This window comes from Jannaschia sp. S6380, from assembly GCF_023015695.1.
Lineage (GTDB): Bacteria > Pseudomonadota > Alphaproteobacteria > Rhodobacterales > Rhodobacteraceae > Jannaschia.
On record NZ_JALKAS010000001.1, the window covers coordinates 1,445,201 to 1,499,935 of the forward strand.

Annotated in this window: 55 protein-coding genes and 3 tRNA genes (1 of these 58 running past the window's edge); 29 read left to right on the top strand and 29 right to left on the bottom strand. The window is 67.2% G+C overall.

Going from position 1 to position 54,735, the window contains the following annotated elements; genetic code table 11:
• The 3 genes in view from MWU52_RS07385 to MWU52_RS07395 are tightly spaced (at most 11 nt apart) and all read left to right on the top strand, a layout consistent with a single transcriptional unit that may run on beyond the window.
• Positions 1 to 599, top strand: the final stretch of a protein-coding gene (locus tag MWU52_RS07385) for a DUF2927 domain-containing protein (RefSeq protein ID WP_246950766.1). It extends 778 nt beyond the left edge of the window; 599 of the gene's 1,377 nt are visible here — the last part of the coding sequence; its start codon lies off the left edge, out of view; it ends in the stop codon at positions 597 to 599.
• A gap of 11 nt (positions 600 to 610) precedes the next feature.
• Positions 611 to 772 carry an apolipoprotein acyltransferase gene (locus MWU52_RS07390; RefSeq protein WP_246950767.1) on the top strand — a complete coding sequence of 54 codons (162 nt, stop codon included), beginning with the start codon at positions 611 to 613 and terminating at the stop codon, positions 770 to 772.
• Positions 773 to 1,957, top strand: coding sequence for a VWA domain-containing protein (locus MWU52_RS07395; protein ID WP_246950769.1), 1,185 nt, complete (start codon positions 773 to 775; stop codon positions 1,955 to 1,957).
• Here the strand turns inward: MWU52_RS07395 and MWU52_RS07400 are convergent.
• On the bottom strand, positions 1,954 to 2,496 hold the full coding sequence (locus tag MWU52_RS07400) for a YetF domain-containing protein (RefSeq protein WP_246950771.1): 543 nt from the start codon (positions 2,494 to 2,496) through the stop codon (positions 1,954 to 1,956). The genes MWU52_RS07395 and MWU52_RS07400 overlap by 4 nt on opposite strands.
• Before the next feature lie 80 nt (positions 2,497 to 2,576).
• Here MWU52_RS07400 and MWU52_RS07405 point away from each other — a divergent pair, with 80 nt between their 5' ends.
• The 3 genes from MWU52_RS07405 (at position 2,577) to MWU52_RS07415 (ending at position 5,003) form a co-directional block, all read left to right on the top strand.
• A complete protein-coding gene (locus MWU52_RS07405; RefSeq protein WP_246950773.1) occupies positions 2,577 to 3,266 on the top strand; it encodes a M48 family metallopeptidase in 690 nt (229 codons plus the stop codon).
• A 72-nt stretch (positions 3,267 to 3,338) separates the two neighbouring features.
• On the top strand, positions 3,339 to 4,202 hold the full coding sequence (locus MWU52_RS07410; protein WP_246950775.1) for a PfkB family carbohydrate kinase: 864 nt from the start codon (positions 3,339 to 3,341) through the stop codon (positions 4,200 to 4,202).
• A gap of 84 nt (positions 4,203 to 4,286) precedes the next feature.
• A complete protein-coding gene (locus tag MWU52_RS07415; protein WP_246950776.1) occupies positions 4,287 to 5,003 on the top strand; it encodes a DUF502 domain-containing protein in 717 nt (238 codons plus the stop codon).
• Positions 5,004 to 5,025: 22 nt separating this feature from the next.
• On the opposite strand, the gene MWU52_RS07420 is transcribed toward MWU52_RS07415, so the two are convergent.
• The 12 genes from MWU52_RS07420 to MWU52_RS07475 all read right to left on the bottom strand — a co-directional run bounded on the left by MWU52_RS07420 (position 5,026) and on the right by MWU52_RS07475 (position 17,701).
• Positions 5,026 to 5,298, bottom strand: coding sequence for a hypothetical protein (locus MWU52_RS07420; RefSeq protein ID WP_246950778.1), 273 nt, complete (start codon positions 5,296 to 5,298; stop codon positions 5,026 to 5,028).
• A 45-nt stretch (positions 5,299 to 5,343) separates the two neighbouring features.
• Complete coding sequence (gene murD / locus MWU52_RS07425) at positions 5,344 to 6,720, bottom strand: UDP-N-acetylmuramoyl-L-alanine--D-glutamate ligase (RefSeq protein ID WP_246950780.1); 1,377 nt, start codon at positions 6,718 to 6,720, stop codon at positions 5,344 to 5,346.
• Complete coding sequence (locus MWU52_RS07430) at positions 6,717 to 6,929, bottom strand: hypothetical protein (RefSeq protein ID WP_246950783.1); 213 nt, start codon at positions 6,927 to 6,929, stop codon at positions 6,717 to 6,719. Before MWU52_RS07430 ends, murD begins: the two co-directional genes overlap by 4 nt.
• Before the next feature lie 2 nt (positions 6,930 to 6,931).
• The gene (gene mraY / locus MWU52_RS07435) at positions 6,932 to 8,014 is read right to left on the bottom strand and encodes a phospho-N-acetylmuramoyl-pentapeptide-transferase (protein ID WP_246950785.1); all 1,083 of its coding nucleotides are present in this window, start codon (positions 8,012 to 8,014) and stop codon (positions 6,932 to 6,934) included.
• 7 nt (positions 8,015 to 8,021) lie between these two features.
• Entirely contained in the window at positions 8,022 to 9,410 is a 1,389-nt protein-coding gene (gene murF / locus MWU52_RS07440) for a UDP-N-acetylmuramoyl-tripeptide--D-alanyl-D-alanine ligase (RefSeq protein WP_246950786.1), read from the bottom strand.
• On the bottom strand, positions 9,407 to 10,861 hold the full coding sequence (locus tag MWU52_RS07445; RefSeq protein WP_246950787.1) for a UDP-N-acetylmuramoyl-L-alanyl-D-glutamate--2,6-diaminopimelate ligase: 1,455 nt from the start codon (positions 10,859 to 10,861) through the stop codon (positions 9,407 to 9,409). Before MWU52_RS07445 ends, murF begins: the two co-directional genes overlap by 4 nt.
• 53 nt (positions 10,862 to 10,914) lie before the next feature.
• On the bottom strand, positions 10,915 to 12,729 hold the full coding sequence (locus tag MWU52_RS07450) for a penicillin-binding protein 2 (RefSeq protein WP_246950788.1): 1,815 nt from the start codon (positions 12,727 to 12,729) through the stop codon (positions 10,915 to 10,917).
• Positions 12,726 to 13,169: a hypothetical protein gene (locus MWU52_RS07455; RefSeq protein ID WP_246950789.1), complete on the bottom strand. Its 444-nt coding sequence runs from the start codon at positions 13,167 to 13,169 to the stop codon at positions 12,726 to 12,728. Before MWU52_RS07455 ends, MWU52_RS07450 begins: the two co-directional genes overlap by 4 nt.
• On the bottom strand, positions 13,166 to 14,146 hold the full coding sequence (rsmH, locus tag MWU52_RS07460) for a 16S rRNA (cytosine(1402)-N(4))-methyltransferase RsmH (RefSeq protein ID WP_246950790.1): 981 nt from the start codon (positions 14,144 to 14,146) through the stop codon (positions 13,166 to 13,168). Before rsmH ends, MWU52_RS07455 begins: the two co-directional genes overlap by 4 nt.
• Positions 14,147 to 14,167: 21 nt before the next feature.
• Positions 14,168 to 14,674 carry a cell division/cell wall cluster transcriptional repressor MraZ gene (locus MWU52_RS18085; protein ID WP_246950791.1) on the bottom strand — a complete coding sequence of 169 codons (507 nt, stop codon included), beginning with the start codon at positions 14,672 to 14,674 and terminating at the stop codon, positions 14,168 to 14,170.
• 727 nt (positions 14,675 to 15,401) lie between these two features.
• Entirely contained in the window at positions 15,402 to 16,481 is a 1,080-nt protein-coding gene (locus MWU52_RS07470) for an Mrp/NBP35 family ATP-binding protein (RefSeq protein WP_246950793.1), read from the bottom strand.
• A 26-nt stretch (positions 16,482 to 16,507) separates the two neighbouring features.
• Positions 16,508 to 17,701: an MFS transporter gene (locus MWU52_RS07475; protein ID WP_246950796.1), complete on the bottom strand. Its 1,194-nt coding sequence runs from the start codon at positions 17,699 to 17,701 to the stop codon at positions 16,508 to 16,510.
• A 199-nt stretch (positions 17,702 to 17,900) separates the two neighbouring features.
• Here MWU52_RS07475 and MWU52_RS07480 point away from each other — a divergent pair, with 199 nt between their 5' ends.
• Complete coding sequence (locus MWU52_RS07480) at positions 17,901 to 18,116, top strand: DUF1127 domain-containing protein (RefSeq protein ID WP_246950799.1); 216 nt, start codon at positions 17,901 to 17,903, stop codon at positions 18,114 to 18,116.
• A gap of 798 nt (positions 18,117 to 18,914) precedes the next feature.
• Here MWU52_RS07480 and MWU52_RS07485 read toward each other — a convergent pair.
• On the bottom strand, positions 18,915 to 21,335 hold the full coding sequence (locus tag MWU52_RS07485) for a UvrD-helicase domain-containing protein (RefSeq protein ID WP_246950801.1): 2,421 nt from the start codon (positions 21,333 to 21,335) through the stop codon (positions 18,915 to 18,917).
• Positions 21,336 to 21,495: 160 nt separating this feature from the next.
• On the opposite strand from MWU52_RS07485, the gene MWU52_RS07490 reads away from it, so the two are divergent.
• From MWU52_RS07490 to MWU52_RS07505, 4 genes are all read left to right on the top strand, one after another.
• On the top strand, positions 21,496 to 24,936 hold the full coding sequence (locus tag MWU52_RS07490; RefSeq protein ID WP_246950805.1) for a pyruvate carboxylase: 3,441 nt from the start codon (positions 21,496 to 21,498) through the stop codon (positions 24,934 to 24,936).
• Positions 24,937 to 24,988: 52 nt separating this feature from the next.
• A complete protein-coding gene (locus tag MWU52_RS07495; protein WP_246950807.1) occupies positions 24,989 to 25,819 on the top strand; it encodes a hypothetical protein in 831 nt (276 codons plus the stop codon).
• A gap of 181 nt (positions 25,820 to 26,000) precedes the next feature.
• On the top strand, positions 26,001 to 26,738 hold the full coding sequence (locus MWU52_RS07500; RefSeq protein WP_246950810.1) for a hypothetical protein: 738 nt from the start codon (positions 26,001 to 26,003) through the stop codon (positions 26,736 to 26,738).
• Between the two features lie 94 nt (positions 26,739 to 26,832).
• Positions 26,833 to 26,907: transfer RNA gene (locus tag MWU52_RS07505), tRNA-Gly, on the top strand.
• Positions 26,908 to 27,155: 248 nt separating this feature from the next.
• On the opposite strand, the gene MWU52_RS17990 is transcribed toward MWU52_RS07505, so the two are convergent.
• Positions 27,156 to 29,660, bottom strand: coding sequence for a Hint domain-containing protein (locus MWU52_RS17990; protein WP_281493925.1), 2,505 nt, complete (start codon positions 29,658 to 29,660; stop codon positions 27,156 to 27,158).
• 240 nt (positions 29,661 to 29,900) lie between these two features.
• Between MWU52_RS17990 and hisB the strand changes: the two genes are divergently transcribed.
• Positions 29,901 to 30,488: an imidazoleglycerol-phosphate dehydratase HisB gene (gene hisB, locus MWU52_RS07520; protein ID WP_246950812.1), complete on the top strand. Its 588-nt coding sequence runs from the start codon at positions 29,901 to 29,903 to the stop codon at positions 30,486 to 30,488.
• Positions 30,489 to 30,491: 3 nt separating this feature from the next.
• On the top strand, positions 30,492 to 31,130 hold the full coding sequence (gene hisH, locus MWU52_RS07525; RefSeq protein ID WP_246950816.1) for an imidazole glycerol phosphate synthase subunit HisH: 639 nt from the start codon (positions 30,492 to 30,494) through the stop codon (positions 31,128 to 31,130).
• Between the two features lie 57 nt (positions 31,131 to 31,187).
• Here hisH and MWU52_RS07530 read toward each other — a convergent pair whose 3' ends face one another.
• Positions 31,188 to 31,574 carry a DUF2147 domain-containing protein gene (locus tag MWU52_RS07530; RefSeq protein ID WP_246950818.1) on the bottom strand — a complete coding sequence of 129 codons (387 nt, stop codon included), beginning with the start codon at positions 31,572 to 31,574 and terminating at the stop codon, positions 31,188 to 31,190.
• A gap of 138 nt (positions 31,575 to 31,712) precedes the next feature.
• Between MWU52_RS07530 and hisA the strand changes: the two genes are divergently transcribed.
• Positions 31,713 to 32,429 (top strand): 1-(5-phosphoribosyl)-5-[(5-phosphoribosylamino)methylideneamino]imidazole-4-carboxamide isomerase, encoded by a 717-nt coding sequence (gene hisA, locus MWU52_RS07535; protein WP_246950820.1) that lies wholly within the window; start codon positions 31,713 to 31,715, stop codon positions 32,427 to 32,429.
• On the opposite strand, the gene MWU52_RS07540 is transcribed toward hisA, so the two are convergent.
• Positions 32,426 to 32,878: a DUF302 domain-containing protein gene (locus tag MWU52_RS07540; protein ID WP_246950822.1), complete on the bottom strand. Its 453-nt coding sequence runs from the start codon at positions 32,876 to 32,878 to the stop codon at positions 32,426 to 32,428. The genes hisA and MWU52_RS07540 overlap by 4 nt on opposite strands.
• Before the next feature lie 114 nt (positions 32,879 to 32,992).
• On the opposite strand from MWU52_RS07540, the gene hisF reads away from it, so the two are divergent.
• The 3 genes from hisF to MWU52_RS07555 all read left to right on the top strand — a co-directional run bounded on the left by hisF (position 32,993) and on the right by MWU52_RS07555 (position 34,942).
• The gene (gene hisF / locus MWU52_RS07545; RefSeq protein WP_246950824.1) at positions 32,993 to 33,754 is read left to right on the top strand and encodes an imidazole glycerol phosphate synthase subunit HisF; all 762 of its coding nucleotides are present in this window, start codon (positions 32,993 to 32,995) and stop codon (positions 33,752 to 33,754) included.
• A 5-nt stretch (positions 33,755 to 33,759) separates the two neighbouring features.
• Complete coding sequence (locus MWU52_RS07550; protein WP_246950826.1) at positions 33,760 to 34,074, top strand: phosphoribosyl-ATP diphosphatase; 315 nt, start codon at positions 33,760 to 33,762, stop codon at positions 34,072 to 34,074.
• 235 nt (positions 34,075 to 34,309) lie between these two features.
• On the top strand, positions 34,310 to 34,942 hold the full coding sequence (locus MWU52_RS07555; protein WP_246950828.1) for a PRC-barrel domain-containing protein: 633 nt from the start codon (positions 34,310 to 34,312) through the stop codon (positions 34,940 to 34,942).
• Between the two features lie 45 nt (positions 34,943 to 34,987).
• On the opposite strand, the gene MWU52_RS07560 is transcribed toward MWU52_RS07555, so the two are convergent.
• From MWU52_RS07560 to MWU52_RS07570, 3 genes are all read right to left on the bottom strand, one after another.
• Entirely contained in the window at positions 34,988 to 35,464 is a 477-nt protein-coding gene (locus MWU52_RS07560) for a CoA-binding protein (RefSeq protein ID WP_246950830.1), read from the bottom strand.
• A 180-nt stretch (positions 35,465 to 35,644) separates the two neighbouring features.
• Complete coding sequence (locus MWU52_RS07565; RefSeq protein ID WP_246950833.1) at positions 35,645 to 35,926, bottom strand: hypothetical protein; 282 nt, start codon at positions 35,924 to 35,926, stop codon at positions 35,645 to 35,647.
• Complete coding sequence (locus MWU52_RS07570) at positions 35,919 to 36,707, bottom strand: RNA methyltransferase (protein WP_246950836.1); 789 nt, start codon at positions 36,705 to 36,707, stop codon at positions 35,919 to 35,921. The genes MWU52_RS07565 and MWU52_RS07570 overlap by 8 nt, the downstream gene beginning before the upstream one ends.
• Before the next feature lie 100 nt (positions 36,708 to 36,807).
• Here MWU52_RS07570 and MWU52_RS07575 point away from each other — a divergent pair.
• The 3 genes from MWU52_RS07575 to MWU52_RS07585 all read left to right on the top strand — a co-directional run bounded on the left by MWU52_RS07575 (position 36,808) and on the right by MWU52_RS07585 (position 39,752).
• A tRNA-Tyr gene (locus tag MWU52_RS07575) sits at positions 36,808 to 36,891 on the top strand.
• An 89-nt stretch (positions 36,892 to 36,980) separates the two neighbouring features.
• Positions 36,981 to 37,901 carry a TAXI family TRAP transporter solute-binding subunit gene (locus MWU52_RS07580; protein WP_246950839.1) on the top strand — a complete coding sequence of 307 codons (921 nt, stop codon included), beginning with the start codon at positions 36,981 to 36,983 and terminating at the stop codon, positions 37,899 to 37,901.
• A gap of 63 nt (positions 37,902 to 37,964) precedes the next feature.
• Positions 37,965 to 39,752, top strand: a complete 1,788-nt coding sequence (locus tag MWU52_RS07585; RefSeq protein WP_246950841.1) for a TRAP transporter fused permease subunit — start codon at positions 37,965 to 37,967, stop codon at positions 39,750 to 39,752.
• Between the two features lie 4 nt (positions 39,753 to 39,756).
• On the opposite strand, the gene MWU52_RS07590 is transcribed toward MWU52_RS07585, so the two are convergent.
• Genes MWU52_RS07590 through MWU52_RS07600 form a run of 3 tightly spaced genes read right to left on the bottom strand, consistent with a single transcriptional unit; the run spans position 39,757 to position 42,381 of the window.
• On the bottom strand, positions 39,757 to 40,914 hold the full coding sequence (locus MWU52_RS07590; RefSeq protein WP_246950842.1) for an AI-2E family transporter: 1,158 nt from the start codon (positions 40,912 to 40,914) through the stop codon (positions 39,757 to 39,759).
• Entirely contained in the window at positions 40,898 to 41,890 is a 993-nt protein-coding gene (locus MWU52_RS07595) for a YihY/virulence factor BrkB family protein (protein WP_246950843.1), read from the bottom strand. The genes MWU52_RS07590 and MWU52_RS07595 overlap by 17 nt, the downstream gene beginning before the upstream one ends.
• Positions 41,887 to 42,381: a DUF4112 domain-containing protein gene (locus MWU52_RS07600; protein ID WP_246950844.1), complete on the bottom strand. Its 495-nt coding sequence runs from the start codon at positions 42,379 to 42,381 to the stop codon at positions 41,887 to 41,889. The genes MWU52_RS07595 and MWU52_RS07600 overlap by 4 nt, the downstream gene beginning before the upstream one ends.
• On the opposite strand from MWU52_RS07600, the gene MWU52_RS07605 reads away from it, so the two are divergent.
• From MWU52_RS07605 to MWU52_RS07615, 3 genes are all read left to right on the top strand, one after another.
• Entirely contained in the window at positions 42,380 to 43,117 is a 738-nt protein-coding gene (locus MWU52_RS07605) for an SDR family NAD(P)-dependent oxidoreductase (protein WP_246950845.1), read from the top strand. The two genes, MWU52_RS07600 and MWU52_RS07605, sit on opposite strands and share 2 nt — an antisense overlap.
• Positions 43,118 to 43,225: 108 nt before the next feature.
• Positions 43,226 to 43,666 carry a universal stress protein gene (locus MWU52_RS07610; RefSeq protein WP_246950846.1) on the top strand — a complete coding sequence of 147 codons (441 nt, stop codon included), beginning with the start codon at positions 43,226 to 43,228 and terminating at the stop codon, positions 43,664 to 43,666.
• A 16-nt stretch (positions 43,667 to 43,682) separates the two neighbouring features.
• A complete protein-coding gene (locus MWU52_RS07615) occupies positions 43,683 to 45,245 on the top strand; it encodes an alanine/glycine:cation symporter family protein (protein ID WP_246950848.1) in 1,563 nt (520 codons plus the stop codon).
• A gap of 56 nt (positions 45,246 to 45,301) precedes the next feature.
• On the opposite strand, the gene MWU52_RS07620 is transcribed toward MWU52_RS07615, so the two are convergent.
• Both MWU52_RS07620 and MWU52_RS07625 read right to left on the bottom strand, forming a co-directional pair.
• Positions 45,302 to 45,374: transfer RNA gene (locus MWU52_RS07620), tRNA-Thr, on the bottom strand.
• A gap of 7 nt (positions 45,375 to 45,381) precedes the next feature.
• Positions 45,382 to 47,046 carry an iron ABC transporter permease gene (locus MWU52_RS07625; RefSeq protein ID WP_246950850.1) on the bottom strand — a complete coding sequence of 555 codons (1,665 nt, stop codon included), beginning with the start codon at positions 47,044 to 47,046 and terminating at the stop codon, positions 45,382 to 45,384.
• Positions 47,047 to 47,128: 82 nt separating this feature from the next.
• Here MWU52_RS07625 and MWU52_RS07630 point away from each other — a divergent pair, with 82 nt between their 5' ends.
• Positions 47,129 to 47,995: a hypothetical protein gene (locus tag MWU52_RS07630; RefSeq protein ID WP_246950852.1), complete on the top strand. Its 867-nt coding sequence runs from the start codon at positions 47,129 to 47,131 to the stop codon at positions 47,993 to 47,995.
• Positions 47,996 to 48,001: 6 nt separating this feature from the next.
• Here the strand turns inward: MWU52_RS07630 and MWU52_RS07635 are convergent, their stop codons facing one another.
• A complete protein-coding gene (locus MWU52_RS07635; protein WP_246950854.1) occupies positions 48,002 to 48,277 on the bottom strand; it encodes a DUF2312 domain-containing protein in 276 nt (91 codons plus the stop codon).
• Between the two features lie 79 nt (positions 48,278 to 48,356).
• Between MWU52_RS07635 and MWU52_RS07640 the strand changes: the two genes are divergently transcribed.
• Positions 48,357 to 48,572 carry a hypothetical protein gene (locus tag MWU52_RS07640; protein WP_246950856.1) on the top strand — a complete coding sequence of 72 codons (216 nt, stop codon included), beginning with the start codon at positions 48,357 to 48,359 and terminating at the stop codon, positions 48,570 to 48,572.
• On the opposite strand, the gene MWU52_RS07645 is transcribed toward MWU52_RS07640, so the two are convergent.
• On the bottom strand, positions 48,569 to 49,102 hold the full coding sequence (locus tag MWU52_RS07645) for an ester cyclase (protein WP_246950858.1): 534 nt from the start codon (positions 49,100 to 49,102) through the stop codon (positions 48,569 to 48,571). The two genes, MWU52_RS07640 and MWU52_RS07645, sit on opposite strands and share 4 nt — an antisense overlap.
• Positions 49,103 to 49,391: 289 nt before the next feature.
• Here MWU52_RS07645 and MWU52_RS07650 point away from each other — a divergent pair, with 289 nt between their 5' ends.
• The gene (locus tag MWU52_RS07650; RefSeq protein WP_246950860.1) at positions 49,392 to 49,868 is read left to right on the top strand and encodes a fasciclin domain-containing protein; all 477 of its coding nucleotides are present in this window, start codon (positions 49,392 to 49,394) and stop codon (positions 49,866 to 49,868) included.
• Positions 49,869 to 49,904: 36 nt separating this feature from the next.
• Here the strand turns inward: MWU52_RS07650 and MWU52_RS07655 are convergent, their stop codons facing one another.
• Positions 49,905 to 50,954, bottom strand: coding sequence for an ABC transporter ATP-binding protein (locus MWU52_RS07655; RefSeq protein ID WP_246950862.1), 1,050 nt, complete (start codon positions 50,952 to 50,954; stop codon positions 49,905 to 49,907).
• A gap of 89 nt (positions 50,955 to 51,043) precedes the next feature.
• On the opposite strand from MWU52_RS07655, the gene MWU52_RS07660 reads away from it, so the two are divergent.
• Positions 51,044 to 52,039, top strand: coding sequence for an ester cyclase (locus tag MWU52_RS07660; protein ID WP_246950864.1), 996 nt, complete (start codon positions 51,044 to 51,046; stop codon positions 52,037 to 52,039).
• Here MWU52_RS07660 and MWU52_RS07665 read toward each other — a convergent pair.
• The gene (locus MWU52_RS07665; protein ID WP_246950866.1) at positions 52,029 to 53,027 is read right to left on the bottom strand and encodes a phosphotransferase family protein; all 999 of its coding nucleotides are present in this window, start codon (positions 53,025 to 53,027) and stop codon (positions 52,029 to 52,031) included. The two genes, MWU52_RS07660 and MWU52_RS07665, sit on opposite strands and share 11 nt — an antisense overlap.
• 59 nt (positions 53,028 to 53,086) lie before the next feature.
• Here MWU52_RS07665 and MWU52_RS07670 point away from each other — a divergent pair, with 59 nt between their 5' ends.
• Both MWU52_RS07670 and MWU52_RS07675 read left to right on the top strand, forming a co-directional pair.
• The gene (locus tag MWU52_RS07670; RefSeq protein WP_246950868.1) at positions 53,087 to 54,310 is read left to right on the top strand and encodes an acyl-CoA dehydrogenase family protein; all 1,224 of its coding nucleotides are present in this window, start codon (positions 53,087 to 53,089) and stop codon (positions 54,308 to 54,310) included.
• A gap of 183 nt (positions 54,311 to 54,493) precedes the next feature.
• Positions 54,494 to 54,709, top strand: a complete 216-nt coding sequence (locus MWU52_RS07675) for a DUF2945 domain-containing protein (protein ID WP_246950870.1) — start codon at positions 54,494 to 54,496, stop codon at positions 54,707 to 54,709.
• Positions 54,710 to 54,735 lie beyond the last annotated feature (26 nt).

Sequence of the window (54,735 nt, forward strand, 5' to 3'; positions counted from 1 at the left end):
TGCCGGCGATCCTGGCGCGGGTCAATCCGCGCGGGCGGCGTGCCGATCGGGTCACGATCCCGGAATCGACCGCGAACTGGAACGCGGCGCTGCAGGGGGCGCTGAACCCCGGCGGGTCCGATACGGCACGGCTGGCCCATGCCAAGAACGCGGTGACGCTGGCACAAGCGGCCGGCTGGCGGGACGAGCGTCTGGCCTTTTCGCATCTGGCCCTCGGGCGGGCCGCGCTGCCGCTGGACGGCGACGTCGCGATCGCCGCCTTCCTGGAAGCCGGGGCCCTCTACGAGGGAAGCCTGGGGAATGGCCTGCAGACGGCGCAGGCGAGCCTTCAGATGGCGGCCTTCGCCCTGTCCTCGGGCCAGGCGGACGCGGCGCTGGCGTTTCTCGACCGGGCGATACCGGCGGCGGACGGGGCCCAGAACGCAGCACTGCTGGCCACGCTGCTGCTGCTGAGGGCCGAGGCGACGGCCCTGCAGGGCGCCGCGGCCGAGGCCGACCGCATCCGTCGCGTGGGGCTCGCGTGGGGCCGCTACGCCTGGGGCGACGGCGCGCTGGCGCTTCGCTCGGCCGAGGTTGCGGGCCTGCGCCCGGGCGCGTAAGTCCCGGATCCATGTTGCCGATCGTCACCGCACTCATCGGTGCCCTGCTGGGCGCCCTCACGGCCCGCCGGCGTCGCGGCAACGGGTTCGACATCGCGCAATGGGCGGCCGTCTGGGCGATTATGGGGGGGCTGATCGGCCTTCTCGCCCTGATCGTGCTGGCCCGGATCTAGATGTTCCTCACGTTCTTCGCGTCCCTGCGCGCGGCTGGGGTTCCGGTCACGCTGCGCGAGCATCTGACGTTCCTGGAAGGGATGTCCCGCAATCTCGTGACCTTCGACATCGAGGGCTTCTACTTCTTCGCCCGCACGGCGCTGGTGAAGGATGAGCGGCATATCGACAGGTTCGACCGCGCCTTCGCCGCCGCCTTCGACGGGCTGGAATCGGTGTCCGCCGAGGATGTACTGGATGCGGTCGACCTTCCGGCGGACTGGCTGCGCAAACAGGCCGAAAAGCACCTCAGCCCCGAGGAGCGCGCCGAGATCAAGGCGGCGGGCGGGTTCGACAAGTTGATGGAGACGCTGCGCGAACGCCTGCGCGAGCAGCAGGGCCGCCACCAGGGCGGGTCGAAATGGATCGGCACGGCCGGCACGTCCCCGTTCGGCGCCTACGGCTACAATCCCGAGGGGGTGCGCATCGGACAGGACCGAAGCCGGCACCAGCGGGCCGTCAAGGTCTGGGACAAGCGCGCGTTCCGCGACTACGATTCCGACGTCGAGCTGGGCACGCGCAACATCAAGGTAGCCCTGAAGCGACTGCGGGCCTGGGCGCGCGACGGCGCGGAGGAGGAGCTGGACCTGGACGGCACGATCCGATCGACGGCCAAGGCCGGCTATCTGGATGTCCGCACCCGCCCGGAACGCCGCAACGCCGTCAAGCTGCTGCTGTTTCTGGACGTGGGCGGCAGCATGGATCCGCATGTGAAGGTCGTGGAGGAGCTGTTCTCGGCCGCGCGGTCCGAGTTCCGCACGCTCGAGCATTTCTACTTTCACAACTGCCTCTACGAAGGCGTCTGGAAGGACAACCGTCGGCGCTGGGATGCGGTCCTGCCGACGCGCGAGGTGTTGAACACATACGGCGCCGATTACCGTTGCATCTTCGTCGGCGACGCCGCCATGTCGCCCTACGAGATTGCCTATGCCGGCGGCGCGAACGAGCACTGGAACGAGGAGGCCGGGCAGGTCTGGCTCGACCGCGCGCGCGCGCAATGGCCGCGCAACCTGTGGATCAATCCCCTGCCCCGCGCGCATTGGCGGCACACCCATTCCGTCGGCATGATCCGCGAGATATTCGAGGACCGGATGGTGCCCATGACGCTGGAAGGGCTGGCCAAGGGCATGCGCCTGCTGACGCGCTAGCCCTCCTCCGGCTCCAGCCGCGCCTGCTGGGCCTCACCGCTGGCCAGATTGCCCCGCCGCACCCCGTGCAGCAGGTCCTGCTGCAACGTCTCGCCATGCAGGACGGACACGTCGCCCGTGGTCTCCAGCACCACCGCGCGAACGTACGCCAGGTCCAGCACGTTCGCCTCACGCAGCTTGGCCGACAGTTCGGATCGCGTGATGCGCGCCGACGCCATGTTTCCCTCCAGCAGGCGTCCGTCGTGCATCAGCAGCAGCGGATCGTTGTCCGTCGCCTCTTGCACCGCGTCGATGCGCGAGCGGGCCAATCCGATGGCCCATTGGACCGCGAACAACGCGGCCATCGCGACCAACCCCTGCCAGAGCGGCGTGCCGGCGTTGAGCACGGTCCCCGCAAGCACCGACCCGAACGAGACCGTAACCGCGAAATCGTAGGACGACATCTTCGAGAACGACCGCAGACCCGCCAGCCGGACGCAGAGCACCATGAACGGCACCATCACCGCGGCGTCCACCAGCGGGGTCAACCAGTCGGGCATGTGTCTCCTCCTGTCATGGAGAAGACGTCGCGACGACAGGTCCTGTTCCCATCCGGCGGGGCCGGACCCATATTGACGGGATGATAAAGCTGCCCGCCCTCCTGCTCGCGATCGCATACGGCCTCGTCCTGTGGGCGTTCTCGGCCTGGCGTCTGAAGCGTCAGATGGACAGCACCTCCACCCCGCTGCGCGACCCGGATCTGGATCGGGTCCTGGGCCGGTTGGCGCAGGTGCTCGACGTGCCGCGCATCAAGGTGAACGTCCATGAGGTGGAACCCGTCAACGGGCTGGCCGCGCCGGACGGGCGCATCTTCATCACCCGCGGCTTCCTGCGGCGCTACGAGGCCGGGGACGTCACCGCCGAGGAGATGGCCAGCGTCGTCGCACACGAGCTGGGCCACGTGGCCCTTGGCCACGCGCGGCGGCGGCTGATCGACTTTTCGGGCCAGAACGCGATCCGCGTCGTGTTGATGGGCGTCCTAGGGCGGGTCATCCCCGGCATAGGCCTGTGGCTCGCGAACATGGTGGCCTCGCTGGTCGCCGCGCGCCTGTCGCGCCAGGACGAGTATGAGGCCGACGCCTATGCCAGCGCCCTGCTGGTAAAGGCCGGCATCGGGACGGCCCCACAGAAGGAGATGTTCCGCAAGCTGTCGCGTCTGACCGGCGCCGGCGGCCGCGGCGCCCCCGCCTGGTTGATGAGCCATCCGCAGACCGACGACCGCATCGCCGCGATCGAGGCGAACGAGGCCCGCTGGTCCCTGCCCACCTGACGCGGCCCCCGGGGGCGGCCGGTGCGGCGGGTTTGGCTGGACCCCGCGACGCGCATGCGGCATCCCGGCCGGATGACGCCGGATATCCTTTGCATCGGGTCGGTCCTGTGGGACGTGATCGGCCGCTCGAACGCCCACATGGACAAGGGGTCGGACGTGCCCGGCCGCATCGTCCGCCTTCCCGGCGGCGTCGCGCTGAACATCGCCATGGCCGCCCGCGCCTATGGCATGACCCCGGCGCTCCTGTCGGTCGTGGGTCGCGACGCCGAGGGCGACGAACTGGTCGCCGCGCTGGACCGCCTGGGGCTGGTGACGTCGACCCTCTATCGCTCCGACGACCTTCCGACCGACGTCTACATGGCCGTCGAAGGCGGCAACGGCCTGATCGCCGCCATCGCCGACGCCCACTCGCTCGAGGCTGCGGGCGACAAGATCCTGCGCCCGCTGGATGCGATGGCGTTCGACGGGCCGATCGCCGTCGACGGCAACCTCACGCAGGACCTACTGGCGCAGATGGCGACGTCGGCACGGTTCCGCGGGGCCGATCTGCGCATCGCGCCCGCCTCGCCCGGCAAGGCCGAACGGCTGCTGCCATTCCTGTCGCATCCCTTAGCCACGCTCTACGTCAACCTCGAGGAAGCGGGACTGCTGCTTCACAAGCCGCAGCCGGACGCCGCGACGGCCGCCGCCGCGCTGCGCAAACGCGGCCTGCACCGCGCGCTGGTCACCGACGGCCCGCGTGCGGCCGCCTGCGCCGGGCCCGACGGGGTGGTGTCGCGCCCGCCGCGCGCGGTGATGGTGACCCGCGTGACCGGGGCGGGCGACACGTTCATGGCAGCCCATATCGCCGCCGAGGTCGACGGCATGGCCACGACGGCGGCGCTGGACCGCGCGTTGGACGCCGCCGCGACCTATGTATCGGGCGACACGTACTGAAACCGACCAGGTGCGGCTCGCGACTTGTCTGTCGGCGAGCCGCGTCATATGTCGAACCGGACCCGACGACGGAATACCGCCTCCATGCAGCTCGGCGAAGAACAGTCCCAGCGCCCCGCGCGCCCTGGCATCCTGGCCCGGTTGAGGAACAACTTCCTGACCGGTCTGATCGTGATCGCCCCGATCGGCCTGACGTTCTGGCTGATCTGGTCGGTCATCGGCTGGATCGACGGGTGGGTCCTGCCCTTCGTGCCGTTCCGCTATCGCCCGGACATCTGGCTGTTGAACCAGTTCGGCCTCGACCTCGACATTCGCGGCATCGGGGTTGCGTTCTTCCTTCTGTTCACCCTCCTCGTGGGCTGGGCGGCCAAGGGCATCATCGGTCGGTCGATCCTGCGCCAGGCGGAAAACCTGGTCCAGAACCTGCCCATCGTCCGCTCGGTCTATAGCGGCCTCAAGCAGATTGCCGAAACGATCCTCGCGCAGGATCAATCCAGCTTCGAAACGGCGTGTCTGGTCGAGTACCCGCGTCGCGGGATCTGGGCCATCGGCTTCGTGTCGACGACCGCCAAGGGCGAGATCGCCGCCCGGGCCGAGGCGTCCATGGTCTCGGTCTTCCTGCCGACGACGCCGAACCCGACCTCGGGATTTCTGCTGTTCGTTCCCGCCGACGACATCATCGAGCTGGACATGTCCGTCGAAGATGCCGCCAAGCTGGTGATTTCGGCGGGCCTGGTCTATCCGGGCGCCAACGGCAATGGCGATGCCATCCCCGGCCTGGAAGCCCCGACCCGCACCTGATCGCGGGCCGGGCAGCGTCGACCTAGAGCGCGCCGCCCTGATCGGACGGCCGGCGGTATTCACCATCGTGGATGTGATCCAGCCGTTCCTGCACCGCCGATGGCAGTGTCTCGGGGCGGAGCAATACCTTGCCGTCATGCGCCGAGGCGACGCTCTCCGGGCCGATCTCGATGTCGCCGTAGCCTTCGATGTAGACGGTCAGGATCGACGGACGCACCTCGCGCACGGCGCCAATGCCGACACTTCCGTCCTTCACGAAAACCTCGTCCTCGACGCGAATGGTGGACAGGGGCATCACGACCTCCTCGACATAGCGCACGAGGCAGGAACCCTCGTGTCGCTAATCGAGTTCCGCCACGCGCCGCGCGAAATCCTCGCCGCGCTTCTCGAAGCTGTCGTATTGGTCGAAGCTCGCCGCGGCGGGGGCCAGCAGGACCGTCTCGCCCGGTCGCGCATCCGCGGCGGCCCGGGCCACGGCGGTGGCCATGTCGGTGCAGATTTCCGCCTCGACCCCGCTGCCCAGCGCCAGGGCGAACGCCTGCGCCTCGCGCCCGATGACATAGGCGCGGGCGATACGGCCCAGATGCGGCTGCAGCGCCTCCAGCCCGCCCTCCTTCTGCAGGCCCCCGCAGATCCAGCGGATGCCGTCGAAGGCTTGCAGGGCCTGCGCCGCCGCGTCGACATTCGTGGCCTTCGAGTCGTTGACGAAGGTCACGCCGCCCCGCTCCGCGATCCGCTGGCTGCGATGCGGCAGCCCCGGATAGGATCGCAACCCCGCCTCGATGTCGCGCGGCGACAGGCCCAGCGCGCGGGCCGCGCCCCAGGCGGCGCAGGCATTCTGGTGATTGTGCCGCCCCGGCAGGCCCGGCACATTGCGCAGGTCGACGGACGCAACCTGCCGGCCCTTGCGATGCTCGGCCAACCAGCCCTTCTTTGCCGTCACCTGCCAGCCCGGCCCTTTCAGCGCAGCGGTCGAGATCCGGATCACGCGGTCGTCGCCCGGCGCCTCCTGCAACTGGTTGGCAAGAAACCGGCCCTCATCCTCGTCGACGCCGATGACCGCGCGGTCCGGCCCGCCTTCGGCGAACAACCGGCGCTTCGCGGCGAAATACCCCCCCGGTCCGGCATGACGGTCCAGATGATCGGGCGAGAGGTTCGTGAATACGGCGACATCCGGCGTCAGGCTGCGCGCGAGTTCGGTCTGATAGCTCGACAGCTCCAGCACCACGATCTCGTCCGTGCCCGGCGGGTCGAGATCCAGCACGCCACGCCCGATATTGCCGGCCAGATGCGCCCTCCGTCCGGCCTGGGTCAGCACGTGATGCAGAAGGGCCGAGGTCGTCGATTTTCCGTTCGATCCTGTGATCGCGACCGTCCGGGGGGCATCATGGCCGAGCGAGCGGAAGAACAGTCCGATATCGTTGTCGACCGCCACGCCCGCGTCCCAGGCCGCGCGGATTGCGCGATGCGGCGCTGGGTAGAGATGGGAGATGCCGGGCGACGTGACCAGCGTGACGACGCCATCGAGCGCGCCGGGCTTCGTCAGGTCGCGTATCACGAATCCCTCGGCCTTGGCGGCATCGCGCGCCCCGGCCCCGTCGTCCCAGACGACCACATCCGCGCCGCCCGCCCTCAACGCGCGCGCGGCGCTCAGGCCACTGCGCCCCAGGCCCAGGACGGCGACCGAGGCCCCCTCGAACCCGCGCACGGGGATCATTCCTGCATCGCCATTTCGCGGCCCATCTGTTTCAGCGCCTCCCACGGGGACGGGTCGAGGACGGGAAAGCCCGGCCCTTCGCGGTACCCCTGCACGATCGGGACCGCCAGGATCACGGCCCCGATCAAGAAAGCCGCCGCCCCCCAGCGCGCCGCGCGGACGCCCAGCGACAACGGCGGGCCCTTTCGATCGACCAGGGGGTTCCGCATCCTCAGCGCACCTTCAAGGTGGCCAGCCCGATCAGCGCGAGGATCAGTGCGATGATCCAGAACCGGATGACGACCTGCGGCTCAGCCCAGCCCTTCTTTTCGAAGTGGTGGTGGATCGGCGCCATCAGGAACACCCGCTTGCCGGTCCGTTTGAAATACAGGACCTGGATGATGACCGACAGCGCCTCGACCACGAAGAGGCCGCCGATGATCGCCCAGACCAGCTCGTGCTTGGTGACGACCGCGATCGTCCCCAACGCCCCGCCAAGTGCCAGCGAACCGGTATCGCCCATGAAGACCGCCGCCGGCGGGGCGTTGTACCACAGAAAGCCGAGCCCGCCGCCGATCAGGCCGGCGCTGAAGATCAGAAGTTCACCCGTCCCGGGCACGTAGTGAACATCGAGATATTCGGTGAAATCGACCCGCCCCACCGCATAGGAGATCACCCCCAGCGTGCCCGCCGCGATCATTACCGGCATGATCGCCAGACCGTCCAGCCCGTCGGTCAGGTTCACCGCGTTCGCGGATCCGACGATGACGATCATCACGAACGGGATATACACCAGACCCATGTTCAGAAGGACATCCTTGAAGACCGGAAAGGCCAGCTGGCTTTCCAGCGCCGGGGGATGCACCCAGATCGCCACCAGGGCCGCGACCAGCGCGATGACGAACCCCAGTGCCAAGCGGACGCGCCCGGGCACGCCCTTGTGGTTTCCGGCGCTGACCTTGGCGTAGTCGTCCACGAACCCGATGGCGCCGAAGCAGATAGTGACGCCGAGGACCAGCCAGACATATGGGTTGTCCAGCCGCCCGAACATGAGGGTGGCGACCGTCACCGCGCCCAGGATCAGGACGCCGCCCATCGTCGGCGTGCCGGCCTTGGCCATGTGCGTCTCGGGCCCGTCGTCGCGGATCGGCTGGCCCCGGCCCTGACGCTTGCGGAGCAGGTTTATCAACGGCCGTCCGAAGATGAACCCGAAGATCAGCGCGGTGAAGAACGCCCCGCCCGCGCGGACGGTGATGTAGTTGAACAGGTTGAACAGGCCGCCGCCGTCGGAAAAAGTCGTGAGCCAGTAGAACATGTCTTCCCTATCCCTTCGTTCCGGCTTCGCCGAGCGCCTTCAACCCATCCACGAGCCGGGCCATCTTCATCGACAGTGATCCCTTGACCAGCACCGCGTCGCCGGGCCGGATCATATCCCTGAGGTGTCGCGCCATCGCATCGGCATCGGGCGCGTGCTCGCCGCGACGGTCGGGGTGGAGAGCCTCATGCAGCGCCTGCATCAGCGGCCCGACGGTGTGGACGACGTCCAGTTGGCCGGTCGCGGGGTGATCGGCCAGCGCGCGATGCAGGTCGGGGCCGGTCGGGCCCAGCTCCTTCATGTCGCCCAGGATCGCGATGCGACGCCCACGGCGGGGCACCTCGGTCGCGGCAAGCAGATCGAGCGCGGCGCCCACGCTGGCCGGGTTCGCGTTGTAGGCGTCGTCGATCAGGTCGGCGGGCGGGCCATCGGGGTGCAGCACGACGGCATGACGCCGCCCCCGGCCCTCGGGCGGCGTCCAGTCCGCCAGCGCCAACGCGGCCCGCGCCACGTCGCCGCCTATCCCGTCGATCGCGGCCAGCACGGCTAGGCCGTTCAGCGCAAAATGGGCACCGGGCGCGCCGATACGGAACATTAACCGGCCTGCCGGCGTCTCGGCCAGGCAGGCCGACCCATCCGCGCCGGGGCTGACCTCCAACAGACGCCACGTCGCGCCGCGGACGGTTCCGAAGGTGACCAGCCGCCCGGGCGCCAAACCCGCCGGCATCTCCGCATCCGCGTTCCACAGCGCCAGGCCGTCGGGCCCCAACCCCTCGAAAATCGACGCCTTTTCGCGCGCGATACCGGCCAGACCGTCGGCGAAGGCCTCCAGATGGACGGGCGCGACGTTGGTGACCATGGCCACATGGGGGGCCGCCTGGCGCGTCAGTGGCGCGATCTCGCCGGGGTGGTTCATGCCGATTTCGACGATGGCGTAATCGGCATCGGGCGGGATCGAGGCGAGCGTCAGGGGCACGCCCCAATGGTTGTTGTAGGACCGGATCGCCGCATGCGTCGTGCCCTGGACCGAGAGGCAGTGTCGCAGCATCTCCTTGGTGGAGGTCTTGCCGACACTGCCTGTCACGGCGATGACCCGGGCCCGCGCCCTCTCCCGTCCGGCCCGTCCAAGGGCTTCCAGTGCGGTCTGGACGTCATCCACGACCAAGAGCGGCGCATCTTCGCATCCGTTGGGCACCCGATCGACCAACGCGGCCCCCGCGCCCGCCTTCAGCGCGGCGCCCACGAAATCATGTCCGTCCCGCGCGGCCTTCAGGGCGACGAACATCTGGCCGGGCGCGATGTCCCGGCTGTCGATGGCGAAACCGGATACGGACCAGTCGCCGCGCGCCGTGCCGCCGGTCGCCGCCGCGGCCTTCCGGTCCGACCAGAGCGTCATACCTCCCGCCCTTCGAGTGCCGCGACCGAGATCGAAGCCTGTTCCACATCGTCGAACGGAAGGACCATATCGCCCACCGTCTGGCCGTTCTCATGCCCCTTGCCCATTACCAGCAGTGCGTCGCCCGGCTCCAGCATGCCAGCGCCGCGCAGGATCGCCTCGGCCCGGTCGCCGATCTCGATGGCTCCGGGGGCGCCTGCCATCACTTCGGCCCGAATGGCCCCCGGCTCTTCGGAGCGTGGATTGTCGTCGGCGACGATCACCATGTCGGCATGATCGGCCGCGGCCTGCCCCATCATCGGCCGCTTGCCACGATCGCGGTCGCCGCCGGCGCCCACGATGGCGACGATGCGTCCCATGACATGCGGCCGCAGCGCCTGGATGGCGGTGGCGACCGCGTCGGGCGTGTGGGCATAGTCCACGAACACCGCCGCCCCGTTCCGCCGCGTTGCGGCCAGTTGCATCCGCCCGCGCACATTCGCCAGCCTGGGCAAGGCGGCAAACACCGCCTCCGGGTCCTCGCCCGCGGCGATGACCAAGCCGGCGGCCAGCAGCGCGTTCGCGGCCTGGAAGCCGCCGATCAGGTCGAGACGCACCGACGCGGCCCTTCCCTGCCAGCGGAACAGCAACTCCTGCCCGGTCGCATCGAACCGCTGCGCCGTCAGTTGCAGCCGCGCCGCGTCGTTCCGGCCCGTGCCGATGACCTCCTGCCCGCGGCTTTCGCATTGCGCGGCCAGGTCCGGCCCGTGCGGATCGTCCAGATTGATGACGGCGATGCCGTCGCCTGGTAGCAACCGGTCGAACAGACCCGCCTTGGCGGCCAGATACGCCTCCATCGTGCCGTGATAGTCCAGATGGTCCTGCGTCAGGTTGGTGAAGCCCGCAGCCGCCAGCCGCACCGCCTCCAGCCGCCGCTGGTCGAGGCCGTGGGAGGAGGCCTCCATCGCCGCATGGGTCACGCCGAAATCGGCCATTTCGGCCAATAGCTGATGCAGGGTGATAGGTTCGGGCGTGGTATGGCCGGATGGGGCGTGAAAGGCCCCCTCCACCCCGGTCGTGCCGATATTCGCCGCCGTCAGCCCCAGCGAATCCCAGATTTGCCGCGTGAAGCTGGCCACGCTGGTCTTGCCGTTGGTGCCCGTAACCGCGACCATGACGTCCGGCTGCGTCCCGGCCATCAATGCCGCAGCGAAGGCAAGCGCCGTGCGCGGGTCCTCGACCACGACGGCGGTCGCGCCCGCGGGCAACATGGCGGCGCCTTCGCGGTCAGTCAGCACCGCCACGGCCCCGCGCGCCAGAGCGTCGGTCGCGAACCGCGCGCCGTGGGTGGCGGTGCCGGGCAGCGCGGCGAACAAGTCGCCCGCACGCACCTTGCGATTGTCGACGGCCAGTCCGGTCACGGTCAGATCGGCCGGCCCCGTCAGTCCCAGTTCGGATAGTGTCTTCTGCATCTATCGCGTCTCCCGACGCCGGACGCCCTAGCGCGCGACGGCGCCTGCGTCCATCACCGCACTGCGGCTTGTGTCAGATATGCACCGAAGGCGTCCGCGCCCGGGTCGAAATCGGGCCGCATCCCGAGAAGCGGCGCGATCCGCCGCACGACCTCCGATGCGACGGGAACGGCGGTCCAGCCGGCGGTACGCCGCTCCTCGCCCGCGGCCTGGACCGACGGCTCGTCCAGAGTGACCACGATCACGTATTCGGGGTCCTGTGCGGGAAAGACACCGGCGAAGGTGGTGATGACCTTGTCGTCGTAATATCCGCCGGTCGGGCTGGGTTTGTCCGCGGTGCCGGTCTTGCCGGCCAACTGATAGCCCTCGACCTCGGCCAGCGAGGCGGTGCCCCGGGTGACGACCTGTCGCAACATGTGCCGCGCCTCGGCCGAGACGCGGGGGCTGACCACGCGGGGTCCCGGGGCCGGCGCCTCTTCGCGCGCCAGGAGCGTCGGCGCGACGCGTGTGCCCCCGTTCAAAAGGGACGCATAGGCCGTGGCAAGGTGCAGCGGCGAGGCCGACAGCCCGTGTCCATAGCTGATCGTCATGGTCGAGATGTCGGGCCAGCGCGTGGGCAAGATCGGACGCGCGCCCGGTGCCTCGGTCAACTCCACCGGCGTCGCCTCGAAGAAGCCGAGCGAGCGCAGGAACGCCTGCTGGCGCGCCGCCCCGATGTCGAGCGCCATGCGCGCGGTGCCGATGTTCGAGGACTTGACGATCACGTCCGTCACCGAAAGCTGCGCGCCGTAGTTGTGAAAGTCCCGGATCCGGAACCGGCCCTGGCGCAGCGGCCCGGTCGTGTCGATCATCGTCCCGGCATTGGTCAGGCCGAGTTCCAGCGATTGGGCGGCGGTGAAGATCTTGAACGTCGAACCAAGCTCGTAGACGCCCTGCACCGCACGGTTGAACAGCGGGTCGTCGCCGCGATCCCCTTCGGTGCGGACCTGCGGGCGGTCGTTGGGGTCGAAGTCCGGTAGGCTGGCCAGCGCCACGATCTCGCCGGTGCGCACGTTCATCAGGATCGCGGCCGCGCCCTTCGCGTTCATGAGCCGGCGGCCGGAATCGAGCACGCGCTCCATCGCCGTCTGCACCGATAGATCCACCGACAGGCGAAGCGGCGCCCCCTCGCGCGCAGGGTCGCGCAGGTAGGTGTCGAACACCGCCTCGACGCCGGCCACGCCCTTGATCTCGGCGGCGCGGACGTCCTGTGCGCCATAGCGTGCACCGCCGAGCACGTGGCTGGCCAGCGGGCCGTTGGGATAGACGCGCATCTCGCGCTGCCCGAACAGAAGGCCCGGCTCGCCCAGGTCGTGGACGGCCTGCTGCTGCTCGGGCGAGATGTTGCCCTTGAGCCAGTAGAACTTGGACCCGCCGGTGAAGCGCCGTGTCCAGGTCTCGGCGTTCATGTCGGGGAAGATGCGGGCCAGCCCCTCGGCGGCGGCGGCCGGATCGACCATCAGATGCGGCTGCGCATAGAGCGCGGTGGCCGTCACGTTGGTCGCGAGGACACGGCCCTGCCGATCGGTGATGTCGGCCCGCGCCGATACGATGCCCGCGCCCGACAAGCCGCCCGTCGCTGGTTCCCGCGCCTCGGAGGCGGAGATCGCGCCCATCTTCAACCCGATCACGGCGAAACCGGCGATGAAGCACGCAGCGGTGAACTTCAGGCGACGCTCGGCCCGCGCGCGGGTCTTTTCGGGGTTCTCGCGCGGGGGGACGGCCACGGCCGGGCGTGGCCGTGGCCCCCGGGGGGTGACCGGCACGAACGGATCGGTCGCGAGCGCGGGCCGCCTGCGACGCGGCAATCGGGCGAAGAAGCGCTTCACGGCAGTTGTTCTCCGTCATCGGCCAGCGTCGGCGGCGCGATCAGCCGCGGGGCGGCGTCGGCGCCGAAGCGATGGTTCATGACGATGACCTCGCCGATTTCGGCCTCCAGCTCCAGCGCGGCCCAATCCTGTCCCGGCCATTCGGGCGCGGGCGGGGGATAGCCGACCTGATCGATCAGGCCGAAATGGTCCGGGGCGAGCGGCATCAGGCCCAGCGACTCGAAGTTCATCTCGGCCAGTTCGTGCAGGCGATCGGGGCGGTTCAGATAGGCCCATTCCGCGCGAAGCATCGACAGCTCCTGATGGCGGGCCCCGATCTCGCGCTCCAGTTTGGCGACCGCGCGTTCGGTGGCGCGGGTCTTGTATCCCGAACCGTAGGCCCAGAACGCCAGGCCGACGACCGCGCAGATCGACAGCGCATAGAGGAACGCGCGCATCATCCGCCCACCAGCCTCACCGGATCGGGCAGGCCGAGCGTACGACGCTCCACCCGACCTGCAGGCGCCTCCGTGCGCCGCGCGAGGCGCAGGCGCGCCGACCTGGCCCGGGGGTTGGACGCGACCTCGCCCGCGTCGGGCGCGATGGCCTTGTTGGCGGCCTCGAAGGCGGGGGCGCGCGCCTCGCGTTCGGGGGCGTGCCGGCTGCCGCCGCCGCCGCGGTCGGAACGGTCGGCGAGGAAGCGTTTCACCGCGCGATCCTCGACAGAATGAAAGGTGACGACCGCCAGCCAGCCGCCGGGGCGAAGCACCCGTTCGGCCGCGGAAAGCCCTTCGGCCAGCTCGCCGAACTCGTCGTTCACGGCGATGCGGATGGCCTGGAAACTGCGCGTGGCGGGATGCGACTGGCCGGGCTTGGGCCGGGGCAGGTTCGCCGCGACGACTTCGGCCAACTCGCCGGTGGTCTCGAACGGGGTGTCCGCCCGGCGACGCACGATGGCGCGCGCGATACGGCGGGCCGCCCGCTCCTCGCCATAGCGGTGCAGGACGTCGGCCAACGCCCCTTCGGACAGATCGTTCACGAGATCGGCCGCGGTCGGCCCCGCATCACCCATCCGCATGTCGAGCGGGCCGTCGCGCATGAAGCTGAACCCGCGCTCCTCGCGGTCGAGCTGCATCGAACTGACACCCAGATCCAGCACGACGCCGTCCACGCCATTGGCGGCTTCCGGCACCTCGTCCATCTTCGAGAACACGTTCTTGACCAAAACCACTCGTCCGTCCGCCCATTCGCGCGCCATCTGGTGAGCCAGCGGATCGCGGTCGAGACCGATCACCCGGTCCGCGCCCGCCTCCAGCAGCCCCCGCGTGTATCCGCCGGCGCCCATGGTCGCATCCAACCATAGCCCTTTGACGGGGGCCACGTTTTCGAGAATCGCGGCCAGAAGAACGGGGACATGTGGCGCGCCGGACTCAGTCATGGGCACCCCTCGGGGCGCCCGTCATTCCGGCGTCCGACGCTTCTTGGGCAGGAGCGAGGTGACGGGCACACCTTCGGGCAACTCGTGCAGGACGGATTTGAGGCGGCTGGTGGCGCTGGACGGCGCATCGGGCGAATGCAGGCGGAAGGTCTTGCCCTTGCCCGCGAAAACGGCGGCATCCGTGATGCCGATACGTTCGCGCAGCGCGGCGTTCAGGATCAACCGGCCACTATCGTCGACCGAGACGGTGTCGGCGTTCATGTAGAAGTAGTCCTCCAGCGCCTCGCGGTGGGGATCGCCTTCATCCATCTCCTCGATCATCTCGCCCATCTCGGCGGCGCCCTGCATCGTATAGATGGTGTAGAAGGGCACGCGATCGTCGCCGAAGCACAGAACCATGCGCGGGTTCGTCCCCGCCTCGCGGTCGGGATCGCAGGCGTCGAGCACGCGACGGAAGTCGGCCGGGATCGAGACCCTGCCCTTCGCGTCCACCTTGTGGGTGCTGGTACCTCGGAAGCGTTGCTCCACCGACCGTTCCTGTCTGCGGGCGCCGGTGAGGCGCGCGTGCTTCCCCCGCGGGATTGAAAACGTAAAAGGGCGGATCGGGTGTCTGCCAATACCCGATCCGCCCTATCTTCCCTTTGCCGGAACCCGTTCCCGGGTCCCGCGCAGGGCGCCGTCGGCGCGCTGTCACCTGGGGGGATGTCTGCTCACTGCGCGCTTCCGAACCTTGTCGTCCAGAGACGTTTGGGGGGTGCCTGTTTTGACCTGCCTCGTTTGGGTTCTAGGGGTCTGAGATCTGCGCCTCTTTCCTCCCCGTGCTCTGTAAGGACTTGATGCCATGCGAACGCTGGTCTGGGAAGCCCCTTCATGCCCCTCCATCCCACTTTTCTTATCCACAGGATGTGGGTAAGGCTGTGGATACCATTAGATTCCACAACATGTTGTGTTTGGCAGAAGATTGCTTAAGCAGGTTTTGTTCAAACGGGCTCTGCCAACATCTCAAATTTGCGCCGGCGGATCGTGGCCCATTCTACACAGTTCGCCGACCTCGCCCAATGCGTGAAAAATCCCAGTTTACAGGTCAGCGAAAATCGTTCTTCACGCGCGATCGCTTTGACGCCATATTTTACAGGGGTGGCAGCTGTCGAGACCGCAACTTGCGAATCGGAACGCCCTTTCGGGCCGGCACCATGGATAGAATCGGCAGATCTCCATTCGGCGGCGGGGGCATGAAATCCCCGCCGGTGGCATATCAGGCCATGCCGTCGTCGATCAGACGTCGCGCCAGCGTGGCGAAGCGATCGGCCATGACCCCCTCGCCCAAGGCCACGGGCGCGCCCCCATCGCCGGCCAGACGTGTCTCCAGATCGATCGGCAGCGTCCCCAGAAGCGGCAGGCCGAGCCGCCGCGCCTCCTCGGCCACGCCACCATGGCCGAAGATATGCGCCTCGTGCCCGCATTCGGGACAATGGAACAGCGACATGTTCTCTATCAGGCCGAGCACCGGCGTCTTGACCTGCGCGAACATGTCGAGCGCCTTGCGCGCGTCCAGAAGCGAGACATCCTGCGGCGTCGACACGACGATGGCGCCGTCGACGACCGTCTTGGTGCAAAGCGTCAGCTGCACGTCGCCCGTCCCCGGCGGCAGATCGACGACCAGCACGTCCAGCGCCTCGCCCGTGTGGTGGGTCCAGGCGACCTGGCCCAGCATCTGCTGCAGCGCGCCCATCAGCATCGGGCCGCGCCAGACGACGGCCTTGTCCTCGGGCAGCATCAGACCGATGGACATGATGGTCACCCCATGTGCCCGAAGCGGATGGATCGTCTTGCCGTCGGGCGAGGCCGGGCGCGCGTTGGCACCCATCATCCGCGGCTGGCTGGGGCCGTAGATGTCAGCGTCCAGCAGCCCCACGCGGCGCCCCTGCCGGGCGAGTGCCACCGCCAGGTTCGCGCTGACCGTCGACTTGCCGACGCCGCCCTTTCCCGATGCGATGGCCAGCACGCGCGCCACGCCCGGAACGCGGCGCGGTCCGTCCTGCGGCTTCGGATGCCCCCCGATTTTCAGCGCGGGCGGGGCCTTTTCCGCCGTGGGCGCGGTCAGAACGGCCTGCACCCGGCCAGCGCCCGGCAGGTTCGCGACGACCCTTTCAGCTGCGGCGCGCAGGGGTTCCGAGACCTCGGCGATCTCGGCCGACGGCACCTCGATCACGAAACGGATGTCGGATCCGTCGACGACAAGCGCGCGGATCATATCGGACGCGATCAGGTTGCCCCCTCCGGGAATCTCGATCGTTGCGAGTGCGGCGGTCACGTCGTCGCGGCTGATGCTCATGTCGGGGCCTCCTCGGGGGTTGCCCCCTAGGTGATCCCGCGATCCGGGGATGACAAGGCCAGCAGGGCGGCCACCGCACCGCCAGCCAGGCCCATCCCGACCAGCGCGGCGGGCATTCCCACCAGGCCGGACAGAACGCCCAACAATCCCGAACCGAGCGCCACCGCGCCGATGCCGACCACGACCCAGAGCGACATGACGCGGCCGCGCAGGTCATCGGGCAAAGCTTCCTGCACCGCCGTCTGGAGGCCGACACCGCAAAACGTCGATGCGAAGCCCAGGATGCCCGTCCAGGCCAGGGCCGCGATCCAGGATGTCGAGAGGCCGAGGAATGCCAGCGACAGGACACCGCCCAGCAGAACCACGCGCGTGGACGGGGAGATGCCGACCTGTCCGGCCGTCGCGGTCTTGGCCAGCGCCGCCACCAGCGCGCCTGCCCCGGCCGCCGCGGTCAGTATACCCAAACCCGCAGCGCCCCGGTCGTGCACCCCTTCGGCCATGACCGGCAGCAGTTCCAGATAGCCGCGGACAAGGATCGCCATGGCCGCCGTCAGCGAAAGCGCGCGCCGCGCGACGGGCGTGGCGGCGACATAGCGCAGCGCCTCGGCGATACCGTCGCGCAGCGACCTCCCGGCCCGTCCGGACGGCAATGCGCGTGGCGCCATCCAGCGGACCGCAACCAGCATCGGAACGTAGAGCATCGCCGAAAGGCCCAGCGTCGCCACCGGGCCGACCGTGGCGAGCGCCACGCCGGTCAGCACCGGCGCGATCATGCGCGCGAGGTTGAAGTTCAACGCCGAGAGCGCGACGACATTCGACACGTCAGCCTGCGGCACCAAGCGCGGGCCTAGCGACATCCGCACCGGGTGGTGCGCCGCCGTGACCAACCCGATCGCCAGCGCCAGCGCAACGAGCGAGCCGCGCCCCAGACCCGGCCCCGCCGCAAGCAGCGTGGCAAGCACCAGAAGGCCGCACATCGCCCCCGACGTGGCCATCAGCGCGCGCCGGATATCGGTCCGGTCGACCAGAACGCCGAAGACGGGGCCCGCAAGGATGGTCGGTGCCAAGCCCAGCGCGGCGATCAAGCCCACGAACGGGGCCGACCCGGAAACCTGCCACGCGAGCCATCCCAACGTGACGCGCTGCGCCCAGAGCGCCTGCACCAGTGGCACCGCGGCTAAGAAATAGGCCCGGAAGCCGGTATGGGACAGCGCGCTCATCCCACCGGAGCTAGCCCGCCTGCCGTCAAGTCCATCTGACGCAACGTTTGCCATGCGGATGCCGCATAGCAGCATTGAACCTTCTGCCCGTTGTGCAAGTGCGGCGATAGCGCCATCTTCCTCTCAACGAAACAACGGACCGACCGGCAATGGGGCCGGGCGGAATACGGGGCAGGGCCCCGAGATGAAGGAAACGAACATGGCTTATACGACCTACGGCAACACCACCTCCGCAACCCTGCGCGACCGTCTGGCCGCCCGCATCGACGCCGTCCGCGCCGAGCTGGCCAAGCGCAGCATCTATCGTCGCACCCTGAACGAGCTGTCGGCACTCTCGAACCGCGACCTGGCCGATCTGGGCCTGAGCCGGTCGATGATCCCCGCCGTCGCCCACGAAGCGGCCTACGGCAAGTAAGAGACACCCCGGCCGTCCGTCCTCCCTTGGACGGCATGGGGTCAGCGGCGGCGATCTCCTCCCTGATGCAGCCGTCGCACCTTCTTCCGGTTCCGCTCCTCCCTTGGAACCGGAATTGACCCGGGCCCTCCTCCTCCCTTGGGCCGGGGTTGCATGAAGGCCCGGCGGCGCCCCCTCCTCCCTTGGGGCGTCGTCGGATCCCTTCGACAAGAAATGACGGAACAACGCCGCCTTTGGTGTGTTCGGTCCGACAACTCGAAGATGACGACTCTCCTCCCTGATGTCGCATCTCCGATCGGCGGTTGACCCTTCCTCCTCCCTCTGGGTCGGTCGCCATCACAGGAACGGCGGCGCCTCTCCTCCCGGAGGCGCCGCCGTTTTTGGTTCTCGGTCGATCGGTGCCGGCACATGGCATACATCCACGCCCCGCGGGCGAGAAGGTGGACCGGAATCTGGATTTTCCCCACGCGGTGCTTGGAGATACTGATACCGGATCGCCACGCGCGACGCTCCTGCGCGGCGGCGGCATCTTTGCACGCTGGATTTCCGAAGGTCGTTTGGACCCGCGACCGAAAGTCCCGTAGGCTTGGCAATTCTATTTCATGCGAAACCGTGGCTATCTAGCGAGCCTTCGCGGCGGGCGCGAGCGGCTGGCGATCGCGCCGAAACGTGTCGCGGACGTTCAAGGGAACTTCGTGCCATGCGTTCCCAGCGCCGGCCGACCACTCTCGATACGCGCCGGCATTCGTCATATATAAGGAGCGGCCGCATGCGCGATCCTCGCATCCTGCGGCGGACCTAGAAGGGGACGTCCCCGGCCCGGTCGGCGGGCAGGAGGAAGCGGCCGACGATCTTCTTTGTGCCGGCCTTGTCGAACGCCACCTCCAGCTTGTCGCCTTCGATCGCCGTCACCTCGCCATAGCCGAACTTGGTATGGAACACCCGCTCCCCTTCGCCGAAGGCGCTGACCGCGGTGGCGTCGATGACCAGGTTCTTGGCCTCGGCGGGCTGGCGGATCGGGCGCGACGCATTGGCCTGCAGACGGCGCCAGCCGGGCGAATTGTAGACATCCGCCTTGGACGCATTCTCCTGCAGGGTGCTTTGGACGCCGCCACCCATGGCCGCCTGTTGCGCCGCGGCCATGCCGGTCGCACCGAACCCGCCGCCGTAGAGGCCGGGCGGCGTCAGCACCTCGACGTGATCCTGCGGCAACTCGTCGATGAAGCGCGACGGCAGGGCCGATTGCCACTGGCCATAGACGCGGCGATTGGCGGCGAAGCTGATGGTGCAGACCTCCTCGGCCCGCGTGATGCCGACATAGGCCAGCCGCCGCTCCTCCTCGAGGCCTTTGACCCCGCTCTCGTCCATGGACCGCTGGCTGGGGAACAGGCCGTCCTCCCATCCCGGCAGGAACACGACGGGAAATTCGAGCCCCTTGGCGGCGTGCAGCGTCATCAGCGTGATCTTCGGCTCCTCCGCCTCGCTCTCGTTGTCCATGATGAGCGAGACATGCTCGAGGAACCCCTGCAGGTTCTCGAATCCTTCCAGCGCCTTCACCAGTTCCTTGAGGTTCTCCAGCCGTCCGGGCGCCTCGGGCGTCTTCTCGTTCTGCCAGAAGCCGGTATAGCCGGACTCGTCCAGGATCTCCTCGGCCAGGCGGATGTGGTCGCGCCCGTCCAGCATCTCGGCCCGCCAGCGGTCGAGGCCGTCGACCAGCTCGCCCAGGGCCTTGCCGCCCTTGCCGCCGATGGTCTTGGTCCGCACGCAGAGCCGCGCACCCTCGACCAGGCTGACGCCGTTCGACCGGGCCATGACCTGGATCGTCGCTTGGGCCTTGTCGCCGAGGCCGCGCTTGGGCGTGTTGACGATCCGCTCGAAGGCCAGGTCGTCATCAGGGCTGACCACGAGGCGGAAGTAAGCCATCGCGTCGCGGATCTCGAGCCGCTCGTAGAAGCGCGGGCCGCCGATCACGCGGTAGGGCAGGCCGATTGTCAGGAACCGATCCTCGAAGGCGCGCATCTGGTGCGACGCGCGCAGCAGGATCGCCATGTCATCGAGCGAGAACGGATCCAGGCCGCGTGTGCCCCGCTGCATCGCTTCGGCCTCCTCCCCGATCCAGCGCGCCTCCTCGTCGCCGTCCCAATGGCCGATCAGGCGGACCTTCTCGCCCTCCTCCGCCTCGGTCCAGAGGGTCTTGCCCAGCCGGCCCTTGTTGCCGGCGATGACGCCCGAGGCGGCGGCCAGGATATGCGGCGTGGAGCGGTAGTTCTGTTCCAGCCGGATGATCTCGGCGCCCTCGAAATCCTTCTCGAAGCGCAGGATGTTGCCGACCTCGGCCCCGCGCCAGCCGTAGATCGACTGGTCGTCGTCGCCCACGCAGCAGATGTTGCGATGCCCCCCCGCCAACAGCCGCAGCCAGAGGTACTGGGCGACGTTCGTGTCCTGATACTCGTCCACGAGGATGTAGCGGAACCAGCGGCGATACTGCGCCAGCACGTCGTCGTGCCGCTGGAAGATGTCGATGACGTGCAACAGCAGGTCGCCGAAATCGACCGCGTTCAGCGTAAGCAACCGGTCCTGATATTCGCGGTAGAGGGTCACGCCCTTGCCGTCGAAGGCCTGCGCCTCGTGCGCGGGGATCTTGTCGGGCGTCCAGGCGCGGTTCTTCCAGTGGTCGATGATCCCGCCCAGCATCCGCGGCGGCCACCGCTTCTCGTCGATGCCGGCGGCGACGATCAACTGCTTTAGCAGCCGGTTCTGGTCATCGGTATCTAGGATCGTGAAGTTCGACCGCAGATGCAGGTCGCGCGGCTCGCCGTTCACCGTGACCTGGCGGCCGACCAGCTCGGCATGGCGCCGCAGAAGCTTGACGCAGATGGAATGGAACGTGCCGAGCCAGGGCATCCCCTCGGCCACCTCGCCCATCATCGCGCCGACGCGTGCGCGCATCTCGCGCGCGGCCTTGTTGGTGAAGGTGACGGCCAGTATCTCGTTCGGCCGCGCGCGCCCCTGCGCCATCAGATGCACGATCCGGGCGGTCAGCGCCCGCGTCTTGCCCGTTCCCGCACCCGCGAGCATAAGCACGGGACCGTCGAGCGTCTGCACCGCCTGCATCTGCGCGGGGTTGAGACCGTCCAGATAGGGCGCGGGGCGCGCGGCCATTGCGCGTGCCGACAGGCTGGCGGCCTCGAGGGCGTCCGACTCGTCATGATGGGTCATGCCGCTTAGATAGCCGCACCGGCTGTGATTGGGAATAGCGTGTTCTCTATTCGTTCCATTCGGTCCGAGATTTGCCGGCGCGAAGGGCCCCCAGACGAACCGCGTTCTTGCCGCGCTGCAGCGACATCGCTACCAATTCGTCATCCACGGAGGGGTGCGCATGGCCGAGTTCAAGAAAATCCTCATCGCCAACCGCGGCGAGATCGCCATCCGCGTGATGCGCGCCGCCAACGAGATGGGCAAGCGCACGGTCGCCGTCTATGCCGAGGAGGACAAGCTCTCGCTCCACCGCTTCAAAGCCGACGAGGCGTACCGCATCGGCGAGGGGATGGGCCCGGTCGCGGCGTATCTGTCGATCGAGGAGATCATCCGCGTGGCCAAGGCGTCCGGCGCGGACGCGATCCATCCGGGCTATGGCCTTCTGTCCGAGAACCCCGATTTCGTGGATGCCTGCGCGGCGAGCGGCATCACCTTCATCGGCCCGAAGGCGGAGACCATGCGCGCCCTGGGCGACAAGGCGTCGGCCCGGCAGGTGGCGATCGCGGCGGGCGTGCCGGTTATCCCGGCGACGGACGTGCTCGGCGACGACATGGCGGCCGTCCGGAAGGCGGCGGCGGAGGTCGGCTATCCCTTGATGCTGAAGGCGTCCTGGGGCGGCGGCGGCCGGGGGATGCGGCCGATCCAGTCGGAGGACGAGCTGGAGGAGAAGGTCCTGGAGGGTCGGCGCGAGGCCGAAGCGGCCTTCGGCAACGGCGAGGGCTACCTCGAGAAGATGATAACCCGTGCCCGCCACGTGGAGGTGCAGATCCTGGGCGACAGCCACGGCAACATCTATCACCTGTACGAGCGCGACTGCTCCGTCCAGCGGCGCAATCAGAAGGTGGTGGAGCGCGCCCCTGCCCCGTACCTGTCGGACACGCAGCGCGAGCATATCTGCGCCCTCGGCCGGAAGATCTGCGCGCATGTGAACTACGAATGCGCGGGCACGGTCGAGTTCCTGATGGATATGGATTCGGGCGAATTCTACTTCATCGAGGTGAACCCCCGCGTCCAGGTCGAGCATACCGTGACCGAAGAGGTCACCGGCATCGACATCGTCCGCGCACAGATCCTGATCGCGGAGGGCAAGTCGCTGACCGAGGCGACGGGCGTCGCGTCGCAATACGACGTCACGCTGGACGGTCACGCGGTGCAGTGCCGCGTAACGACCGAGGATCCGCAGAACAACTTCATCCCCGATTACGGCCGTATCACCACCTATCGCAGCGCCACCGGCATGGGCATTCGGCTGGACGGCGGCACGGCGTATTCGGGCGCGGTCATCACCCGCTACTACGACTCGCTTCTGACCAAGGTTACGGCTTGGGCCCGCACGCCCGAGGCGGCGATCAAGCGGATGGACCGGGCGCTGCGCGAATTCCGCATCCGCGGCGTCAGCACGAACATCCCCTTCGTGGTGAACCTGCTGAAGCATCCCAAGTTCACCAGCTACGACTATTCCACGACCTTCATCGACTCGACGCCCGAGCTGTTCGACTTCCCCGTCCAGCGGGACCGCGCGACGAAGATCCTGACATACATCGCCGATATCAGCGTGAACGGGCACCCCGAAACCGAGGGCCGCCCCCGTCCTGCCGCCGATATCCGCGTGCCGAAGGCGCCGGACCTGGCCGTCGAGACCCCGCCCGAGGGCACGAAGCAGATCCTGGACCGCGACGGCGCCAAGGGCCTGGCGGACTGGATGCTGGCGCAGGACCGGCTGCTGCTGACCGACACGACGATGCGCGACGGGCACCAATCCCTTCTGGCGACCCGGATGCGGTCGATCGACATGGTCCGCGTGGCGCCCGCCTATGCCGCCAACCTGCCACAGCTGTTCAGCGTCGAATGCTGGGGGGGTGCCACCTTCGACGTGGCCTATCGGTTCCTGCAGGAATGTCCGTGGCAGCGGCTGCGCGATTTGCGCGCGGCCATGCCGAACCTGCTGACGCAGATGCTGCTGCGCGCGTCGAACGGCGTGGGCTATACGAATTATCCCGACAATGTCGTCGAGGCCTTCGTGCGCCAGGCGGCGGAAACCGGGGTTGATGTCTTTCGCGTCTTCGACAGCCTGAACTGGGTGGAGAACATGCGCGTCGCCATGGATGCGGTGATCGCGACGGGCCGCGTCTGCGAGGGGACCGTCTGCTATACCGGCGACCTGCTCGACCCGGACCGCGCGAAGTACGACCTGAAATACTACGTTTCGATGGCCAAGGAGCTGGAGGCTGCGGGCGCGCATGTGCTGGGCCTGAAGGATATGGCCGGCCTGCTGAAGCCCGCAGCGGCGCGCAAGCTCATCGGCGCGCTCAAGGACGAGGTCGGTATCCCCATACACTTCCACACCCACGACACCGCCGGCATCGCCTGCGCGACGATCCTGGCCGCGACCGAAGCCGGTGTGGACGCGGCCGACGTCGCGATGGACGCGTTCTCGGGCAACACGTCGCAGGCCACGTTCGGCACGATCCTGGCCGCGCTGAAGGACGACCCGCGCAATCCGGGCCTGGACGAAGTCGCCGTCCGGCAGATGTCGGACTATTGGGAGGCGGTGCGCGCCCAGTACCTCGCCTTCGAGAGCGGCATGCAGGCACCCTCGTCCGAGGTCTATCTGCACGAGATGCCGGGCGGGCAGTTCACCAACCTCAAGGCGCAGGCGCGTTCCATGGGGCTGGAGGAGCGATGGCACGAGGTCGCCCAGATGTATGCCGACGTGAACCGGATGTTCGGCGACATCGTCAAGGTCACGCCGTCCTCCAAGGTGGTGGGCGACATGGCCCTGATGATGGTCGCACAAGGCCTGACCGTCGCGCAGGTCACCGACCCGAAGGTGGAGGTCAGCTTCCCCGACAGCGTCATCGACATGATGAAGGGCAATCTGGGCCAGCCTCCGGGCGGCTGGCCCGAGGGCCTGCAGAAGAAGGTCCTGAAGGGCGAGGCGCCCCTGACCGACCGGCCGGGCAAGCACCTGAAACCCGTCGACCTGGAGACGATGCGTGCCGACCTGTCCGCCAAGCTGGACCAGCAGATCGACGACGAGGACCTGAACGGCTACCTGATGTATCCGAAGGTCTACACTGACTATGCCGAACGCCACGCGATCTACGGCCCGGTGCGGGCGCTGACGACGCCCGTGTTCTTCTACGGCATGCAGCCCGGCGATGAGACCCATGCCGAGATCGACCCCGGCAAGCGGCTGGAGATCCGTTGCGTCGCCCGCGGCGAGACCAATGCCGATGGCGAGGTCCGCGTCTTCTTCGAACTCAACGGCCAGCCGCGCACGATCCGCGTGCCCGACCGCAAGGTCGCGGGCACGGCAGCCCGGATGGCAAAAGCGGACCCGTCCAACCCCGATCACGTCGGCGCCCCGATGCCCGGTGTGGTGGCCAGCGTCGCGGTCCAGCCGGGGGCGCAGGTCAAGCAGGGCGACCTGCTTCTGACGATCGAGGCGATGAAGATGGAAACCGGCCTGCACGCCGACCGCGATGCCACCGTCTCGGCCGTCCACGTGGCCCCGGGGGCGCAGATCGACGCCAAGGATCTGCTGATCGAGCTTAGTTAAGGTCGGTTAACGTCTAAGGCGCCGCCCCGGGGGTCGTCGCAGACTTGCCTTAATGATCCTTAGTTTTGTCAGGCAATCTTCCAATAGGCGCCCGACACGTGGCCTAGACCGATCGCAACCGAATAAAGCATCGAGTTCTGCCATGCACGCGATCCAGACCGCCTTCCGCAAGTTCCTGCGCCATGAACACGGCGTCATCAATGTCGAGTACGTCCTGATCGCGGCGGCGGCCACGGGCATCGCGATCATGACCGCCGAGACGGGCTGGGCCGGGTTGGGTTCGATGGCCGGCGGCATCAAGGGTGAGATGGCCGGACGTCCGATCGATACGAGCGTGGGCATCAGCTACAACGACGGGTTCGACAACGGCGCCTATGGCTGGTCCGGCTATACCGCGACCGAGGTGGCCGGCATCGGCACCGTCCTGGGCCCCATCGGCGGCAGCGGCGGATCCCAGACGCTCACACGAACCTTCTCCTTCGATCCGGCTGCCGAGGAGGGCAGCGTGACGTTCGATCTGTTGGCGATGGACAGCCTCGATAACGAAAGCGGCATCATCTACATCAACGACACGGAAGTGGCGCGCCTGACGCGCAACCATGCCGACAACAGCAGCAGTTTCGTGACCGCTGACGCAGAAGCCCTTGCGGAAATGGGTATCGACGTCAGCGCACTGGAAGTCAGCGAAGATAGGCAGTTTGGCGGCAGCGAAGGCTGGGACGACGCGGGAACCACCGTTACGATCCGCATGTCGAAGGTCGACGGCGAACCGATCGGCGACGTCAAGTTCGGCTTCGGCTCGGACGCGAACCAAGATGTCGAAGACGAAAGCTTCGCGATCGACAACTTCCGTGCAACCGGCCTGGACGATCCCGACGCCTGATCTCTCGGCGCAGGCGACCCCCCCGAAGAAGCGCGGCGCGGCGAAACAGATCGGTCCGCGCCTTCGCATTGTGCGGCGGAGCGGGCGCCGCCTGCCTTCATTCGGCCCTGAAATCATCCCAACTCCGCCCGAGACCTTTCCTAGGCTTGAGCCAAACCGACCTAACGCATCGAGTGCCGAAATGACCGTTCAAATGGACCATATCCGCAAGTTCGCCCGCGGCGAACACGGGGCGTTGACCGTCGAATACGTCCTGCTGGCCTTCCTCGCCACGATCATCGGGGTCCTTTCCTTCGACAAGGTGTCTTTCGGCATGCATTCCCTGTCGCACACCGTCGACGAGGAACTGCGGGGTCAGGACCCCGATGCGTTCATCGGGGTCCGGTATTCCAACCGCTTCGACAACGGCGCCGAAGGATGGGTCGGCGCGACGGCGTGGGAAGACAAGAACGGCCAGGGCTGGGTCCTCGGTCCTATCGAGAACACGGGCGGAGGTCCGGCCGTCAACCGCGACTTCGCGATCGACGAGGAAGCGGGCCAGGCTACGTTCTCCTTCGATCTGCTGGCGATGGACGATCTGGACGGCGATACCGGGACGATCTTCATCGACGGAGAGGCCGTCGGCACCGTCACAGTCGAAGAAGGCGGGGTTCAGACCTTCACCGCCGCGTCCGACCTCGAGGAGCGGGGCATCACCATCCGCTTCACGGAATTCGACAGCGGCGTTCCGTTGGGCGGCGGTCCGGAAGCCGATGCGAGATCCAATATCGAGATCTTTGTCGACAACCCGGGCGACACGGTCAACTTCGGCTTCGGATCGGACGCTTCCGCGGGCGCGAGCGACGAGTTCTTCGCCATCGACAACTTCGAGGCGACCGGCTTGGCCGACACCAGCAACACCTCCACGCCGAGCGGCTGAACGAACGCGGAAACCGGGGCGTTTTTCGCCCCTTTCCGGGTTTTTCCGCTTGCGCCTATCGCGCGGTTTTCCTATCTCACCTTCACCGAAACGGGCGGGCGTAGCTCAGGGGTAGAGCATAACCTTGCCAAGGTTAGGGTCGGGCGTTCGAATCGCCTCGCCCGCTCCATTTCGGTCAAAGAGAAACCCTCGACCTGCCGGTCGGGGGTTTTCCTTTTTCGCCTGTCAGGACGGCATTTGGCCGAACCGCGGATCCCGCCCCAATGTCCGACATCGTCACGCGCAGGCCTTCCGGCCCGACGTCGGGTGCCTCACCGCACTACAGGCGTACTCCGGGGCTATGGCCCTCGAAACGCTATGTTTGTATCTGCGGCGTCACGCCGGCCAGCGATATCGGCGATATGCGTAGGCGCCTTTTCAGGCCGCCAGCAACTGTGCCAGACGCGTGCGCGGCATCGGCCGGGCCCCTGCCCCGTAGGCTGCGAGATCGGCGCGCAGGTCGGGCCGAACCGCGAAGAGGCGCGCTACATCCGCGGGTGCGACACCATCCAGGCCACAGGCAGCGGGAAGGAACGTCTCGGCTTCCGCACCCTCCGCGAAGATCACCTCGTGCCGGGGCGTGAGCAGATGGAAATACCGTACGCGTCCCGGCGGCTCGCTGATGACGTCCAGGCCGTTGATCAGCGATTTCGCGGGGACGAGGACTTCCTCCTCGCCGAACCACAGCTGCGCGCGCCATCCGCGCACGAGCATCCGATGCTGCGGCGAGACGCGCAGCGGCGCGACGTTGCCGATCGCCCCGGGCCGGAACAGGACGGGCGCCGTGTCGGGGGTGGTCAGGCCATCGACGCTGCCCACCCATTCCAACGGCTGAGGCGCGCCATCGCGGGTCAGGATCAGGTCGCCCCGGGTCAGGTTCTCGACCATGCGCGCACCCGACGGCGTGGCGACGCGGGTACCTTCGGCAAAACAGATGACCCGCTCGATTTCCGAGAAGGTAACGGTAGTTCCGTCGCTCAGGAGCGCGGTGCCCGAGAAGCCGCCGGCATCGTCGTCGGTGTTCGTATAGGTGATGCCGCCGGAGACCCAGAGGCCATTCAGATCGAGCGTGTCGCCGCCGGTCTCTCCGCCCTCGCCGCCGGTAACGGTGATGGATCCGCCGGAGGTCTGTCCCGGATCGATCAGGAACAGATCGTCGCCGTCGCCCCCGGTGGCCGAGTCCGCCTCACCCAGGATGAGCGTGTCGTTGCCCAGCCCGCCGGCAAGCGTGTCGGCCCCGGCACCGCCGTCGAGGCTGTCGTTCCCGGCGTCGCCCGACAGCGTATCCGATCCGGCACCGCCGTTCAGCGTGTCGTCGTCGGCCCCGCCGGACAGGCTGTCATTGCCCGTCCCGCCATCCAATGTGTCTTCGCCGGCGCCGCCCTGCAGCGTATCGCTGGACCCACCGCCATCCAGCAGGTCGTCGTCGGCCCCGCCGTCCAGATTGTCGGCACCGCCACCGCCGAACAGCGTGTCGCTGCCGGCATCGCCGCGCAGCACGTCCGCGCCGTCGCCGCCCCGAAGCACGTCCTGGTCGTCACCACCTTCCAGCGTGTCGGCCCCGACGCCGCCCAACAGGCTGTCGTTGCCGGCGCCGCCGAACAGCTCGTCATCGCCGCCGTCACCGTCGAGCGTGTCGTTTCCGGTCCCGCCGAGGACCGTGTCGTTGTCGGACCCGGCAAAGACGCTGTCATTGCCCGCGCCGGCATCGATGCTGTCGGCATTGCCCTGCGACGTGACGGCATCGAAATTGATGTCCGAGATGAAGACGGCCTGCTGGGTGGTGCCGCCATTGTCGTAGTTGATGACGACACGTTCGACCGGGCCAGGAATGTTGACCAGGATCGAACCTGCCGCCTGGCTCTCGGTCTCGTTGGCGCCGACATCGGCCGTGACGGTGTTGCCGGACAGCGTGTCATCGCCCAGGATCTGGATATCGACGTCGATCGCATTGCCCTGTGCGTCGAAGGCGGTGATCGTGATGATGTCCTGGAAATTGCTGCCGTTCGAGTTCACGCCGTCGATGTCGTTCATCGTGAACTGGACGTTGTGCACCTCGGTCGAGGTGTTCGCGTCGGCCGAGTCGAAGTCGATCGTAAGCGTCGTGTCCGTGGCGTTGCCGTTCGCGAAGAACCGCCCCGAGGAGTCAGGGTTCAGGTTGGTCCCCGGGGGAATGAACAGCCCGTCATTCGCGTTGTTCGGGTTGGTCAGCTCGGCCGTGAATGTCGACCCGGACGGCAGGCTGGACGTGACGGTGATCTCGACCCCTTCGGAGGTCTGCGTGGCGCCCGCAGCCAGGTTCTGGCCATCGGAGTAGTCGGACCAGTTGAAACTGCCCTGCGATGTCTGACTGGTGTAGAGGTCGTTGCCGTCGACGACGTCACCGTTCGGGTCGCCGGTGTAGTCGCGGTCGATGACATCATCGCCGCCCGTGCCGAGAACGGTACCGTCATTATAGTCGTCGTAGTCGAACCCGGTCCCCTCGGCCACGCTGGGCGTGTTGTCGAAGGCGATCGTCTCGTAGACGCGACCTTCCACCAGAGGCGCCGACGTCAGCGTAAAATAACCTGCCCCACCATCCGCGTTCACGGTGGTGACGGTGATCTCCTCGCCGGTGATGGTGTCGCGAACCGTCCAGGTCTCTTCGCCCTGGATGCTGACGCCGCTCGCCGAATAGCTGCCGACGCTGATATCGCCCGTCGCCGTCTCGCCTTGCGCGCCGCCATCGGTCAGGAAGTCGCCCTGGGCGCCCGCGCCGTTGTCGGTGATGACGGCCACGCCCGTCGCCTCGCCTTGGCCGGTCCAGGTCGCACGATTCCCGACGGTCCGGCTGAGAACGCCGTAAGGGTCCGTGTCATAGAGGCGGAAGGTATAGGTCGGCATCTGCTCGCTTGTTCTTCTTGACGTCGTGGCCCTGTTCAGAGCCGTATGGCCAATTCTTTATATTTGTTAAGGTTTGGTCGAGAACTGGGGCTCTTTTACGTCAAACTGTGTCCCATGGAACGGTATCTATGTGCAGAGGCGCCCCTTTCCAGAATAAGACGTTACGTCACTTCGCCGACCTTCCACACAGGGGCAACGCCCGATAAGGAACGCCCGAAGATCCACTTCCCGAGGCCCGATATGCGCACCGCCCAGATCACCCGCAAGACGAACGAAACCGACATCTCGGTCACGCTCGACCTGGACGGAAGCGGCAGTTATGACAACCGCACGGGCGTCGGGTTCTTCGATCACATGCTGGACCAGCTTGCGCGCCATGCGCTGATCGACCTGCAGGTTCGGTGCGAGGGCGACCTCCATATTGACGATCACCACACGGTCGAGGATGTGGGCATCGCGCTGGGCCAGGCCCTGTCGAAGGCGCTTGGCGATAAACGGGGCATCCGGCGCTATGGCGAATGTCACCTGCCGATGGACGATGCCCTCGTGCGTGCGGCGCTGGACCTGTCCGGCCGACCCTGGCTCGCCTGGGAGGTGACGATGACCGCGCCGCAGATCAAATCGTTCGACACCGAACTGGTTCGGGAGTTCTTCCAGGCCTTCGCGACGCATGGCGGGATCACGCTCCACGTCGATGCGCTGCGCGGCGTGAATTCCCATCACATCGCCGAGGCGGCATTCAAGGCGGTCGCGCGGGCGCTGCGGGACGCAATTGCACCCGATGCGGGCAAGGCCGATGCCATTCCGTCAACCAAGGGCGTGCTGTAGGCGATGCTGACCGTCCTCGTCGACTACGACAGCGGCAACCTGCACTCCGCTCGCAAGGCGTTCGAGCGCATGGCCAAGGAGACGGATGCGGGCGCGATCCTGGTCTCGTCCCGGCCCGAGGACGTGTTGCGCGCGGACCGCATCGTCCTGCCGGGCGACGGCGCCTTTCCGGCCTGCCGGCGGGGGCTGCGATCCTTCGACGGGTTGGAGGATGCCCTGCTGGAGGCCGTCGGGCCGCATGCGCGGCCCTTCCTCGGCATCTGCGTCGGCATGCAGATGCTGGCCAGCGTCGGCCGCGAATACGAGGAGGTGCCCGGTTTCGACCTGATCGGTGGCGCGATCGAGCGCATCGCGCCCGACGACCCGAACCTGAAAATTCCGCATATGGGTTGGAACGATCTGGTGCTGGACGGACGTCATGCCGTGACCGACGGGGTGGAAACCGGCGATCACGCCTATTTCGTCCACTCCTACCAGATGGTCATGGACGACCCGGCGGATCGCCTCGCGCATGTCGACTACGGCGGGGACGTCACGGCGATCGTCGCGCGCGGAAACGTGGTCGGCACACAGTTCCACCCCGAGAAGAGTCAGCGCACCGGCCTGCGTCTGATCGGCAACTTCCTGAACTGGTCGCCCTGACGCCACGGACGGCCCACCGCGGCGGGCCACCGGATCATCGCGCTACAGACGACCTGATCAGTTGATCTTGACCCAGTTCTGCCGCGCGCAGATCAGGCCGCCGGCCACACAGCCCCTCAGCGCCATCTGGTTTCCATTCAGAGCGATCTTGCCGAGATACACCTTGTCGTTCGACGGTCGCCAGACGCGCCCCTCATAGGCACCGCCGCCCTGCGGAACCATGTTCCGCACGATCTGCTTGCCCAGGTTCGGCGACTGGTATTCCCCGCCGGTGTTGAACGTCCGGCTGATGGTCCCGCAATAGGCCTGCCCGCAGGGCGCGATCGTGACATGCGCATAGGCGCCGTCGTCGACTTCGGTCTGCCAGACCCCTTCGATCGGGTCGGCACTGGCCGCGGTCGCAAGGCCCAGCGCGGCGATGGCGGCGAGAATGAAGTGTTTCATGGTGACGTCCTCCCAATGACTGCGCGCAAGGTGCGGCCCCGATCCGCATCCTGGCAAGCGTGACGTTCCGGCACGGGGTTCAAGTTTCCCCCGGCTTCGGTCACAACGCCGGCGAGACTTGCAGCGGAGCGCGCGCCGATGATCCTGTATCCCGCCATCGACCTGAAGGACGGCCAGGCGGTTCGCCTGCTGCATGGCGAGATGTCGTCGGCGACCGTCTTCAACGACGACCCGGCCGCACAGGCCCGCCATTTCGCCGATGCCGGCTGCGCGTGGATCCATCTGGTCGATTTGAACGGCGCCTTTGCCGGTACGCCGGTCAACGCATCGGCGGTCGAGGCGATCCTGGCTTCAGTTTCGGTGCCCTGCCAGCTGGGCGGCGGCATAAGGGACATGACGACGATCGAGACTTGGCTGCAAAGGGGGCTGGCCCGCGTGATCCTGGGCACGGTCGCCGTCGAGGCGCCGGACCTGGTCCGCGATGCGGCAAAGGCTTTCCCCGCCCAGATTGCAGTCGGCATAGATGCGCGGAAAGGCCGGATCGCCACCCGCGGCTGGGCCGAGGAAACCGACATGGACGTCACCGATCTGGCCCGTCGATTCGAGGACGCGGGCGTGGCCGCCATCATCTACACTGATATCGATAGGGACGGCGCGATGGGCGGCCCCAATGTCGAGGCGACCGAGGCATTGGCCCGGTCGGTATCCATCCCGATCATCGCGTCCGGCGGCGTCTCCTCGCTGCAAGACCTGCAGCGCCTGCAGGCGACCGGCGTGATCGCGGGCGCCATCTCGGGCCGCGCGCTCTATGACGGGGCGATCGACCTGCGGGCGGCGCTGGCCGTGCTGGCCTAGTCCGTCGACGCGGCCTTCCTTGTCAGGTTCTGCAGCGCGCCCTCCATCTGCTCGATGGCGGGCATGTCGTCGTCGAGGTCCAGATCGTCCAGCATCTCGGCGGGTTCCTCGTAGACGAGAACCGTGCCCTCGTCCGACGCATGGACCAGCACGCGTAGCGGCAGATAGAGGCCGGCCCGGATATCGGCCTGCATGACCGGCGTGCCGAGCTTCGGGTTGCCGAAGACCAGCAGTTGCGCATCGCGCAGATCCATGTCGGCGGAAAGTGCCCCCTGTGCATGATCGACACGCGCAAAGACGGTGGCCCCGGCCCCTTCGACAGCCGCCACGAGGCGGTCCATCGTCTCGGCGACGGAGTGCGGCGACTCGACGGTTTCGAAATCGTTGCCGAGGAGCTGGGCCGAGGCCGGCGCGGCGAGCAGGACTGCGGCGAGTATGGTACGAATCATGCGGTCTCTCCTTGTGGATGCACAGATCAACCGATGGGAAGCTAAGCCGTTCCGCGTACCCGTCGATGCCGGCAGACCCTTGCCACGCCGGATTTTCCCGGCCAAACCGCCCGCATGCTGAAGACACGGATCATTCCCTGCCTCGACGTGGCCGACGGCCGGGTGGTCAAGGGCGTGAACTTCGTCGACCTGATCGACGCGGGCGACCCGGTCGAAAGCGCGCGCGCTTACGACGCGGCCGGCGCGGACGAGCTATGCTTCCTCGACATCCACGCCACGCATGAAAACCGCGGAACGATGTACGATCTGGCCACGCGCACGGCCGAGGCGTGTTTCATGCCCCTGACGATCGGTGGCGGTGTCCGCACCGTCGACGATGTCCGCGCGCTGCTTCTGGCGGGGGCGGACAAGGTCAGCTTCAATTCCGCCGCCGTGGCCGACCCCGACGTCCTGGCCCGTGCCGCCGACCGTTTCGGCAGCCAGTGCATCGTCTGTGCCATCGACGCCAAGACCGTCGCGCCGGGCCGGTGGGAGATCTTCACCCATGGCGGCCGCAAGTCGACTGGCATCGACGCGGTGGCCTTTGCGAAAACAGCCGCCGAGAAGGGCGCAGGAGAGATCCTGCTCACTTCCATGGATCGGGACGGCACGAAAGCTGGGTTCAACTTGGACCTGACGCGTGCCATCGCGGATGCGGTTTCGGTCCCGGTCATCGCCTCGGGCGGGGTCGGCGCGCTCGACCACTTGGTCGAAGGCGTGACCGAAGGCGGGGCAAGCGCGGTTCTTGCGGCGTCGATCTTCCATTTCGGAACGCATACGATCGCGGAAGCGAAGGCCCATATGATGGCGGCCGGCATTCCGATGCGCATGGAGTAGACCCGATGCACCCGATGGATGAGCTGTGGACCACGATCGAGAGCCGGCGCGGCACCGACCCGGAGGAGAGCTGGACCGCCCGGATGATCTCGCGCGGGCCGGAGAAATGCGCCGAGAAGTTCGGCGAGGAATCCATCGAAGCGCTGATCGAGGCGGTCAAGGGCGATCGCAACGCGCTGATCCGCGAGAGTGCCGACGTTCTGTATCATTTCTGCATCATGCTGGCGTCGCGTGGCATTGCCTTGGATGACGTCTGGGCCGAACTGGCGAGTCGCAAGGGAACGTCCGGCTTGGCGGAGAAAGCGGCGCGCCGGTCCTGATTGCACCGCGCGCTGAACGGTTCGACCATTCCACGTGGTCCAGGGACCATAGGGCGATGTCATAGGACATAGGCACGCAAGTCCTTGGAATCGCCCAAACGTGCCAACAACAGAAAATTTTAAGGATCAGACGTGCAAGACGACGCGCCAGTTGCGGAACCTGCGCGTCGCCTTGCGTGTTACGTCGATGACCAACCTGCAAACAGGTCACCACCGCAACGCCAAGGAGATTAGGATGAAAACGCTCGTCGCGTCTACCGCCATCGCGATGGCCGTCTTTAGCCCTGCCCTCGCCGAAACCCACCGGATCAGCCCGTTCGTTGCCTCGATCGAGACCGAAGCCCTCCGCACGTCCGATCTGGTCGGTGCTCGCCTCTATGTCACGGAGGCGGCCACGGAGGCCGAACTCGCCGATCCCGATACATGGGAGGACGTAGGCGAAATCTCGGATGTCGTGTTGGGCAATGCCGGCGAAATGGATGTGGCGATCGCGGATATCGGCGGTTTCCTGGGCCTCGGGGAGCGGCGCGTGGCCGTCAACATGGACGACTTGCTGTTCTTGGCGGACACCCCGGAAGGCGATACGTTCCGCATCGTCCTGCCTGCCTCGCGCACGGATCTGGAATCAGCCCCCGAGTTCAACGACCGTTTTGCCTACGGCCGCACGCGCGCGGCGGTGGATGTCCGCACCGAAGGAAGCGGCCTGACCACGCAGGCCGGCGTGACGAACGACACGACCGCGCGCGAGGTGGAGAACCTCGACAGCGGTACCGTCATCGACAACGAGAAGACCCCGGCGACCGCGGTCATCCAGGACGGGCAGGTCGTGACCACGTCCGAGGATGAAACGCCGGTCGGAACGGATTGACCGTCCGCACCGGCGGCGATGCCCGCAAACCGCTGCATCGCACATTCAGGTCAATCGAGACGACACGATCCCGGTATTGAAACCCGCCTTTCGAAGTTCACCGAACAGGCGCTGATGTTCGATCTTCGGACATCTGTCCTGCACGATGGGAACACCCGCCTTAGTGCACATCGCCTCCGCATCCGGGCTGACGATACCGACTTGCAGCCAGACACATTTCAACTCCGGAAATCGGCGCAGCCCGTCCTCCACGATCGCGGGGACGGCCGCCGGCTTGCGGAAGATGTCGAGGACGTCGACGCGATCCTCGATCGAGGCGAGGTTCGCCATGACGGTCTGGCCGAACAGGGTCCGCCCCGCATGGCCCGGGTTGACCGGAATGATGCGATACCCCCGTCGCGCGAGATATCGTGCGACATAGTTGCTCGGCCGTATGGGATCGGGCGAAACACCGACGCAGGCGAAGGTCCGCGCGGTCGTCAGGATATCGCGCAGGAATGCGTCAGTCGGCGTTGTGGTCATGGGAACCAATCAGACGATAAAAAAGGGCCCGCTGCAATCATGCGCGGGCCCCGAGGTGTGGAACGAGGGACAGTGAACAGAAGGGCGATGGTTCCAGTTTCGCCTTCCTCAGACATGTAGGTAACCGCCGGGTTGCGGATAGGTTCCGCCAAGTTGAGAAAAAAAACACACACGCGTCGTTCAGTCGAAGATATCCTCGATCTCGTCCCAGATTTCCTCGACGATCTCGTGCCAGAAGCCCTTGGATTTCTTCTTTTTCTTCCCGCGCCTCTTCCGATCGACAGGTGTCGGGCGCGATTGGGGTCGGGCGGCATGGGATGCAGCCATGCGGGCCTTATCCGGGGCCAAAGGCTTCATCCGCGTCAGCGGCGCACCGCAGGAGCCGCAAGCCAACGCATGATCCCGAACGCGCAGCGCGGACCGGCGTCCGCAATAGCAGCAGGTGGCCAGACGCTCAGGCATCACGGCCCGCCGACAAGGCGAACAGCGCGACCGCGGCGGCGTTCGACACGTTGAGCGACCCGAAGGTCCCGGCCGCGTCGATCCGCACCATTCGATCGCAAAGCTCGCGGGTTCGGGCGCGCAGTCCAGGCCCCTCGGCGCCAAGGACGATCGCCGTGGGTCGCCCTGCCAAGCCCGGCGCGGCCGTCTGCAACCCGTCCTCCGCCTCGCCATCCAACCCGATCAGCATATAATCGAGCGCCTTCAACCGCTGCATCGCATCCCCCAGGTTTCCCACGCGCAGATAGGGCTGCCGTTCCAGCGCGCCGGACGCCGTCTTGGCCAATGCGCCCGTCTCCGGCGCCGAATGCCGGCTCGGCGCGACGACCGCGCGGGCGCCGAAAACCTCGGCCGACCGCAGGATCGCACCCACGTTATGCGGGTCCGTCACCCGGTCGAGCAACACCAAGAGCGGGGCATTGCCACCCGGTCGGGCCAGATCGTCCAGCCGACCCCAGTCGAGGGGCCGAACCTCGAGCGCGGCGCCCTGATGCACCGACCCGGGATCGAGCGGGGCCGGAAACCGACGCGGATCGGCGATTTCGGGCGCCATCCCCGAGGCCGGCAAGACCTCGCCAAGCCGGTCGGCCGCGTTCTTCGTCAGCACCAGCCGCACGCGTTCCCGCATGGGGTTCGACAAGGCATCGCGAACCGCGTGCAGCCCGAACAGCCAGACGGTTTCCCGGGCAGCGGCGCGCCTGTCCTGCTCCTTCGCGACGACCCATTTCGGCTTCTGCGCCATGTGCTTCCCCTGATCTCCGGACCCGCTTATCGCGCGTAGGCGGAGATGGCCACAACACTGCTTGACCCCACCCTGCCCCGCCGCTATCCGGTCCACCGTTGGGCGACAGGCCGCAAGGTGTGGCAGGGGACTGTAACTCCCTCGCGGAGACGCACGCCTGGTTCGATTCCAGGGTCGCCCACCATCCTCCCCCAAATCCGTTCCCGACGCGCCGCTTGACACTTCGCCGCCGGCTGTCACCGTGACCTGCGACATCCGTAGGGAGAGAACGAGATGCGATTGACCACGACATTCGCGGCACTGGCCTTGCTGGCCACGCCCGCCGGCGCGCAGGAGCGGATCACCTACAAATCCGCCAAGGCCGGCAGCAGCTACTACCAGATGGGCGTGGAACTGGCCGAAGCGATGGGTGACGTGGCCAACGTCACGGTCGAGGAAAGCCAGGGCTCGGTCCAGAACGTGATGGAGGTCCGTGCACGGGGCGCCGACTATGTCTTCACGACGCCCCCTGCCCTCGTCTCCGCCGCCCAGAACGCGGCCGGCCCCTTCGAAGACAAGGGCGACCCGGCCTTCGCCGAAATTCGGGCGCTGTTCCCGATCCCTTCGCTGACGATGCATTTCGTCGCCTCCGAGGAGAGCGGGGTCGCCACGCTGTCCGACCTGTCGGGCAAGACCGTCCTGCTCGGCGCGGGCAGTTTCGGCGCCCGCGAAGGGGAGAAGTACCTAGGGATGTTCGAGATCGACGCGAACGTGGCCGATGCCGAACTGTCGAACGCCGTAGGCGCGCTGCAGAACGGGCAGATCGATGCCTTCGTCACCGCCGGCAGCTATCCCGCCCCGAACGTGATCGAGGCGGCGGCGACCACCGGCGTTCGCCTGATCCCCCTGACGGAAGAACAGGTGGAGGCGACGGGCCGCACGCGGCTGGTCATCCCGGCAGGTACGTATTCCGGACAAGAGACCGATATCGTCACGACCTCGCTTCCGGTGCTGGCCTACGCGACTAGCGCGATGTCCGAAGACACGGCATACGCCCTGACGAGGGCCTATTGGGAGGGCAGGGAGGACCTGGCCGGCACGGCCGCGTGGTGGGCCGGTGTCAGCCCCGAGATGATCGCGAACGCCAGCACCGCGATCCATCCCGGTGCCGTGCGATACTATCAGGAAATCGGCGTCGAACTGCCCGCGCTTTAGGGCAAGAACCGACCGCCTCGCGATGCCCGGTACGTCAGCCATGACTGACCGACAACGGTCCGTATGACTGACGTGGCGCCGACGACATCCGACCGACGACTCGGCGCCTGGGTCACGCTCGGCGCGCTGACGATCGTGGCGCATCTGACGCTCGTTCTGTCGGGGCTGGTGCCGAACCTCGTCGCCAGACCGCTCCACATGGCTCTGTTGCTGCCATGGGTCTTCGCGGCGCCTGCGCGGACGGCGCCGGGCGCGATCACAGGCTGGCTGGCCGCCGGGGCCGGAATCGCGGCCTGCGGATGGATCGCCTGGAATCACGCGGCCCTGCGCGACCAGTACGGCTTCCTGGAGGGGCGCGGCCAGTATTGGCTGGCGATCCTGCTGATCGTGCTCACCCTGGAAGGCGCGCGTCGCATGATCGGCTGGCCCCTGCCGGCCGTAGCGGCAGCGGCCCTGGCCTACGGGATGCTGGGACAGCATATCCCGGGCACGTTCGGACATGCGGGCCTGCCTGTGGAGAGTTTCCTCGGCACGCTGACCATCGCCGAGGGCGGCCTGTGGGGAAGCCTGACCGGCGTGTCCGCAGGCGTGGTCGCGATCTTCGTGATCTTCGGCGCGGTGCTGAACGCGGGCGAGGCGGGCGCCGGGTTCATGAACCTGGCCGGGGCCGCCGCCGGCCGCCTGACCGGCGGGGCGGCCAAGGTTTCCGTGTTGTCATCGGCGCTGTTCGGTTCGATCTCCGGTTCGGCTTCGGCCAACGTGGCGTCGACGGGCGCGGTCACGCTGCCGACGATGGTGGGCCTCGGCTATCCCAAGCGGCTGGCCGCGGCGGTGGAGGCGGTCGCTTCCTCGGGCGGACAGATCATGCCGCCCCTGATGGGCGCGGGCGCCTTTGTCATGGTCGAGCTGACGGGGGTTCCCTATACCGGGATCATGGCCGCCGCGATCCTGCCGGCGATCCTGTATTTCTGGGCTGTCTGGATCGGCATCGACGGCTATGCCGCCCGCCACACACTTGCCGGCCTGCCCCCGGATGCCCGGCCCGCCCGGCGGGACGTCCTAATCACGAGCCTGTTCTTCCTGGTGCCGTTCACCCTTCTGCTGTGGTCGATGTTCGGTCGCGGCCTGACACCGCAATACGCGGCGATCTGGGCGATCGCGGCCGGCGTGGTCCTGCTGTTCTTCGACAGCGGCGGATTGGCCCTGGCGCGCGGTCCCGGACGGTTGGCCGGGGCATGCATCGCCGCCGGTCGCCAGGTTGCGATGATCGGGATCATCATCCTTTGCGCGTCGCTCGTGATCGGGGTCCTGGGGATCACCGGTTTGGGCGTCAAACTCACGTCCTTCATCCTGTCGGCGGGGGGTGGCGGCCTCTGGACGGCGCTGTTGCTGACCGCCCTGGCATGCCTTCTGCTTGGGATGGAGGTGCCGACCACCGCGGCCTATGTCATCTGCGTGTCGGTCGCGGGGCCGGCCCTGATCAAGCTGGGACTGGCCCCGCTGCAGGCACATCTGTTCGTCTTCTGGTTCGCGCTGCTGTCGACGATCACGCCGCCGGTCTGCGGGGCCGTCTTCATCGCGGCCGGCATGATCGGGGAAAGTTGGCTGCGCGTCGCCGTCACCGCGATGACGCTGGGCCTCGGCCTCTACTTGATCCCGCTTGCCATGATCGTGCACCCCGAGCTTCTGGCGCCGGGCGACCGGCCGATGGCTGCCCTGGCCGCTTTCGCCGCCATCGCGCTGGGACTCGGCCTCATCTCGCGCGGGGTGATCATGCGCGGACGCGCGGGCCGACGCGGCGGTCTGTTACTGCTGGGTCTGACCTTGCTCTTCGGACGGGCTTTCATCTGATCCGTCAGGCCGGGCGTTCCTTTTCGGGCAGGAACCCTTCGGCATCGCCGAGGAACAGGCCAACCTTGCGAAGGCGGGGAATGCTGTCGCAGACGACCTTCACCACGATCAGCATGGGAACGGCGACGACCATGCCCATGATCGACCAGATCCACGCGAAGAACGCGACGGAGAGGAACACCATCGTCACGTTCAGCCGCAGCCGCTGCCCGACCAGCGAAGGGGTGACGAACTGCCCCTCGAATGCCGTCAGCGCATAATAGGTCGCGAACACGCCGAGCGCGGCCCAAAGGTCGAGAAAGGACACGAAGGCGATGACCGCCGCGATCGAGGCGCCGGCAACGGCACCGACGAAGGGCACGAAGTTGAACACCGTCGCCATCAGACCGATCAGCCAGGGCGACGGCATGTTCCACCACCACATGCCCAGCCCGATCGCGGCCCCCAGGCCGATATTGATCAGCGTGATCGCGCCTAGGTAGTTGCCCAGGCGGGTCTCGATCATTCGGATCATGCGCACGGTCTGCTTCTTGTTCTCGAACCGGTCCGCGACCTGCACCGCTTTCTGTATGAACAGGTCCCCCGACGCGACAAGAAAGAAGAGCAGGCACATGGCGAAGACGATCTGTCCCAGCAGTGCGGGCGCGATGGCGGCGACGGATGCGGCCAGCCCGGCATTGTCGACCACCTGGACCTGCATCGGCTCGACGGCGCCCGCCTGCTCCAGCGCCTCGTCCGTTGCATCGGCGGCAACCGCGAAGGCTTCGAACGGGCCGCCGGGACCGGTCAGGGCCGCGACGACCTGTTCCAGCAATGTCGGGATGTCGGTCACGAACTCGTAGATCGGGTCGCTGAGAAGCATGCCGCCGACGAACAGGACGGCCGCGATCGACAAGGTGAAGATTGCCGCCGCGACAGGCGCGGGGATTCCGATCCTCTCCAACCCGCGACGCGGCGCGTTCAGGATGAAGTACCCCAGGATCGCGGTCGTGACCGGGATCAGGAACACCGAAGCGAAGACGAGTGCCTGGATCGTCAGCAGGATGAAGATACCGGTGACCGGCACCAGCAGGGGATGACGTGGCGGCCGCTGCGGGGGCAGCTGCGGAAGCGCCGCGATGTCGTGCGGCGCGTCGGGCGCCGGATCACCCAGCGGTGCCAAGCTCGTCAGCCTTCACGGCCCCCCGATGGCCCATGGGTTCGCGAACGCCCGTGGTGGTGTCGCGCGCCGTCTGGGCCTCGATCTCGGAATTGATCTCGGCACCGAACAGGATGACGTAGGCCGACAGCCACATCCACATGAGGAGCACGATCACCCCCGCGATGGAGCCGAACGTCTCGTTGTAGCTGCCGAAGTTCTGCACGTAGAGAGAGAAACCGATCGACACGACCAGCCAGAGCACGCTTGCCAGGATGGCTCCGGGCGTCAGCCATCTCAGCTTGGCCCGCGAGCGGTCGGGACCCCATCGATAGAAGGCGACCACGCCCCCCACGAACAAGAGCGCCAACGGAACGTAGGACAGGATCTGGATCAGGCGTTCCATCCAGGGGGAGAATGCCAGGAAGGCCAGTGCGACAGGGACGGCGATGATCAGAAGGGCCGCCAGGATCACGCCCAGCACCATCAGGATCGTCATGAAAATCGTCATCAGCTTCAGCTTGACGAAGCCCCGTGTCTCCGTTTCGTCGTAGGCGAGGTTGAGCCCCTCGATCAGGCTGCCGACACCCGCCGAGGCGGACCAGAGAGCCAGAAGCAGGCCGAGGATGAGGCCGAGGGTCAGGCCACCCTGCTGCGATCCGGCGACCTCCTTGGCCTGGTCCAGCAGGATCTGGCTCACATCGGGCGGCACCACTTTGGAGACGCCCTCCAGCGCCGCGACGAGTTCCTGTGGTTCGTACAGAAGGCCAGCGATCGCCATAAGCGCGGTGATCGCCGGAAAGATCGCCAGCAGGCCGTAGAACGCGATGCCAGCGGCGACGAGACCCACGTGATCCTTTGAGATCTCACCGATCACCCGTTTCAGGATGTCCTTCCAGCCGGCTATCGGAATCGCGCCTGGCTTGTCGGCGGCGCGTCCCCGTCCCGGCTCGATGCGTTGCGCCTGGGCCGCGGATACGGGGTCGTTCAAGTCGCTCATGTGGTTCTCATCCGATTGTCTGGTCGGGTTGCCGGTTGTCCCGGTTTTTCCTTCGCGAAGTGACGGCGCAACAGTGCCACGTTCCGGCGGTTCGCCTTCCATCCGACGTCGAAGATATCGCCGATCACCGGGATGGAGCCGACCACCCAGTCAACGCCCGAATTGAAGACCATCCGGCCCTTGACGTGGCTGGGCGCGCCCAGCCGGTGCGCTTCCAGGAGGATGTATCCCGCGGGTCCCAGCGTGGCGATGTCGCCCAGCCCGGGGATCAGCCCGAGGATGCCGTCCCAGCCGAACCGGATGCTGGTGCCTGGAATGCGATAGCGGCTATCAAGATTGTCGGCCAGCCGGTCCAGGCGGTCGAGACGATCGGTCAGGTCGGGTTTCACGCGGTATCCTCCTGAATCCGAAACGCGGCAGGACACGAGCGGGTTCCCCGCTGCGTCCCTCGCGGCTAGGCTTGCGGCGAGGTCTTTGGGGGAGCGGAACATGACACGGGACATCTCGGGACAGATCGCGGTCGTGACCGGAGGCGCGCAGGGGATCGGCCTTGCGGTGCTGCGCAAGCTGGTGGCCGCCGGCGCGCGGGTGGCCAGTTGGGACGCCAACGCCGCGCTGAACGAGACGGTCATGGCCGGGGAAGACGCGCTGGCCCTGCCCTGCGACGTATCCGATTTCGCCTCCGTCCAAGCGGCGCTGGATGCGACGGTCGATCGGCTCGGTCCGCCCGCGATCCTCGTGAACTCGGCCGGGATCGCGGGGCCAAACATGCCGGTGGCCGACTATCCACCGGAGTATTGGGCGCGCATCGTCGCCGTGAACCTGACGGGCACGTTTCACGTCAACCGCGCCGTCGTCCCCGGCATGCATGAAGCGGGCTATGGCCGCATCCTCAACATCGCCTCCATCGCGGGGAAGGAGGGCAACCCGAATGCTTGCGCCTACTCCGCCTCCAAGGCGGGGGTGATCGGGTTCACCAAATCGCTGGGCAAGGAACTGGCCGACATGGATATCGCCGTCAACTGCGTGACGCCGGCGGCCGCCCGGACCCCGATCTTCGACCAGATGAGCAAGGCGCATATCGAATACATGCTCTCCAAGATCCCGCGCCAGCGGTTCCTGGAGGTCGAGGAAGCAGCCGAGATGATCCTCTGGACCGTCTCGCCCGCGAACAGTTTCACAACCGGCGCCGTCTTCGACCTCTCGGGCGGTCGCGCCACATACTAACCCCTAAACCTCTGATACCGCTACGTCATAAGTGCGATACAGCAGCGCCATGATAGTGCTACCGTTGACGGAGCGCGGAACATCCGCAGGGCGAGGGAAGGAATGGACATGGCAGACATCACCTTGGTCGTCGGACTCGACGGCAGCCCGGCGGGGGAACGGGTCCTGACCTTCGCGCGCGAACGCGCCAGCGCGCTGGAGGCCTGTCGCATCATCATCTGCTACGTCGTCGAATGGTCGCCGTGGACGTTCCAGACCGCCGAGGAGAACGAGTCCCGCCACGCCCGCCGCAAGGAGGAGGTGAAGACCGCCCACGAGCGTATCGTCGATCCGGCCGTCACGTCGATGCAGGCCGAGGGTCTGACGGTGACGGGCCACGTGGCCCATGGCGATGCCGCCGAGATCCTGAACCGTCTCGCCCATGACAAGGGGGCCACACAGATCATCATCGGGCGCGTCGGTGTCCAGGGCATGGTCGAGCGTGTCTTCGGTGGCGTCAGCGGCAGGCTGATCGCGTCCGCGGCCGTTCCGGTCACCATCGTTCCGTGAAGAAAGGTCCGTCGACATGAAACATCTTGCATCGGCCGCGCTCGCCGCAGGCCTGATCTCCGCACCGCTCCAGGTGGCCGCGCAGGAGGTCGTGACGCTGGACCAGCGCGTCAACGACATCTTCGCCAATTCCACCGGATGGTTCGTTAACCTCATCTTCGCGCCCCTGCCGTTCAGCGTCTACGGCGTATCATTCCCATGGATCGTGCTGTGGCTGGTCGTGGGCGCGACGGTCTTCACGCTCTATTTCGGCTTCATCCAGTTCCGGGCATTCGGCCACGCGGTGGCACTGGTCAAAGGCGACTATTCGGACCCGAACGATGCCGGCGAGGTCAGCCACTTCCAGGCGCTCGCGACCGCATTGTCCGGCACCGTGGGCCTGGGCAACATTGCGGGCGTCGCGGTTGCCGTCGGCATCGGCGGGCCCGGGGCGACGTTCTGGATGATCGTCGCGGGCCTTCTGGGCATGGCGTCGAAGTTCACCGAATGCACGCTCGGCGTGAAGTACCGTAACGAGTATCCCGATGGGCACGTCTCGGGCGGGCCGATGTACTACATGACCAAGGGCTTCACCGAGCGCGGCGCGCCTGGCGGTTCGATCCTGGCAATCCTGTTCTCGATCTTCTGCATCGGCGGCGCGCTCGGCGGTGGTAATATGTTTCAGGCCAACCAGGCGCATGCCCAGATTTCGGGCATCGTCGGCGACTATCCGGGCTGGATCACCGGCGTGATTTTCGCGGCGGTGGTATTCGCCGTCATCATTGGCGGCATCAAGTCGATCGCCAAGGTAACCGAAAAGGTCGTGCCGTTCATGGGCATCCTCTATGTCGGCGCCGCCCTGGTCGTGCTGATCGTGAACTACGACCTGATCGGCTGGGCGTTCGGCCAGATTTTCGCCGGCGCCTTCACCGGGCTGGGCGTGGCGGGCGGCCTCGTCGGGGCGCTGATCCAGGGTTTCCGCCGCGCCGCCTTCTCGAACGAGGCGGGCGTCGGCTCCGCGGCCATCGCCCACTCGGCGGTGCGCACGAAGGAGCCGATCACCGAAGGCGTCGTCTCCCTGCTGGAGCCGTTCATCGACACGGTGGTCATCTGCACGATGACAGCGCTCGTCATCACCATCTCCGGCGTGCTGATCGTGGATGAGGCGACGGGCCTCTTCGTCCTGGACGAGGCGGGCACGGCGATCTCCACCGTGGGCGGCGTCTCGGGCGTGCAACTGACCTCGGCCGCCTTCGCGACGGGCCTGTCCTGGTTCCCGTACGTCCTGGCGCTCGCGGTGGTGCTCTTCGCCTTCTCGACCATGATTTCATGGAGCTACTACGGGCTGAAGGCGTGGACCTACCTGTTCGGCGAGGGCAAGACGAAGGAATTGATCTTCAAGCTGATCTTCTGCGTCTTCGTGGTGATCGGGGCGGCCGCGCAACTGGGCGCCGTCATCGACTTCTCGGACGCGATGATCTTCGCCATGGCGGTGGTCAACATCACGGCACTCTACGTCCTGATGCCGATCGTGAAGCGCGAGATGAAGAGTTACTTTTCGCGGCTCGACACCGGCGAGATCCGCCGACACAAGGCCTGAGGCGAACCTCGGGGCGCCGGATACGCGCCCCGAGGTCACCACCGGAAGTGAACCGGTGCCCCCACACGGACTCGAACCGCGGACCTACTGATTACAAATCAGTTGCTCTACCAGCTGAGCTATAGGGGCGTTCGCGTCATCTAGCCGCGTCCGCCCGGTCGAGCAAGAGCACCGCAACCAATCCGACGGCCGAAATCACGAGGGCCGCAGGCGCCGCGTCCGACAGGCGTTCCAGCGATGCCTGATCGTGCACCCGTGTGGCCAGCGTGTCGAAGCCGAAGGGGCGCAGCAGCAGCGTAGCCGGCAGTTCCTTGACCGCGTCGACGAAGACAAGGAGGAGCGCCATTGCGACCGAACTCCGCATCAGGGGCAGGTGCACCGCCCGCAAAGTTCCGCCTGGCGTTCGCCCAAGCGACCGCGCGGCCAGCGGCAACGACGGGGGGATCCGGCCCAACGCCGCATCCGCCGCCCCCTGCCCGATTGCGAAGAACCGGACGACATAGGCAAAGATCAACGCCGCGGAGGTCCCCGTCAGGATCAGCCCCGGGTCGTGTCCGGTCACCGCCAGGATGAAATCCGCCAAGTGGTTGTCAAAGGCCGCCACGGGGATCAGCACGCCCAGGCCCAGCACGGCCCCGGGCGCGGCATAGCCGACCGTCGTCACGGGAAGCAGGATACGCGGCAATGTCCGCCCCGCCATGCGCACGCCGTAGGTCATGAACAGCGCGAGCGTCACGGTGATGACGGCGGCCAGACCCGCCACCATCAGCGTGTTGCCGATCGCCTGGATCAGGCCGGGGGCCAGCCAGCCATCCGCCGCGACGATGGCGTGCCAAGCCATGACACCGGCCGGGAAAACGAAACCCAACAGGACGGGCAGCGCGCAGGCCAGCATCGCCGCCGCCGCCGCGCGCCCCCCGAGACCCGTGCGGGTCACCGGTCGCTGTGACCGGGCAGCCTGCCAGAACCGGCGGCGACGGCGCGACTGCCGCTCGATCCAGACCAAGGCGGCGATCAGGATCAGGATGACGCAGGCGATCTGCGCCGCCCCGCCGGCGTTTCCGCCCGAAAGCCAGACGGAGAAGATGCCCGTGGTCAGCGTCTGGACGCCGAAGAATTCGACGGTGCCGAAATCATTCACCGTTTCCATCATCGCGACGGCGACCCCGGCGGCAATGGCCGGGCGGGCGAGCGGCAGACCCACGCGGGCGAACCGCTGCCATGGCCCGGCGCCGAGGGCGCGCGCCACTTCGAACCCCGCGCCCGACTGTTCCGAGAAAGCGGCACGCGACAGAAGATACACATAGGGATAAAGCGACAGCCCAATCACGAGGATCGCGAAGGGCCGCGACCGGATGTCGGGAAACGCGTAATCCGCCGCCGACTGCCATCCGAAGGCGCCGCGGAGCGCGGTCTGGACCGGCCCGGCATATTCAAGGAAATCCACCAGGGCGTAGGCCCCGACATAGGCCGGGATCGCCAGTGGCATCAGCAGCGCCGAGGCGAGCCACCGACGGCCCGGAAAGTCGTGCATCGCGACGATCCAGGCGGTGCCGGTTCCCACGACGGCCGTCAGCAGGCCGACCCCGACCATCAGCACGAGCGTATTGCCCAAGTATCGCGGCAGCACCGTAGTAGCGAGATGCGGCCAGATGTTCTCGGACGGAAATGCCGCCATCCAGAACACAGCCGCAATGGGAACAATGACGAGCGCGGCAATCACCAGCGCGCCGATAGACCAGGGATCGGGCCAGGCCCAGGCGCGGCGTGCCGGCAAGGTCCGAGTGTTTTGGTCAGACATATCCCTAGCCGCTAGAACATCGCCGTTTGCCTGTCCAGCGGGTGGCGTCTAGTTTGCCGCGAAACAAGGCAGGGACGGCCACGTGGAAATTGCCATTCATCTCGGCGCGCATTGCACGGACGAAGACCTGCTGCTGCGAACGCTGGCCGACAACGGCGCGCTTCTGGACCGTGCGCGCGTCCACATCCCGGCGGGCAACAAGGCGCGGCCTGTCCTGCGCCGCGCGCTGCAGGGGGCAAGTCGGTCGCCAACGGCGAACGCGCCGGATGCGTTGGTGGACGACCTGCTGCGGGGCGCCCTGGCCGACCGGATGGTGCTAAGCTACGAGGGATTCCTAGGCACCTATGCCACGGCACTCGCCGGGCCGCGGCTCTATCCGGATGCGGGCGACCGTTGCCGATCCCTGTGCCGGATCTTCGACAGCCACGACGTGTCGTTCTTCCTGGCCGTCCGAAACCTGGCGACCTTCGTTCCGGCGCTCTTCCAGGCCTCCTCGGTCGAACGGTTCGAGGATTTCATGGCCGGGCACGATCTGGGCCGCGTCACCTGGTCCGAACCCGTGTCGGCCATACGCGAGGCCTGTCCCGAGGCGCCCCTGACCCTGTGGTGCAACGAAGACCTGCCGCTGATTTGGCCCGACGTCCTCCAGGCGGTTTCGGAAATCGACGACACCATGAAGGGGCAGAACGCGATCCTGCGGCAGATCATGACCCGCGAGGGCTTTCGCCGAATGGACGCGTATCTGCAGGAGAACCCGGCCCCCGCGCGGTCGACCTGGCGCAAGGTCGTCACCGCGTTCCTGGCCAAGTATGCCGACGAGGCCGTCATAGAACCCGAAATCGCCCTGCCCGGCTGGACCGGGGAAATGATCGCCGGTCTGTCTGACCTCTACGAGCGCGACGTGGCGCGGCTGAAGGCGATGGAGGACGTGACCTTCATCGCCCCCTGACCGGCCTCAGCTCATCCCGAGCGCTTCCTTGTACATCTCGAGGACGGCTTCCTCCTCGGCGATGTCGTCGGGCTCGCGGCGGCGCAGGGCAATGACCTTGCGCATCACCTTGGTGTCGTAGCCGCGCCCCTTGGCCTCGGCCATGACCTCCTTCACCTGTTCGGCGATGTCCTTCTTCTCCTGCTCCAACCGCTCGACGCGCTCGATGAACTGGCGCAGCTCGTCGGCGGTCACGCGATAGGTGTCGGCGGGCCCGTCTTCCACGACTTTCAGATCGGCCATTGTCCCTGCTCCTCTTGTCTCGATCAGGCGCCTTCGGTACCGCCGGGACGCGGGCGATGCAACAAACGGGGGCCATGCGATGACGGCATTGATCTGGATCGGCGGCGCGATGACGGTCGCGGGGCTGGCGGGGCTGGTCTGCTGCATCGTCATCGCCGCACGCGCACGGTCGCGGGGCCTCGAAGGCGCGGCGATGGAAGAACGTCTGCGGCGCCTCGTCGCGCTGAACCTGGGCGCGCTCGCCGTCTCGGCCCTGGGGCTGATGCTGGTCGTGACCGGCGTGATCCTGGCCTAGCCGGCCGGCGGTGCGGGCGGGGTCCGGGTGCCGTCGTCGAACGCCTCCCATCCGCGGCCGTCGAAGACGTCACGCCCGAGCTGCGCGAGGACATGGGGAAAATCGACCATCACCCAATTGTCCACGATCCGGCCGTCGACGACCTTCCAGAAATCCATGTAGCGGATTTCCACGCGCTTGCCGGTCGGGGCGATTCCCATGAACTCGCCGCGATGGGTGGCTTCCTGCCGGCCGAACGCCGCGGCCCATTCGCCCATGTAGAGGCGCGCCTCGTCGATGCAGGTCTTGTCGCCGAACGCCGCCTGGAATGGTTTCTGCCAGTTCTCCTGAAAGGCGCGCAGTCCGTCCTTGGTGCCGCAGCCATAGTTGCCCATCCAGCGGAACGACTCGGCGAAGAACTCGCCGATATCGGCGATCCGATGGTCGTTCAGACCGTCGACCATCCCCTCGATCACGCGGCGCGTGTCCTCCGTTTTCGACAGGTCGGCATCGCGGGTCAGCGGGGCCTGCTGCGGGCGGTTCTTGGGCATGAAAGGTCCTCCGGGCAGGGTCGATGCATGTGGTGGGCATAGCCGCGGACGGCCATGCCTGGCCAGCCCAGTATCCGTTTTCGACCACGGCGAAACGGGCACGCGGAATTTCGCGCAACACATTATGATGACTGGATTTCGCCGAAGGCCGCGGCTTGGTTCGCTTCCGCCGCCCGGCAATGCGTCAGGCCGCCGCATGGGCGGGTTTCGCCGCACTTCTCCCGGCGCGGCAACCCCCTACCTGCGGCCGGACGGAAACGCACCGTCAACAACATAGGGAGAGCTTGAGATGATCCGCAGAACCTTTCTCGCCATGGCCGCAACCACTGTCATGGCCGGCTCCGCCTGGGCCGACGCCCATGCGAAGGACATCGTCGATACCGCAGCGGAGGCCGGGAACTTCTCGACCCTGCTCGCGGCGGCCGAGGCCGCCGGGCTGGTGGAAACGCTGAAGGGCGAAGGCCCGCTCACGGTCTTCGCGCCGACGGACGAGGCCTTCGCCGCGCTGCCCGATGGGACCGTCGACACCCTGTTGATGGAGGAGAACCAGCAGCAGCTGACCGACGTCCTGATGAACCACGTCGTATCCGGAAAGGTCATGTCCACCGATCTGTCCGACGGCATGGAGGCCGAAACGGCGGGCGGCGGAACCCTGACCATCGGGACCGAAGGCGGCGTGACGGTCGGCGACGCGAATGTCGTGACCGCCGATATCGAGGCGTCCAACGGCGTGATCCACGTCATCGACACCGTGCTCGTGCCCTAAGGCCGACACGCCGGCGGGGGCCGTTCGCGGCCCCCGTCAGGCCACCCGTTCGCCCGATTTGGCGTCGAACAGGTGGCAAATGGATGTTGGGACATGCGCCCCGAACGGCGCCCGGATCTTGGTGCGGAACTCCTTTGGGGCCTTCACCGCAACCAGCGCCCCCCCGGCCCGGACCGTGACCATGGTCGAATCACCCAGCAGCTCCATCGAATAGACGGGCGCCTGAACCTCGCCCTGACCGTCGGGCGCAACCGACGCATCCTCGGCGCGGAAACCGCAGGTGACCGGACCTTTCACGCCGGTAAACCCGGGGATCTCGACCCCGCTGGCATGGAACGTCCCGTCGATGACCTCCCCCTCCATCAGGTTCATCGCCGGCGACCCGATGAACCCCGCGACGAAAGTGTTGGCCGGATTGTCGTAGATGTCGGTGGGCGTGCCGACCTGCTGGACGACGCCGGCCTTCATGACCACGACGCGGTCGGCCAGTGTCATCGCCTCGATCTGGTCGTGGGTCACGTAGATCGTCGTCACCTGCAACTCATGGCTGAGATTCTTGATCTGCGCCCGCGTCGAGACGCGCAGCTTCGCATCGAGGTTCGACAGCGGCTCGTCCATCAGGAACACCTTGGGCGTCCGCACGATGGCACGGGCCAGCGCCACGCGCTGCCGTTGCCCGCCGGAGAGCGCGGCCGGCTTGCGATGCAGGAAATCGTCCAGTTCCACCATGGCCGAGGCGCGCTTGACGCGTTCCTCGTGCTCCTCCTCTGGAACCTTCCGGACCTTCAGCGGAAAGCGGATGTTCTCCCAGACGTTCATGTTGGGATAAAGGCCGTAGGACTGGAACACCATCGCCACGTCGCGATCCTTGGGGTCCAGGTCGTTGACCCGTACGCCGTCGATCACGATGTCGCCCGAAGATGGATCCTCCAGCCCGGCAATCATGCGCATCGTCGTCGTCTTGCCGCAGCCCGAGGGCCCGAGCAGGACCAGGAACTCGCGGTCGGCGATATCAAGGTCGAACTGATGGACGCCGACGAACTCGCCCCACCGCTTGGTGACCTGATTGAGCTTGATCTCCGCCATCGCGGTGTCCCCCCTGATCTCTGCGAACACACTAGACACGCCACCCACGCTGCGGCAAGCGTTTTGCAAGCGTATGCAAGGAGGCCCGGATGCGCGCCGACGACGAAGCTTTCCGCAAGGGGGCGCTCGCCGCCCTGACCCATTTGGCGCGTGGTGATACCGACGTGTTGGCCCCGGGTGCCCAAGCATCCGCGCCCCACCCGTTCGGTGCGCTGGACGCACAAGGCCTCGGCACCCTCCACGCCGACCTTCTCCGTGCCCTGCCCGATCTGGAAAGGCGCGACGACATCCTTCTGGCGGGCCGGAACATGCCCGACGATCGGATGCCCGGCCCGCGCCCGAGCCCGCTGGTCGCGACCCTCGGCGCGTATGTCGGCACGTTCCGGGCGCCCTTCGCCCGCATTCCGCCCACGGGGGGCGTGGTGACCCTGAATTACGGCGAGGCGCATCATTTCGAAGACGGGCGCCTTCGCCGGTCCTGGCTGGTCTGGGACATCGCCGACCTGATGCGACAGGCCGGATGCTGGCCAATGTCCCCGCCCTTGGGTCGGCCCGGGTACTGGCCTGCGCCGAAAGGCGGCACCGGCCTGTGCCTTTCCCCCGCGCCGGAGGAGGGAAGCCTGGAGCGCGTACTGGCCATGCATGACGCGCTGCATCGTTTTAACGGCCGCAACCTGGGATCGATGCCGATGGACGCCTGGGCCGACGACTTCATGTATTACGCGGCCGGCAATATCGGCGCTTGCCGCGGGCTGGATGGCTTCCGTGCCCATCACCAAATCCCGTTCCTGCGGGCATTCCCCGACCGCAAAGGTGCGGGCCATTTCGTCCGCCTGTCCGACGGGCCCTTCGCCGTAACCGGGGGCGACGTCGCGTTGACGCATACCGGCGCGGACTACATGGGCATCCCCGCCACCGGGCGGTCGCTGCGGTTCCGCGTCATGGATTTCTATCACTTCGACGCCGATGGCCGCATCGCCGAAAACTGGCTGCCGAACGACACGATCGGACTGATGGCGCAGATGGGTGTCGACGTGATGGCCCGGATGCGCCACCTGACCGGCGAACCCTCCACTACCCTGTAAGCTCCAGGCCCAGCGCGATGACCTCGGGGACCAATCGGCCATAGGCCCGCGCCTGGTCGGGGTTCGCGGCGTTCCCCGCCGCCGCCCGCGCGCCCACGCCGGTCAGGATCGCGGCCAGCCGAAAGGCCGCCAGCGTCGTCCAGGCGTTCCAGTCCCGAATCTCCTGCCCGGTGCCGGCAGCGAAGCGCGCCAGATACGCTTCTTCGCCCGGCAGGCCCTTGGCGTACCTGTCGATGCCGCCCAGTCCGCGCAGCGGGCCGTCATTCGGCAGATGCCACTGCATGCATTGATAGCCGAGATCGGCCATCGGATGACCCAGCGTCGAAAGCTCCCAATCCAGCAGACCGATGACGCGCGGCTCGGTCGGATGGAAGATCATGTTGTCCAACCGGAAGTCGCCATGCACCAGCGCGGGCCGGGCGGCGACGGGGTCATAGGCGGCCAGCCAATCGGCCAGAGCCAGCATGTCCGGGTCGGGCCGGTCCACGCTGGCCCGGTACTGCCGCGTCCAGAGTGCGACCTGCCGCGCGAAGAACCCATCGGCCCGCCCGAAATCTGCGAGACCCACGGCGTCGGGCACGACATTGCCGAGCGCGATCAGGACATCTCCCATGGCCGCGTAGATCGCCGCGCGATCGTCCACGTCCGGCAAGGCCGGATCCCAGAAGATGCGGCCGCCCAGATGCTCCATCACATAGAAGGTGCGGCCAAGCGGGTTCGGGCCGTCAGCCAGCAGAACCATCCGCGGCACGGGCACGTCCGTTCCGGCCAGCGCGTCCATCACCCGGTATTCGCGTTCCACCATATGTGCCTTGGGCAACAGGCCGCCCGCAGGCTTCGCCCGCAACACCAGCGTGCCGTCCGATGTGTCCAGCGCCCATGTCGGGTTCGACTGCCCCGTCCCGAAGCGCCGCGCGCCTGTGATTGCCGGGCGCCCCGGCAGGCGCGCCGTCAGCCAGGGGCCGAGGTCTGGGGGCAAGCCGTCCATTCGCGCAGGGTTGCGCGTCCGCGAGGGTCTGACAAGACTGGCTGTCGGAGGTGGGCGCGATGGATCTGGGACTGACGCCGCGCGGGCGCGAATTGCGGGATGCCGTCGCGACCATGGTGCGCGATGAGATTGCCCCGCAGGACGTTGAATTCCACGCCGAGACGGGGCGCGACGACGACCGCTGGCGGCATACGGATCGCCAGACCGAGATCCTGGAATGCCTGAAGGCGTTGGCACGCGAACGGGGTCTGTGGAACCTGTGGCGGACGCACCTGCCCGGCGGACCGGGGATCACGACCGTCGACTACGCCTGGATCGCCGAAGAGATGGGGCGCAGCTGGCTGGCGCCCGAAGTGTTCAATTGCAACGCGCCCGACACCGGCAACATGGAGGTTTTGGCTCGTCACGGCACCGATGCGATGAAGGAGGAATGGCTGCGACCGCTTTTGGAGGGTCGCATCCGGTCGGCCTACCTCATGACGGAGCCGGGGACGGCCTCGTCGGACGCGACGAACATCGCGATGTCCTGCCGTCGCGATGGCGACGAATGGGTCCTTGACGGCGAGAAATGGTGGGCCACCGGCGCCGGCGATCCGCGCTGCGCGGTGCATATCGTGATGTGTCGGACCGATCCCGACGGGCCGCGCCATACCTCCCATTCTATGGTGGTCGTGCCGGCGCGCACGCCGGGGGTCGACGTTCTGCGCGGGATGCAGGTCTTCGGCGACGACGAGGCGCCGCATGGCCATATGCACATCCGCTACGAAGGCGTGCGCGTGCCGCTGGACGCGATGCTGCTGGGCGAAGGCCGCGGCTTCGAGATCGCGCAGGGGCGGCTGGGCCCGGGGCGCATCCACCATTGCATGCGGGCCATCGGCATGGCCGAGAAATGCCTGGATGCAATGGTCGACCGCGGTGCCACGCGCGAGGCTTTCGGCAGCGATCTCAACCATCTGGGCGGCAATCTCGACCGCATCGCCGAGGCCCGCATCGGCATCGACGGTGCGCGGCTGCTTTGCTTGCGCGCGGCTTGGGCGATGGACCAGGGCGACATGAAGGCCGCCGCGCCGCTGATCAGCCAGGTCAAGATCATCGCGCCGCGCGTGGCGCTGTCGGTCTGCGACGACGCGATCCAGCTGCACGGAGCGGCGGGCGTCAGCCAGGACACCGACCTGGCCCGGACCTGGGCGCATCTGCGGACGCTGCGCCTGGTTGACGGGCCGGATGCGGTGCATTTGCGGACGGTGGCACGGGCCGAGCTGAAGGCGCATGCAACCCACTGACTTCGCTGTAGATTTCACAGGCACCCCCGGTACACCCGGCGTACACCCCCTGTACATACGCGTGTGCACCCCCCGCGGTCGATGCCCGACCGACATGCAACACCGTGTCGCACGGCGTTACGCGCGCGCCGGAACCGCCGTGCCGGACCACCGGTTGGCCCCGGACGGCAAACGGAGGCACGCATGGCCAGCTATAGCGAAGGCGACAAGGTGAAGTGGGATTGGGGCAACGGCACCGGAACCGGCACTGTGAAAAAGACCTATACCCAGAAGATCACGCGTAAGCTGCAAGGGACGGAGGTGACGCGAAACGGATCCGATGACGACCCCGCGCTCTATATCGAGCAGGAGGACGGCGACGGGGTGCTGAAGCTCTCGTCGGAGGTGAAGAAAGGGTGATGTCCCGGAGCGACAGGTCCCCTTGC

Bases quoted from the DNA above. Each gene is read 5' to 3' on its own strand.
- MWU52_RS07390 (WP_246950767.1), top strand. From the start codon at position 611: ATGTTGCCGATCGTCACCGCACTCATCGGTGCCCTGCTGGGCGCCCTC.
- MWU52_RS07395 (WP_246950769.1), top strand. From the start codon at position 773: ATGTTCCTCACGTTCTTCGCGTCCCTGCGCGCGGCTGGGGTTCCGGTC.
- MWU52_RS07400 (WP_246950771.1), bottom strand. From the start codon at position 2,496: ATGCCCGACTGGTTGACCCCGCTGGTGGACGCCGCGGTGATGGTGCCG.
- MWU52_RS07405 (WP_246950773.1), top strand. From the start codon at position 2,577: ATGATAAAGCTGCCCGCCCTCCTGCTCGCGATCGCATACGGCCTCGTC.
- MWU52_RS07410 (WP_246950775.1), top strand. From the start codon at position 3,339: ATGACGCCGGATATCCTTTGCATCGGGTCGGTCCTGTGGGACGTGATC.
- MWU52_RS07415 (WP_246950776.1), top strand. From the start codon at position 4,287: ATGCAGCTCGGCGAAGAACAGTCCCAGCGCCCCGCGCGCCCTGGCATC.
- MWU52_RS07420 (WP_246950778.1), bottom strand. From the start codon at position 5,298: ATGCCCCTGTCCACCATTCGCGTCGAGGACGAGGTTTTCGTGAAGGAC.
- murD (WP_246950780.1), bottom strand. From the start codon at position 6,720: ATGATCCCCGTGCGCGGGTTCGAGGGGGCCTCGGTCGCCGTCCTGGGC.
- MWU52_RS07430 (WP_246950783.1), bottom strand. From the start codon at position 6,929: ATGCGGAACCCCCTGGTCGATCGAAAGGGCCCGCCGTTGTCGCTGGGC.
- mraY (WP_246950785.1), bottom strand. From the start codon at position 8,014: ATGTTCTACTGGCTCACGACTTTTTCCGACGGCGGCGGCCTGTTCAAC.
- murF (WP_246950786.1), bottom strand. From the start codon at position 9,410: ATGACGCTCTGGTCGGACCGGAAGGCCGCGGCGGCGACCGGCGGCACG.
- MWU52_RS07445 (WP_246950787.1), bottom strand. From the start codon at position 10,861: ATGCAGAAGACACTATCCGAACTGGGACTGACGGGGCCGGCCGATCTG.
- MWU52_RS07455 (WP_246950789.1), bottom strand. From the start codon at position 13,169: ATGATGCGCGCGTTCCTCTATGCGCTGTCGATCTGCGCGGTCGTCGGC.
- rsmH (WP_246950790.1), bottom strand. From the start codon at position 14,146: ATGACTGAGTCCGGCGCGCCACATGTCCCCGTTCTTCTGGCCGCGATT.
- MWU52_RS07470 (WP_246950793.1), bottom strand. From the start codon at position 16,481: ATGAGCATCAGCCGCGACGACGTGACCGCCGCACTCGCAACGATCGAG.
- MWU52_RS07475 (WP_246950796.1), bottom strand. From the start codon at position 17,701: ATGAGCGCGCTGTCCCATACCGGCTTCCGGGCCTATTTCTTAGCCGCG.
- MWU52_RS07480 (WP_246950799.1), top strand. From the start codon at position 17,901: ATGGCTTATACGACCTACGGCAACACCACCTCCGCAACCCTGCGCGAC.
- MWU52_RS07485 (WP_246950801.1), bottom strand. From the start codon at position 21,335: ATGACCCATCATGACGAGTCGGACGCCCTCGAGGCCGCCAGCCTGTCG.
- MWU52_RS07490 (WP_246950805.1), top strand. From the start codon at position 21,496: ATGGCCGAGTTCAAGAAAATCCTCATCGCCAACCGCGGCGAGATCGCC.
- MWU52_RS07495 (WP_246950807.1), top strand. From the start codon at position 24,989: ATGATCCTTAGTTTTGTCAGGCAATCTTCCAATAGGCGCCCGACACGT.
- MWU52_RS07500 (WP_246950810.1), top strand. From the start codon at position 26,001: ATGACCGTTCAAATGGACCATATCCGCAAGTTCGCCCGCGGCGAACAC.
- MWU52_RS17990 (WP_281493925.1), bottom strand. From the start codon at position 29,660: ATGCCGACCTATACCTTCCGCCTCTATGACACGGACCCTTACGGCGTT.
- hisB (WP_246950812.1), top strand. From the start codon at position 29,901: ATGCGCACCGCCCAGATCACCCGCAAGACGAACGAAACCGACATCTCG.
- hisH (WP_246950816.1), top strand. From the start codon at position 30,492: ATGCTGACCGTCCTCGTCGACTACGACAGCGGCAACCTGCACTCCGCT.
- MWU52_RS07530 (WP_246950818.1), bottom strand. From the start codon at position 31,574: ATGAAACACTTCATTCTCGCCGCCATCGCCGCGCTGGGCCTTGCGACC.
- hisA (WP_246950820.1), top strand. From the start codon at position 31,713: ATGATCCTGTATCCCGCCATCGACCTGAAGGACGGCCAGGCGGTTCGC.
- MWU52_RS07540 (WP_246950822.1), bottom strand. From the start codon at position 32,878: ATGATTCGTACCATACTCGCCGCAGTCCTGCTCGCCGCGCCGGCCTCG.
- hisF (WP_246950824.1), top strand. From the start codon at position 32,993: ATGCTGAAGACACGGATCATTCCCTGCCTCGACGTGGCCGACGGCCGG.
- MWU52_RS07550 (WP_246950826.1), top strand. From the start codon at position 33,760: ATGCACCCGATGGATGAGCTGTGGACCACGATCGAGAGCCGGCGCGGC.
- MWU52_RS07555 (WP_246950828.1), top strand. From the start codon at position 34,310: ATGAAAACGCTCGTCGCGTCTACCGCCATCGCGATGGCCGTCTTTAGC.
- MWU52_RS07560 (WP_246950830.1), bottom strand. From the start codon at position 35,464: ATGACCACAACGCCGACTGACGCATTCCTGCGCGATATCCTGACGACC.
- MWU52_RS07565 (WP_246950833.1), bottom strand. From the start codon at position 35,926: ATGCCTGAGCGTCTGGCCACCTGCTGCTATTGCGGACGCCGGTCCGCG.
- MWU52_RS07570 (WP_246950836.1), bottom strand. From the start codon at position 36,707: ATGGCGCAGAAGCCGAAATGGGTCGTCGCGAAGGAGCAGGACAGGCGC.
- MWU52_RS07580 (WP_246950839.1), top strand. From the start codon at position 36,981: ATGCGATTGACCACGACATTCGCGGCACTGGCCTTGCTGGCCACGCCC.
- MWU52_RS07585 (WP_246950841.1), top strand. From the start codon at position 37,965: ATGACTGACGTGGCGCCGACGACATCCGACCGACGACTCGGCGCCTGG.
- MWU52_RS07595 (WP_246950843.1), bottom strand. From the start codon at position 41,890: ATGAGCGACTTGAACGACCCCGTATCCGCGGCCCAGGCGCAACGCATC.
- MWU52_RS07605 (WP_246950845.1), top strand. From the start codon at position 42,380: ATGACACGGGACATCTCGGGACAGATCGCGGTCGTGACCGGAGGCGCG.
- MWU52_RS07600 (WP_246950844.1), bottom strand. From the start codon at position 42,381: ATGTTCCGCTCCCCCAAAGACCTCGCCGCAAGCCTAGCCGCGAGGGAC.
- MWU52_RS07610 (WP_246950846.1), top strand. From the start codon at position 43,226: ATGGCAGACATCACCTTGGTCGTCGGACTCGACGGCAGCCCGGCGGGG.
- MWU52_RS07615 (WP_246950848.1), top strand. From the start codon at position 43,683: ATGAAACATCTTGCATCGGCCGCGCTCGCCGCAGGCCTGATCTCCGCA.
- MWU52_RS07625 (WP_246950850.1), bottom strand. From the start codon at position 47,046: ATGTCTGACCAAAACACTCGGACCTTGCCGGCACGCCGCGCCTGGGCC.
- MWU52_RS07635 (WP_246950854.1), bottom strand. From the start codon at position 48,277: ATGGCCGATCTGAAAGTCGTGGAAGACGGGCCCGCCGACACCTATCGC.
- MWU52_RS07640 (WP_246950856.1), top strand. From the start codon at position 48,357: ATGACGGCATTGATCTGGATCGGCGGCGCGATGACGGTCGCGGGGCTG.
- MWU52_RS07645 (WP_246950858.1), bottom strand. From the start codon at position 49,102: ATGCCCAAGAACCGCCCGCAGCAGGCCCCGCTGACCCGCGATGCCGAC.
- MWU52_RS07650 (WP_246950860.1), top strand. From the start codon at position 49,392: ATGATCCGCAGAACCTTTCTCGCCATGGCCGCAACCACTGTCATGGCC.
- MWU52_RS07655 (WP_246950862.1), bottom strand. From the start codon at position 50,954: ATGGCGGAGATCAAGCTCAATCAGGTCACCAAGCGGTGGGGCGAGTTC.
- MWU52_RS07660 (WP_246950864.1), top strand. From the start codon at position 51,044: ATGCGCGCCGACGACGAAGCTTTCCGCAAGGGGGCGCTCGCCGCCCTG.
- MWU52_RS07665 (WP_246950866.1), bottom strand. From the start codon at position 53,027: ATGGACGGCTTGCCCCCAGACCTCGGCCCCTGGCTGACGGCGCGCCTG.
- MWU52_RS07670 (WP_246950868.1), top strand. From the start codon at position 53,087: ATGGATCTGGGACTGACGCCGCGCGGGCGCGAATTGCGGGATGCCGTC.
- MWU52_RS07675 (WP_246950870.1), top strand. From the start codon at position 54,494: ATGGCCAGCTATAGCGAAGGCGACAAGGTGAAGTGGGATTGGGGCAAC.